The 53593-nt window shown below is 43.0% G+C and carries 68 protein-coding genes and 5 pseudogenes (1 of these 73 cut by a window edge); 25 read left to right on the top strand and 48 right to left on the bottom strand.

What is annotated here, in order from left to right:
• The 5 genes from ACNFN4_RS18275 to cdaS all read right to left on the bottom strand — a co-directional run.
• On the bottom strand, window positions 1–480 hold the 5' portion of the coding sequence (locus ACNFN4_RS18275) for an AAA family ATPase (RefSeq protein ID WP_003153758.1). The gene continues 411 nt to the left of window position 1, outside the view; the window shows 480 of its 891 coding nt (coding positions 1–480); its start codon is at window positions 478–480; its stop codon lies beyond the left edge, outside the window.
• A 77-nt stretch (window positions 481–557) separates the two neighbouring features.
• A complete protein-coding gene (locus tag ACNFN4_RS18270; RefSeq protein WP_242790605.1) occupies window positions 558–1148 on the bottom strand; it encodes a superoxide dismutase family protein in 591 nt (196 codons plus the stop codon).
• Between the two features lie 82 nt (window positions 1149–1230).
• Window positions 1231–2472 carry a LysM peptidoglycan-binding domain-containing protein gene (locus ACNFN4_RS18265; protein ID WP_448200369.1) on the bottom strand — a complete coding sequence of 414 codons (1242 nt, stop codon included), beginning with the start codon at window positions 2470–2472 and terminating at the stop codon, window positions 1231–1233.
• A 322-nt stretch (window positions 2473–2794) separates the two neighbouring features.
• Window positions 2795–4006 (bottom strand): macrolide family glycosyltransferase, encoded by a 1212-nt coding sequence (locus ACNFN4_RS18260; protein ID WP_014418124.1) that lies wholly within the window; start codon window positions 4004–4006, stop codon window positions 2795–2797.
• A 118-nt stretch (window positions 4007–4124) separates the two neighbouring features.
• The gene (gene cdaS, locus ACNFN4_RS18255; protein WP_052827547.1) at window positions 4125–4751 is read right to left on the bottom strand and encodes a sporulation-specific diadenylate cyclase CdaS; all 627 of its coding nucleotides are present in this window, start codon (window positions 4749–4751) and stop codon (window positions 4125–4127) included.
• 277 nt (window positions 4752–5028) lie between these two features.
• Between cdaS and ACNFN4_RS18250 the strand changes: the two genes are divergently transcribed.
• Both ACNFN4_RS18250 and ACNFN4_RS18245 read left to right on the top strand, forming a co-directional pair.
• Complete coding sequence (locus ACNFN4_RS18250) at window positions 5029–6390, top strand: MATE family efflux transporter (RefSeq protein WP_072177804.1); 1362 nt, start codon at window positions 5029–5031, stop codon at window positions 6388–6390.
• Between the two features lie 13 nt (window positions 6391–6403).
• Window positions 6404–7252 carry an STAS domain-containing protein gene (locus ACNFN4_RS18245; protein WP_007407962.1) on the top strand — a complete coding sequence of 283 codons (849 nt, stop codon included), beginning with the start codon at window positions 6404–6406 and terminating at the stop codon, window positions 7250–7252.
• A 27-nt stretch (window positions 7253–7279) separates the two neighbouring features.
• On the opposite strand, the gene bshB2 is transcribed toward ACNFN4_RS18245, so the two are convergent.
• The 4 genes from bshB2 to rarD all read right to left on the bottom strand — a co-directional run bounded on the left by bshB2 (window position 7280) and on the right by rarD (window position 9552).
• The gene (gene bshB2 / locus ACNFN4_RS18240; RefSeq protein WP_007407961.1) at window positions 7280–7945 is read right to left on the bottom strand and encodes a bacillithiol biosynthesis deacetylase BshB2; all 666 of its coding nucleotides are present in this window, start codon (window positions 7943–7945) and stop codon (window positions 7280–7282) included.
• 17 nt (window positions 7946–7962) lie between these two features.
• Window positions 7963–8313, bottom strand: coding sequence for a YojF family protein (locus ACNFN4_RS18235; RefSeq protein ID WP_007611980.1), 351 nt, complete (start codon window positions 8311–8313; stop codon window positions 7963–7965).
• A complete protein-coding gene (locus ACNFN4_RS18230; protein WP_017417975.1) occupies window positions 8310–8588 on the bottom strand; it encodes a hypothetical protein in 279 nt (92 codons plus the stop codon). Before ACNFN4_RS18230 ends, ACNFN4_RS18235 begins: the two co-directional genes overlap by 4 nt.
• A 67-nt stretch (window positions 8589–8655) precedes the next feature.
• The gene (gene rarD / locus ACNFN4_RS18225; RefSeq protein ID WP_426616374.1) at window positions 8656–9552 is read right to left on the bottom strand and encodes an EamA family transporter RarD; all 897 of its coding nucleotides are present in this window, start codon (window positions 9550–9552) and stop codon (window positions 8656–8658) included.
• A 97-nt stretch (window positions 9553–9649) separates the two neighbouring features.
• Here rarD and ACNFN4_RS18220 point away from each other — a divergent pair, with 97 nt between their 5' ends.
• The gene (locus tag ACNFN4_RS18220) at window positions 9650–10114 is read left to right on the top strand and encodes a spore gernimation protein GerT (RefSeq protein WP_448200368.1); all 465 of its coding nucleotides are present in this window, start codon (window positions 9650–9652) and stop codon (window positions 10112–10114) included.
• A 35-nt stretch (window positions 10115–10149) separates the two neighbouring features.
• Here the strand turns inward: ACNFN4_RS18220 and ACNFN4_RS18215 are convergent, their stop codons facing one another.
• A complete protein-coding gene (locus ACNFN4_RS18215; protein ID WP_003153736.1) occupies window positions 10150–10389 on the bottom strand; it encodes a hypothetical protein in 240 nt (79 codons plus the stop codon).
• 200 nt (window positions 10390–10589) lie between these two features.
• Between ACNFN4_RS18215 and ACNFN4_RS18210 the strand changes: the two genes are divergently transcribed.
• Complete coding sequence (locus ACNFN4_RS18210; protein WP_003153733.1) at window positions 10590–10979, top strand: tautomerase family protein; 390 nt, start codon at window positions 10590–10592, stop codon at window positions 10977–10979.
• Between the two features lie 52 nt (window positions 10980–11031).
• Window positions 11032–11400 (top strand): hypothetical protein, encoded by a 369-nt coding sequence (locus ACNFN4_RS18205; protein WP_012117758.1) that lies wholly within the window; start codon window positions 11032–11034, stop codon window positions 11398–11400.
• A gap of 39 nt (window positions 11401–11439) precedes the next feature.
• Here the strand turns inward: ACNFN4_RS18205 and ACNFN4_RS18200 are convergent, their stop codons facing one another.
• The gene (locus ACNFN4_RS18200; protein WP_003153729.1) at window positions 11440–11781 is read right to left on the bottom strand and encodes a winged helix-turn-helix transcriptional regulator; all 342 of its coding nucleotides are present in this window, start codon (window positions 11779–11781) and stop codon (window positions 11440–11442) included.
• Window positions 11782–11910: 129 nt separating this feature from the next.
• Here ACNFN4_RS18200 and ACNFN4_RS18195 point away from each other — a divergent pair, with 129 nt between their 5' ends.
• The gene (locus ACNFN4_RS18195; protein WP_003153727.1) at window positions 11911–12519 is read left to right on the top strand and encodes a nitroreductase family protein; all 609 of its coding nucleotides are present in this window, start codon (window positions 11911–11913) and stop codon (window positions 12517–12519) included.
• Window positions 12520–12562: 43 nt separating this feature from the next.
• Here ACNFN4_RS18195 and ACNFN4_RS18190 read toward each other — a convergent pair whose 3' ends face one another.
• The gene (locus ACNFN4_RS18190) at window positions 12563–13165 is read right to left on the bottom strand and encodes an alpha/beta hydrolase (RefSeq protein WP_021493917.1); all 603 of its coding nucleotides are present in this window, start codon (window positions 13163–13165) and stop codon (window positions 12563–12565) included.
• Window positions 13166–13167: 2 nt separating this feature from the next.
• The gene (locus ACNFN4_RS18185) at window positions 13168–14091 is read right to left on the bottom strand and encodes a ring-cleaving dioxygenase (RefSeq protein WP_022553221.1); all 924 of its coding nucleotides are present in this window, start codon (window positions 14089–14091) and stop codon (window positions 13168–13170) included.
• Between the two features lie 185 nt (window positions 14092–14276).
• On the opposite strand from ACNFN4_RS18185, the gene ACNFN4_RS18180 reads away from it, so the two are divergent.
• Window positions 14277–14477 (top strand): DUF3311 domain-containing protein, encoded by a 201-nt coding sequence (locus ACNFN4_RS18180; protein ID WP_003153716.1) that lies wholly within the window; start codon window positions 14277–14279, stop codon window positions 14475–14477.
• Window positions 14477–15967, top strand: coding sequence for a sodium:solute symporter family protein (locus ACNFN4_RS18175; RefSeq protein WP_012117763.1), 1491 nt, complete (start codon window positions 14477–14479; stop codon window positions 15965–15967). The genes ACNFN4_RS18180 and ACNFN4_RS18175 overlap by 1 nt, the downstream gene beginning before the upstream one ends.
• 33 nt (window positions 15968–16000) lie before the next feature.
• On the opposite strand, the gene ACNFN4_RS18170 is transcribed toward ACNFN4_RS18175, so the two are convergent.
• Window positions 16001–17476: a glycoside hydrolase family 30 protein gene (locus ACNFN4_RS18170; protein WP_014418131.1), complete on the bottom strand. Its 1476-nt coding sequence runs from the start codon at window positions 17474–17476 to the stop codon at window positions 16001–16003.
• A 147-nt stretch (window positions 17477–17623) separates the two neighbouring features.
• The gene (gene bglA / locus ACNFN4_RS18165; protein WP_014418132.1) at window positions 17624–19066 is read right to left on the bottom strand and encodes a 6-phospho-beta-glucosidase BglA; all 1443 of its coding nucleotides are present in this window, start codon (window positions 19064–19066) and stop codon (window positions 17624–17626) included.
• A 249-nt stretch (window positions 19067–19315) separates the two neighbouring features.
• Here bglA and ACNFN4_RS18160 point away from each other — a divergent pair, with 249 nt between their 5' ends.
• A complete protein-coding gene (locus tag ACNFN4_RS18160) occupies window positions 19316–20041 on the top strand; it encodes a GntR family transcriptional regulator (protein WP_007407949.1) in 726 nt (241 codons plus the stop codon).
• A gap of 57 nt (window positions 20042–20098) precedes the next feature.
• On the opposite strand, the gene ctpA is transcribed toward ACNFN4_RS18160, so the two are convergent.
• Window positions 20099–21502, bottom strand: a complete 1404-nt coding sequence (gene ctpA, locus ACNFN4_RS18155; RefSeq protein ID WP_007612009.1) for a carboxy-terminal processing protease CtpA — start codon at window positions 21500–21502, stop codon at window positions 20099–20101.
• A gap of 146 nt (window positions 21503–21648) precedes the next feature.
• Between ctpA and ACNFN4_RS18150 the strand changes: the two genes are divergently transcribed.
• A complete protein-coding gene (locus tag ACNFN4_RS18150; protein ID WP_094295951.1) occupies window positions 21649–22350 on the top strand; it encodes a class I SAM-dependent methyltransferase in 702 nt (233 codons plus the stop codon).
• Window positions 22351–22442: 92 nt separating this feature from the next.
• Complete coding sequence (locus ACNFN4_RS18145) at window positions 22443–22694, top strand: hypothetical protein (RefSeq protein WP_014418135.1); 252 nt, start codon at window positions 22443–22445, stop codon at window positions 22692–22694.
• Between the two features lie 43 nt (window positions 22695–22737).
• On the opposite strand, the gene ACNFN4_RS18140 is transcribed toward ACNFN4_RS18145, so the two are convergent.
• Together ACNFN4_RS18140 and deoD are read right to left on the bottom strand one after the other, a co-directional pair.
• Window positions 22738–23556: a M15 family metallopeptidase gene (locus tag ACNFN4_RS18140; RefSeq protein ID WP_017417983.1), complete on the bottom strand. Its 819-nt coding sequence runs from the start codon at window positions 23554–23556 to the stop codon at window positions 22738–22740.
• A gap of 83 nt (window positions 23557–23639) precedes the next feature.
• Window positions 23640–24338, bottom strand: coding sequence for a purine-nucleoside phosphorylase (gene deoD, locus ACNFN4_RS18135; protein ID WP_003153702.1), 699 nt, complete (start codon window positions 24336–24338; stop codon window positions 23640–23642).
• A 136-nt stretch (window positions 24339–24474) separates the two neighbouring features.
• Here deoD and ACNFN4_RS18130 point away from each other — a divergent pair, with 136 nt between their 5' ends.
• Window positions 24475–24600, top strand: a complete 126-nt coding sequence (locus tag ACNFN4_RS18130) for a hypothetical protein (RefSeq protein WP_003153701.1) — start codon at window positions 24475–24477, stop codon at window positions 24598–24600.
• 54 nt (window positions 24601–24654) lie between these two features.
• On the opposite strand, the gene ACNFN4_RS18125 is transcribed toward ACNFN4_RS18130, so the two are convergent.
• From ACNFN4_RS18125 to ACNFN4_RS18115, 3 genes are all read right to left on the bottom strand, one after another.
• Window positions 24655–24975 carry a YodL domain-containing protein gene (locus ACNFN4_RS18125; protein WP_003153700.1) on the bottom strand — a complete coding sequence of 107 codons (321 nt, stop codon included), beginning with the start codon at window positions 24973–24975 and terminating at the stop codon, window positions 24655–24657.
• Window positions 24976–25034: 59 nt separating this feature from the next.
• A complete protein-coding gene (locus tag ACNFN4_RS18120) occupies window positions 25035–25646 on the bottom strand; it encodes a phosphatase PAP2 family protein (protein WP_017417984.1) in 612 nt (203 codons plus the stop codon).
• Window positions 25647–25719: 73 nt separating this feature from the next.
• Window positions 25720–25893 (bottom strand): YozD family protein, encoded by a 174-nt coding sequence (locus tag ACNFN4_RS18115; RefSeq protein ID WP_003153696.1) that lies wholly within the window; start codon window positions 25891–25893, stop codon window positions 25720–25722.
• Window positions 25894–26010: 117 nt separating this feature from the next.
• Between ACNFN4_RS18115 and ACNFN4_RS18110 the strand changes: the two genes are divergently transcribed.
• On the top strand, window positions 26011–26154 hold the full coding sequence (locus tag ACNFN4_RS18110) for a hypothetical protein (protein ID WP_014418137.1): 144 nt from the start codon (window positions 26011–26013) through the stop codon (window positions 26152–26154).
• Here ACNFN4_RS18110 and ACNFN4_RS18105 read toward each other — a convergent pair.
• From ACNFN4_RS18105 to cgeC, 15 genes are all read right to left on the bottom strand, one after another.
• Entirely contained in the window at window positions 26151–26831 is a 681-nt protein-coding gene (locus tag ACNFN4_RS18105; protein ID WP_014418138.1) for a hypothetical protein, read from the bottom strand. The genes ACNFN4_RS18110 and ACNFN4_RS18105 overlap by 4 nt on opposite strands.
• A gap of 231 nt (window positions 26832–27062) precedes the next feature.
• Window positions 27063–27269: a hypothetical protein gene (locus tag ACNFN4_RS18100; protein ID WP_063636665.1), complete on the bottom strand. Its 207-nt coding sequence runs from the start codon at window positions 27267–27269 to the stop codon at window positions 27063–27065.
• A gap of 303 nt (window positions 27270–27572) precedes the next feature.
• The gene (locus ACNFN4_RS18095) at window positions 27573–27797 is read right to left on the bottom strand and encodes a YozE family protein (protein WP_003153684.1); all 225 of its coding nucleotides are present in this window, start codon (window positions 27795–27797) and stop codon (window positions 27573–27575) included.
• Between the two features lie 74 nt (window positions 27798–27871).
• Entirely contained in the window at window positions 27872–28150 is a 279-nt protein-coding gene (locus tag ACNFN4_RS18090) for a YokU family protein (RefSeq protein WP_012117773.1), read from the bottom strand.
• Complete coding sequence (gene kamA, locus ACNFN4_RS18085; RefSeq protein ID WP_017417985.1) at window positions 28147–29568, bottom strand: lysine 2,3-aminomutase; 1422 nt, start codon at window positions 29566–29568, stop codon at window positions 28147–28149. Before kamA ends, ACNFN4_RS18090 begins: the two co-directional genes overlap by 4 nt.
• The gene (gene ablB / locus ACNFN4_RS18080; protein ID WP_014418140.1) at window positions 29565–30437 is read right to left on the bottom strand and encodes a putative beta-lysine N-acetyltransferase; all 873 of its coding nucleotides are present in this window, start codon (window positions 30435–30437) and stop codon (window positions 29565–29567) included. The genes kamA and ablB overlap by 4 nt, the downstream gene beginning before the upstream one ends.
• The gene (locus ACNFN4_RS18075; protein ID WP_017417986.1) at window positions 30400–31701 is read right to left on the bottom strand and encodes a peptidase; all 1302 of its coding nucleotides are present in this window, start codon (window positions 31699–31701) and stop codon (window positions 30400–30402) included. The genes ablB and ACNFN4_RS18075 overlap by 38 nt, the downstream gene beginning before the upstream one ends.
• Window positions 31673–32368, bottom strand: coding sequence for a 3-oxoacid CoA-transferase subunit B (locus ACNFN4_RS18070; RefSeq protein WP_021493925.1), 696 nt, complete (start codon window positions 32366–32368; stop codon window positions 31673–31675). Before ACNFN4_RS18070 ends, ACNFN4_RS18075 begins: the two co-directional genes overlap by 29 nt.
• A complete protein-coding gene (locus tag ACNFN4_RS18065; protein ID WP_017417988.1) occupies window positions 32353–33042 on the bottom strand; it encodes a CoA transferase subunit A in 690 nt (229 codons plus the stop codon). Before ACNFN4_RS18065 ends, ACNFN4_RS18070 begins: the two co-directional genes overlap by 16 nt.
• A gap of 6 nt (window positions 33043–33048) precedes the next feature.
• Window positions 33049–34380, bottom strand: a complete 1332-nt coding sequence (locus ACNFN4_RS18060) for an aspartate aminotransferase family protein (RefSeq protein WP_021493926.1) — start codon at window positions 34378–34380, stop codon at window positions 33049–33051.
• Between the two features lie 246 nt (window positions 34381–34626).
• Entirely contained in the window at window positions 34627–35073 is a 447-nt protein-coding gene (locus ACNFN4_RS18055; protein ID WP_029974271.1) for an AraC family transcriptional regulator, read from the bottom strand.
• Between the two features lie 137 nt (window positions 35074–35210).
• Window positions 35211–35357 carry a YjcZ family sporulation protein gene (locus ACNFN4_RS18050; protein ID WP_014418145.1) on the bottom strand — a complete coding sequence of 49 codons (147 nt, stop codon included), beginning with the start codon at window positions 35355–35357 and terminating at the stop codon, window positions 35211–35213.
• Between the two features lie 78 nt (window positions 35358–35435).
• Entirely contained in the window at window positions 35436–36215 is a 780-nt protein-coding gene (locus tag ACNFN4_RS18045; protein WP_017417993.1) for a GNAT family N-acetyltransferase, read from the bottom strand.
• 38 nt (window positions 36216–36253) lie between these two features.
• On the bottom strand, window positions 36254–37525 hold the full coding sequence (locus ACNFN4_RS18040; RefSeq protein WP_448200367.1) for a glycosyltransferase family 2 protein: 1272 nt from the start codon (window positions 37523–37525) through the stop codon (window positions 36254–36256).
• 64 nt (window positions 37526–37589) lie between these two features.
• Window positions 37590–37889 carry a spore maturation protein CgeC gene (gene cgeC / locus ACNFN4_RS18035; RefSeq protein ID WP_007407929.1) on the bottom strand — a complete coding sequence of 100 codons (300 nt, stop codon included), beginning with the start codon at window positions 37887–37889 and terminating at the stop codon, window positions 37590–37592.
• A gap of 210 nt (window positions 37890–38099) precedes the next feature.
• Between cgeC and ACNFN4_RS18030 the strand changes: the two genes are divergently transcribed.
• Both ACNFN4_RS18030 and ACNFN4_RS18025 read left to right on the top strand, forming a co-directional pair.
• Window positions 38100–38531 carry a hypothetical protein gene (locus ACNFN4_RS18030; RefSeq protein ID WP_014418148.1) on the top strand — a complete coding sequence of 144 codons (432 nt, stop codon included), beginning with the start codon at window positions 38100–38102 and terminating at the stop codon, window positions 38529–38531.
• Between the two features lie 6 nt (window positions 38532–38537).
• Window positions 38538–39494: a CgeB family protein gene (locus ACNFN4_RS18025; RefSeq protein WP_094295956.1), complete on the top strand. Its 957-nt coding sequence runs from the start codon at window positions 38538–38540 to the stop codon at window positions 39492–39494.
• A gap of 51 nt (window positions 39495–39545) precedes the next feature.
• Here the strand turns inward: ACNFN4_RS18025 and phyC are convergent, their stop codons facing one another.
• Window positions 39546–40697: a 3-phytase gene (phyC, locus tag ACNFN4_RS18020; protein WP_094295957.1), complete on the bottom strand. Its 1152-nt coding sequence runs from the start codon at window positions 40695–40697 to the stop codon at window positions 39546–39548.
• Between the two features lie 314 nt (window positions 40698–41011).
• Between phyC and ACNFN4_RS18015 the strand changes: the two genes are divergently transcribed.
• Complete coding sequence (locus ACNFN4_RS18015; RefSeq protein WP_003153663.1) at window positions 41012–41437, top strand: SDR family NAD(P)-dependent oxidoreductase; 426 nt, start codon at window positions 41012–41014, stop codon at window positions 41435–41437.
• 33 nt (window positions 41438–41470) lie between these two features.
• Here the strand turns inward: ACNFN4_RS18015 and sprB are convergent, their stop codons facing one another.
• The 3 genes and pseudogenes from sprB to ACNFN4_RS18000 form a co-directional block, all read right to left on the bottom strand.
• On the bottom strand, window positions 41471–41647 hold the full coding sequence (sprB, locus tag ACNFN4_RS18010) for a recombination directionality factor SprB (RefSeq protein ID WP_007612049.1): 177 nt from the start codon (window positions 41645–41647) through the stop codon (window positions 41471–41473).
• 2 nt (window positions 41648–41649) lie between these two features.
• Window positions 41650–41822 (bottom strand): annotated as a pseudogene (locus tag ACNFN4_RS18005) (hypothetical protein); the annotation flags it as partial.
• A gap of 185 nt (window positions 41823–42007) precedes the next feature.
• On the bottom strand, window positions 42008–42352 hold the full coding sequence (locus tag ACNFN4_RS18000) for a YobA family protein (RefSeq protein ID WP_260399126.1): 345 nt from the start codon (window positions 42350–42352) through the stop codon (window positions 42008–42010).
• Window positions 42353–42817: 465 nt separating this feature from the next.
• Here ACNFN4_RS18000 and ACNFN4_RS17995 point away from each other — a divergent pair, with 465 nt between their 5' ends.
• Complete coding sequence (locus tag ACNFN4_RS17995) at window positions 42818–43042, top strand: hypothetical protein (protein ID WP_224988096.1); 225 nt, start codon at window positions 42818–42820, stop codon at window positions 43040–43042.
• Between the two features lie 23 nt (window positions 43043–43065).
• Here ACNFN4_RS17995 and ACNFN4_RS17990 read toward each other — a convergent pair whose 3' ends face one another.
• Complete coding sequence (locus ACNFN4_RS17990; protein WP_315956501.1) at window positions 43066–43305, bottom strand: hypothetical protein; 240 nt, start codon at window positions 43303–43305, stop codon at window positions 43066–43068.
• Window positions 43306–43886: 581 nt separating this feature from the next.
• Here ACNFN4_RS17990 and ACNFN4_RS17985 point away from each other — a divergent pair.
• The 4 genes and pseudogenes from ACNFN4_RS17985 (at window position 43887) to ACNFN4_RS17970 (ending at window position 46195) form a co-directional block, all read left to right on the top strand.
• Window positions 43887–44315: a hypothetical protein gene (locus tag ACNFN4_RS17985; protein ID WP_021493933.1), complete on the top strand. Its 429-nt coding sequence runs from the start codon at window positions 43887–43889 to the stop codon at window positions 44313–44315.
• 74 nt (window positions 44316–44389) lie between these two features.
• Window positions 44390–44911, top strand: coding sequence for a hypothetical protein (locus ACNFN4_RS17980; RefSeq protein ID WP_021493934.1), 522 nt, complete (start codon window positions 44390–44392; stop codon window positions 44909–44911).
• A 157-nt stretch (window positions 44912–45068) separates the two neighbouring features.
• Window positions 45069–45468 (top strand): annotated as a pseudogene (locus ACNFN4_RS17975) (ATP-dependent DNA ligase); the annotation flags it as partial.
• Between the two features lie 262 nt (window positions 45469–45730).
• On the top strand, window positions 45731–46195 hold the full coding sequence (locus ACNFN4_RS17970) for a hypothetical protein (RefSeq protein ID WP_021493936.1): 465 nt from the start codon (window positions 45731–45733) through the stop codon (window positions 46193–46195).
• Window positions 46196–46373: 178 nt separating this feature from the next.
• On the opposite strand, the gene ACNFN4_RS17965 is transcribed toward ACNFN4_RS17970, so the two are convergent.
• The gene (locus ACNFN4_RS17965) at window positions 46374–46670 is read right to left on the bottom strand and encodes a hypothetical protein (RefSeq protein ID WP_021493937.1); all 297 of its coding nucleotides are present in this window, start codon (window positions 46668–46670) and stop codon (window positions 46374–46376) included.
• 578 nt (window positions 46671–47248) lie between these two features.
• On the opposite strand from ACNFN4_RS17965, the gene ACNFN4_RS17960 reads away from it, so the two are divergent.
• On the top strand, window positions 47249–47623 hold the full coding sequence (locus ACNFN4_RS17960) for a YoqO family protein (RefSeq protein WP_021493939.1): 375 nt from the start codon (window positions 47249–47251) through the stop codon (window positions 47621–47623).
• Between the two features lie 247 nt (window positions 47624–47870).
• On the opposite strand, the gene ACNFN4_RS17955 is transcribed toward ACNFN4_RS17960, so the two are convergent.
• Window positions 47871–48323 (bottom strand): hypothetical protein, encoded by a 453-nt coding sequence (locus tag ACNFN4_RS17955; protein ID WP_021493940.1) that lies wholly within the window; start codon window positions 48321–48323, stop codon window positions 47871–47873.
• Window positions 48324–48690: 367 nt separating this feature from the next.
• Here ACNFN4_RS17955 and ACNFN4_RS17950 point away from each other — a divergent pair, with 367 nt between their 5' ends.
• Together ACNFN4_RS17950 and ACNFN4_RS17945 are read left to right on the top strand one after the other, a co-directional pair.
• Complete coding sequence (locus ACNFN4_RS17950) at window positions 48691–49806, top strand: Rap family tetratricopeptide repeat protein (protein ID WP_022553203.1); 1116 nt, start codon at window positions 48691–48693, stop codon at window positions 49804–49806.
• A complete protein-coding gene (locus ACNFN4_RS17945; protein WP_029974280.1) occupies window positions 49803–49925 on the top strand; it encodes a PhrK family phosphatase-inhibitory pheromone in 123 nt (40 codons plus the stop codon). The genes ACNFN4_RS17950 and ACNFN4_RS17945 overlap by 4 nt, the downstream gene beginning before the upstream one ends.
• A gap of 45 nt (window positions 49926–49970) precedes the next feature.
• Here the strand turns inward: ACNFN4_RS17945 and ACNFN4_RS17940 are convergent.
• A pseudogene (locus ACNFN4_RS17940) lies at window positions 49971–50088 on the bottom strand (DNA polymerase); the annotation flags it as partial.
• Between the two features lie 380 nt (window positions 50089–50468).
• Between ACNFN4_RS17940 and ACNFN4_RS17935 the strand changes: the two are divergent.
• Window positions 50469–51538 (top strand): annotated as a pseudogene (locus tag ACNFN4_RS17935) (hypothetical protein).
• A gap of 7 nt (window positions 51539–51545) precedes the next feature.
• Here ACNFN4_RS17935 and ACNFN4_RS17930 read toward each other — a convergent pair.
• The 4 genes and pseudogenes from ACNFN4_RS17930 to ACNFN4_RS17915 form a co-directional block, all read right to left on the bottom strand.
• Window positions 51546–51905, bottom strand: coding sequence for a hypothetical protein (locus tag ACNFN4_RS17930; protein WP_021493945.1), 360 nt, complete (start codon window positions 51903–51905; stop codon window positions 51546–51548).
• 380 nt (window positions 51906–52285) lie between these two features.
• Window positions 52286–52529: pseudogene (locus tag ACNFN4_RS17925) on the bottom strand (SMI1/KNR4 family protein); the annotation flags it as partial.
• Complete coding sequence (locus ACNFN4_RS17920) at window positions 52513–52737, bottom strand: helix-turn-helix domain-containing protein (RefSeq protein ID WP_022553199.1); 225 nt, start codon at window positions 52735–52737, stop codon at window positions 52513–52515. The pseudogene ACNFN4_RS17925 and the gene ACNFN4_RS17920, both read right to left, overlap by 17 nt.
• Window positions 52738–52830: 93 nt before the next feature.
• A complete protein-coding gene (locus ACNFN4_RS17915; RefSeq protein ID WP_022553198.1) occupies window positions 52831–53268 on the bottom strand; it encodes a hypothetical protein in 438 nt (145 codons plus the stop codon).
• Window positions 53269–53593 lie beyond the last annotated feature (325 nt).

Raw genomic sequence — 53593 nt, 5'->3', positions numbered from 1 at the left:
GGGATTTGTCATCATTTTTCTGTAATCAAGCACGCCGTTTAGAATCGGAAGGGTTTCAGGCTTTGCCATATTGATTTCGTCAATGTATAAAAAATGTCCCTCGTTCATTGCGGTTGTTACAGGTCCGGGAACGAATTCAATTGTCGCCTGTCCCTGTTCATTTTCAATCGTTTTATAGCCGACAAGCGCTTCTGCATCGAGGTCTACGGAGCAGTTGACGCTGTGCATCGGTTTATGAAAATAGTTCGAAAGCGTTTCCGCCAATTTTGTTTTCCCTGAACCCGTCGGTCCTTTTAATAAGATATTTTTTCCCATTGTCAAAGCGATGACGGCATCGAATACAATCGCTTTATCTTCGGCCTCATAGCCTGATGATCCGATTAAATCCCGGAATTCTTGGGAAACGGGATGATTTTGATAAGCCTGCAGTTTGTTTTGTATATCTTCCGGAAGTGATAGGTGCTGTAATTCTGAAGTCATAGGTGATGTTTCCTTTCCATTTGTATTCCATAACCGAGTATACTAAAAAAGCCCTTGTATACTCAATACAAAAGGGCTCATTCCCTGCGGGCGCTTTTTGTCAGGGGAGCGCAGGCGATTCTGGCTCCGGAATTTCCGCTCGGGTTTGTTAAATAATCGTCCGTATGTTCATGGATGACGAACGCGCTTCCGTCCCGGTCGAGCAGGCTGAGTCTGCTCCCTTCTTTTAATGAAGTTTGCGGCGCGTTCATAATGACATCCACTTTACCGTCAGCCCCCACTTCAAGATTGGGGAGATCCCCGGCGTGATGACCCATCGGATTGTTAAAGCCGTGTTCTTTGTTCAAAGGGTTGAACGGACCGCCGGCTGATTCGAAATCAGGTGCCTGACATGTCCCTTTTTCATAAATATGAAATCCGAGAGAAGTGCCGGGCGGCAGATGCCCCGCTGATATATGAATGTCTGATCCTTCATCATCAGATTCCCTCACTTCGATATATCCGATCGTTTTTCCGTTTTGATTGATGAGTCCGGCATGCTCACGGTATGCAGATGCTTCCAATGCGCGGCTTTCCTCATGTTTTTTGGGCGAAACAGGAGCGGGTCTCCCCCCGCAGCCGCAAAGCGTAATTGATGCGAGCATGAGAAAAAGCAAGAGACGATTCATGCTTCCTCCCCCTTATTTTTTTACCCATCAGTCTTGTCAAAACGTGAAAATGGTAAACAAAAAAAGCCCCGAAAGGCTTTTTTTAAAAATAACTGCGCGCTCCTAAATACGCTTTTTTCCAATACGGATTGCTTAAGTTTGAAACTTCAACCCCGGAGGAGCTTGCGTGAATAAAATCTCCTCCGCCCAAATACATTCCCATATGAGAAGGGCCCGCTTTATATGTCGTAAAGAAGACGAAGTCGCCAGCTGACGGCTGGCTGATATGTTTCATCGTATTCCAATATCCGGCCGTGCTCAGACGGGAAACAGAGCTTACCTTATTTAAAAGGTAATAGATGTAACCGCTGCAATCGAAGCCCGCAGGCGTATTGCCTCCCCAGCGGTAAGGCACGCCGACATGTTTTTTCGCCTCGCCTATCATTCTGTCAATCTTTGACCCTGTCACCGGAGGTTCGGGAGTATTCGGCTTGTTTGGCTTTGCCGGTTTGTTATCCGGCTGCCGCACAGGATCTTCTGTTTTTCCCGTTCCGTTAATCACCAGAACTTGTCCGATTTGAAGCACATCAGTTGTCAATTTATTTTTTTCTCTGATGAGCTGAGCGGTGATGCCGAACCGATTAGCAATTTTCCAGAGGGAATCGCCTGCTTTTACTTTGTAAGTGGATGGCTTCTCAGAAGGGTTTGAATGAGTTGGCGGTGTTGTGCCGCTGTTTCCGTTATGTGAAGAACCTTTGATCTTTAACACTTGATTCGGATACAGCATGTCTGATGTTAATTGATTCAGCTTTTTCAGTTCGGCGATGGTGACGCCGGTTTGATTGGCGATTTTCCACAGCGAGTCACCCGGCTTCACAGTGTAAGTCCCTGATGCGCCTTTATCAGGCTTTGTCTGTCTGCCGCCTCCGTCCGTGCCGCCGGCAGACCCTTTAATTTTCAGTTTCTGGCCGGGATAGATGACATCTGAACTCAAACGGTTCAGGCTTCTCAGCTCAGAAACGCTCATTTTGTATTTTTTTGCGATCACCCATAATGAGTCTCCGTATGTAACTGTGTAAGCACCCGTGCTTCGTTTTCCTTTTTGACCCGTTTTATGTGTGCCGCTGCCGTCAGGAATGTGCAGCCGCTGTCCGAGATGGAGTATCGTTGATTTCAGTTTATTTTCCGCCTGCAGGGCTGAAATACTTGTATGATATTGCCGGGAAAGCTTCCAAAGAGAGTCGCCGCTTTTTACTTGAATGGTTTTTGCTTCAGCGGGATGCACGGCGAAGGTTGAAGTCATTACTGCAGATACAGCCAGTCCGGCTGCGATTTTTTTCTTCATATAACGAAAAACCTCCTATTTATCATTGCTGAAAGGGACGTTCCTTTTCTTTGGACGCCGCCTGTTATGCAGGATTCATTCAGAAGTCGACATTAATTCCGATTCATTTGGCCTTAGATCATCACCAATGCCACACATTTTACATAAATTGAGAACATTTCACAAAAGACTTTAGAATCATTTTCATAACATGGCTTTTTTCCGCGACATTCCACCTTTCTTGTCTGTTTTTCATACAATTCTCTTTACGGCGTGAAAAATCCTCCCGAAAAACAATCAAAAAAAGCCCGCTTCCTTTAAAGGAAGCGGGTGACGGCTGTGATTACAGAACCCGGGTCTCGGCAGTTTTCACGTCTTCTGCTATCAATTCCGCTGCACGCTGTGCTCCGCCGGCCGCTTTCAGGGATTCTCCGATTTCAGAAGCTTTTGTCTGATATTCAGGATTTTCGCTCAATTCTTTTATTGCTTCAGTGAGCAGTTCCGCTGTTACATCTTCTTTTTTAAACATCTTGCCCGCGCCCGTGTTTTCCACTTGGCTTCCGACGGCGAACTGATCTGCGCCCATCGGAATGACGATCATCGGGGTTTTGTAGTAAAGCCCTTCGCTCGTACTGTTCATTCCGCCGTGAGTGATAAATAAGTCCGCTCTCTTCAGGATCTCAAGCTGCGGAACATAAGGCTTTACAATGACATTCTCAGGAATTTCATCAAGCTCCGCCGGATCAAGATGTTTGCCGATTGACATGACGGCTTTTCCGTTAAAGTTTCTGGCCGCTTTTAAGCATTTATTAAACAATTCCTTCTGATTGTTAAAAATCGTGCCCATGGAAATAAACAGGACTTTTTCTCCTTCAAGCTGTTCAAACGGGAAATCTTGAGCCGCCGCCCTTTTGGTTATGGACGGGCCGACAAAGAGATAAGAATCGCCAAACTCTTCTTCTTTCGGCTGAAACGCTCTTGAAGTAAACACGATGGTTTTTCTGCCGTCATTTGAGAAAATATCATACGGCGTTTTAATGTCTGCGCTGAATTCTTCATTGAGCCGGCTGACCGCTTCGGTATAAGCCGGATAATGAGATGATTCCTCTGATACAAGGTTTGTATTTGAAAACACTTCTTTAATAAATGCTTCATTCATTGCAAATGTCGTACAAAGTGAATATGCCGGCAGTTTCAGCTGGTTTCTCACGAGCCTTCCTGCCAGAAAATGATGATCATACAGGATGTAGTCGTAGGATTCATCCTTTACTTCTTCAAGAATACGGAGAGCGGCTTTTTTGGAAGTCTCAATCATTAATAGTAAAAACTCGGTAGCGTCCCGCTGTTCATCACCCGTTGCGTTTTTTCCGAATTCATCTTTTCGGAAATCTTCATATTCACGGAATTCCGCTCCGCTTGACGCGATTTTGTTCTCATATTCCTTCACGCCGTAATATACGACATGTTCCCCTTTTGCCTTCAGTTCTTTTACGACGCCTAAAGACGGATTGATATGGCCTTCTCCCGGAAAACCGATCATCAATACATTTGCCATCTTTCCACTCCCTATTCTTTTAAATTTTATGTATATTTAAACGATAACATCAATACAGAAAAAGGTAAAGATGTTCACTTTATTAATATTAAATGGGTACAATATTCCCATTTTCTTATTATTTCGTATGAAGCGCCCGCGGCGAAACAAGCGGATACAGTCCGCCGTCTTTAGCAAAGGACATTTTTCCCGTTTCTTCTGAAACAACGAGCACGAGTGCATCAGTCACGGCCGAAAGTCCCATCGCGGCCCTGTGGCGCGTCCCGTATTTGAGATCGACATGTTTTGTTGTGAGCGGAAGCACATTGGCTGCTGATACAACCCGGTTTTCTCTGACCAATACGGCTCCGTCGTGAAGCGGATTGCCGGGATAAAAAATACTCTCAATTAAAGCTGAACTGATCTCGGCATGCAGGCTGGTCCCTTTTTGTATTATTCCGTCCAGCGGATCTGCACGTTCAATCACAATCAGCGCTCCGTGTTTTTCTTCCGCCAGATGCTGCACGGCCCTCGCCAGCTCTGTATAGGAAGGCGTAAAATGTTCGATATATGTCTGCAGGTAAAACGACGAAGCGACAGCCTGCATTTCCTGAAACGTATGTCCCAGTTCATCTAATTCGCAAAGAAGGCATTGGTCTTTTTCATCCAATGTCCGCAGTATCATTCCGGCATCCTCCGTAATTTGTTTCAAATACGTTTGAACGGCAGCGGTAAACGCGCTTTCCGTCATTTGAGTGTGGCGCATGTCACATCAGCTCCTTTCCCTTATTTTCTGCATCGCGCGCATGGATATGCGCCGCTGTGTGCACCATAATCATGAAAGGAGGCGCACATCATATGGAATTCGCACGGCTGATGCAATATATCTGCACTTTTTTAGGGGTCATTTCACTTTCATTCATTTATGCCAAGATGTTTAAAAAGCCGAAACCGGACAAAAAAGAGTAGGCCGGCTTTCATTGCTTTTTATACATAAAATGTTATAATTTCTCTCGTTAAAATAAAGAAACGGGGAACCTAACTTGAGAGAAACGAACACGATCGGCCAAAAGGTCAGACAGCTGCTACATATCTTCATTCCGATTTTAATCACACAGGCGGGCCTTTCCCTGATCACCTTTTTGGATACGGTGATGTCAGGGAAAGTGAGCGCTGCCGATTTAGCCGGGGTTGCAATCGGTTCAAGCCTGTGGACGCCGGTTTATACGGGCCTTGCAGGAATATTAATGGCCGTTACGCCCGTTGTTTCGCAGCTGTTTGGAGCCGGCAGACAAAAGGAAGTGCCGTTTTCCGTCATCCAGGCCGTTTATGTAGCGGCCGTTCTCAGTGCGGCAGTTATCCTGATCGGCTTTTTCACCGTTGATATGATCTTGGGACATTTGGGACTGGAACCTCGTGTCCGGACGATCGCAAAACACTTTTTAGGCTTTTTATCCCTCGGTATTTTTCCTTTGTTTGTGTACACCGTTTTGCGCTCGTTTATTGATGCACTCGGCAAAACGCGAGTCACAATGCTTATTACGCTTTGCTCATTGCCTATTAATTTTGTTTTAAATTATGTATTTATTTTCGGGAAATTCAACATGCCGGCATTGGGCGGAGTCGGTGCGGGGCTCGCTTCCGCCCTGACTTACTGGTGTATTTGCGCCATCAGCTTTTTTATCGTCTGCAGATTTGAGCCGTTTGCCGGGTACTCTGTATTTCGGAAACTGTACCGTTTTTCTCCGTCTGAATGCAGAAAGCTTTTGAAAATCGGTTTGCCTATCGGTTTTGCGGTATTTTTTGAAACGAGCATTTTTGCGGCTGTCACACTGCTTATGAGCCATTTTCAGACGGTGACGATTGCAGCCCACCAGGCGGCAATGAATTTTGCTTCCCTCTTGTATATGCTGCCGCTCAGCGTATCCATGGCCATGACCATTTTGGTCGGCTTTGAAGCAGGCGCAAAGCGCTATAGAGATGCCCGCTCATACAGCTATATCGGGATCGTGATGGCGCTTAGTTTTTCTTTATGCACGGCGGCTTTCATTTTACTGTTCAGGCCGCAAATCGCCGGAATGTATACATCAGATCCGGCGGTGCTCATGTTGACGCAGCACTTTTTAATCTATGCGCTGTTTTTCCAGCTTTCTGATGCCGTAGCAGCTCCGATACAAGGCGCTCTGAGAGGATATAAGGATGTTAACTATACACTCGGCGCGGCTTTTGTTTCGTATTGGATTATCGGGCTTCCGGTCGGTTACGCAGTCGGCACTTACACGGGCCTCGGGGCATACGGCTACTGGATCGGGTTAATTGCAGGACTTGCCGCAGGAGCTGTCGGTTTATTCTTCAGACTGATGAAACTGCAAAAGCGTTATGTAAAGAAAATGATGATTTTATAAAGGAGGAGCAGCAATGCCAAAACATAAACTGCTGTACGATTATTTAACTGAACGGGCGGAGGACATCAGTCAGACATGGTTTGATACGCTTCATGAAACGGATCCTGATTCTGTTTATGCTTCTACTGACCCGGCTGTACTCACAAATCTGAAAAAACAAAATCTGGCGTTTAATTATCAACTCAATCGGATTTTTTCTGAAGAGAAGGAAGTATATACAGCGGCCTTGGAAAAGTGGGCGTTTGAAGCCGCACGGGATAAAGAACATTTAAAAACTCCCATCCATTATATTATTCGCGAGTTTATCAGAGTTCGTGATTTGTATGTCGGCCATGTCAAGCAGTTTACCAGACTTCATTCGGACACCGTGACAGAAGAAGATGCCGAAGATATATTCCATACGCTGATCAAATCGTTTGATGTGGTCATTCATATTTTCATAGAGGAAATGTATAAAAACACAAACATTCAGCTTGAAGCGCAAAAAGAATTGATCACCGAGCTGAGCTCGCCGGTAATTGTGCTTTTTGACAATGTCGGACTGCTGCCGCTGATCGGGGATATTGACACGGCAAGAGCCAAAATGATTTTGGAGAATACGCTGCACCAGTGTTCAGAGAAGCGCATCACTCAGCTGTACATTGATTTATCGGGCGTAGCCATGATTGATACGATGGTTGCCCAACAGCTTTTCACCTTAATTGAATCACTCGGAATGCTCGGCGTGAAAGCGACATTATCCGGAATCCGTCCTGAAATCGCCCAAACCGCGGTGCAGCTCGGACTGAGTTTTTCAAATTTATCAATACGGTCTTCGCTTGCGGAAGCGATCGCTTCCGATCTGACACAAAAAAAGGGATAAGGCATTTCAGCCTTATCCCTTTTTTTATCAGTCTTTCCACGGATATGTCCAATACACTTCTTCTTCAAACCATGTCTGAAGAACCGGCTCGTTATTTTTTATTTTTTCTTCCAGCTCTCTCAGCATGCCTTCCGTTTGGGTGCGGTGCGCTTTTAAGGCATTCATTTTAATATCGGCAACCTCTTTAATATCAAGAATGACATCTGGCTTGCCGACGGCTTCCTCCCTGTTGCGGGTGATTGCCATGCAAAGCGTGCGCGGGCGGTCCTCTTTTTTCTTTCTGTAAAGCGCTCTGATGACCGCTTCGCCGCATGCATCATGATCCGGATGGACGCCGTGCTCCGGATAGAATGTGACAATCAGACTCGGTTTTACATCGTCGATAATCTCTTCCATCATATCCGCGAGCCACTCGTCATCTTCAAATTCAAGTGTTTTATCACGAAGCCCGAGCATTCTCAGGTCAGTAACGTCCATTGCTTTGCATGCGTCAATCAGCTCTTGCTTTCTTAACAGCGGCAGTGTTTCACGGTTCGCGAAAAAAGGGTCTCCCATGTTTCGGCCCATTTCGCCAAGCGTTGCGCATGCATACGTAACGGGAATATCTTTTTGTCTGTGTAAAGCAATCAGCCCTGCCACTCCGTATGATTCATCATCAGGGTGAGGCAGGATGACGAGTACATGTTCTTTCATGATTTTCACCCTTTTCTTTAAACTGTAAACGGCTTTTCGCTGATTTGAAGCGAAATCGCCAATTTTCCGCCCGGCAGATGCCCTGCCATTAACAGACGGTCTTCGTCATCTACTGTATATTCAGTCAAACCTTCTGCGTAAATCCAGCCCTCTTCTGTTTTCAAACCGACGCGGTACGGGCCGTTTCCTTTGATTTTCGCCTGATGGTACGTCACTTTTGCATTGCGTATATAGGCTACAACCGTCATGTTTTTCTCATTCAGATGCGCTGAATAAGAACCGGTCGTTGTTTCCAAATGGATATATACAGGACGATCGGCATATCGCTCTAAAGAAGTTTGCACATCTTCTTTTATGATCGCTTTCATAGCTGCTCCCCTCTTTCTTCTTTTAAAAATTGCAAACGCTTCGTATGTAGTTCAACCAATTCATATTTCTCAATCGGCCGCAGCCGGGAATCTACAATTCGCTGCACCGCCAGAGCAAACTTTTCCTCGGGTGACTTCCGGAGCCTCGGATGTGTTCTTTGATCAAGCAGTTCAAGATCAATTGCCTTCTCCGCTTCTTCAAGAGTTGAAGCCGGGAGAGTGCGGTTATTCCACAGTGTCTGATAGGCTTTTGCTATGTCTTTATCAGTGCCCATTGTACAGCTCCTTTACATACTCGTAATGATTATACATAATTTAAGCTATCGCTGGAAAGCGAAAGGCTTAGCGGCTTTTTATCGGCCGCTTCCATTTGATCTGTGAAAAGGTAAACAAAAGCAATGCTACCCATATACAAATGAAGGTAAACGCTTTTTGCCCGGAAAACGGTTCATGATACACAAATACGCCGAGCATAAGGGTAATGGTCGGCGCTATATATTGCAAAATGCCGACTTGATACAGCGGCAGACGCTTTGCCCCCTCTGCAAACAGTAACAGCGGCAGGGCCGTAAATACGCCTGCGAAAAATAGGAGCGCCCATGTTCCTGCCCCCAAGGACCCGGAAGTGCTCCCGTCAGCTGTATATCCTAAATAAATAAGTGCAGCCGGGGTAATCAAAAGCGTCTCCAGCGTCAGTCCGATCGTGCTGGACATGCGGGTTCTTTTTTTACATAAGCCGTACAGGCCGAAGCTGAATGCAAGCAGCAATGCGATATAAGGAACCGCGCCATATTGAAACGCAGATATGATCACGGCCGCCCCGGCAATAGAAACGGCTGCTGTTTGCATCTTGTTAAGCTTTTCTTTTAAGAATAGGATGCCCAAAAGAACGGAAACGAGCGGATTAATGTAGTACCCGAGACTTGCTTCAAGCAAAAAGCCGTGATTGACGGCCCATATGTACACAAACCAATTAACGGAAATTAAAACGGAAGCGAAAAAAAGCGCCAGCAGGCCCCCTTCCGATTTCAAAAGACGCAGTTCACGCCATCCGGTTTTCCACTTCTTAAGCACAGTTAAAAGCACACACATGAAAACAAATGACCATAAAATCCGGTGAGCTAAAATGTCCAATGCGGGTATTTGTTCAAGAAGTTTCCAATAGACCGGAAACAGCCCCCACATGGCGAAAGAACAAGCGGTATAAATGATTCCTTTTCTTGCGTTATTCCCTTGCACGGCCTTCCCCTTCCTTTCTGTAAACAGATTATATTATATCACGGGATGCTTCCGGCGGGCATATACTATGTTGTCCGTTAAGAAAGGGTGAGATGCCGTGTTTGATTGGAACAGATATTTTCCCTTCCAAAATCAGTTCTCTAAAGAAACGTTTAAAAATGCTGATCCGAAAGATGTCGAGACATATGTCAACCGAGTGATGGAAAGCGTATTCGGCGCCGGTTATGCCGGACAGTTCCCTTTTCGCGACCCAATGTCCAAAAAGGCCGATCCGGTCGAAGCGGAACCGCCCAAGCCGGAAATTGACCTTTTTGAAACATCCGATCATGTTTTTGCGAAAATTCCCGCAGAACAAGAGGAACTCGACCGTATCAGGATTAAGCATACGTTACACAGCCTCGTTGTAGAGAACAGCAGTCTGGGAGAAGGAAAAAAAGAAATCATCCTTCCGAGCCTCGTCAAACGGAAAGGAACAAAAGCAGTCTATAAAGACGGGATGATTGAAGTTATGTTTTCAAAACAGGAAGACTACAATTTATCGGAAGTGGAGATTTTAAGATAAAAAAAACGGCCCGCGCGATGCAGGCCGTTTTTTCTTTAATAAAATGGCGGATAACCGCCGGCTCCCGGACCGAAACCGCCGTATGGGACGCCTCCGTATCCGTAACCAGCGAACCCGTACGGATAGCGGGGTCTTGTAAAACCTGTGGCAATTACGCCTCCGAGAAGACCGCCTAAAAATCCGCCGAATAAAGGAGCGCCGAACAAAAAAGGACTTCTCGCCGGAAATCCGGCAGGACCGAAATTCCCGCGATACAATGCATGACGAGGGTACATGTTTTTCCTCCTTTATGTCTGCCTATTCTTAAGCGTATTCATAAAATGAGGAAATTGATTGGGCGATTGTAACAACATGTGCCTCTCTCTGATATTGCATTAATGTATAAATATTTTGGTTATAATTTGATTACATTTTGATTAACTGTTATAATTTTTTACAAGTTGCGACATTATAAAACCATCAGGGGGAATAAAATATGCCATTACTTCGTTTTGACGTTATTGAAGGCCGGGATGACGCAGCATTAAAAAAATTACTGGATACCGCCCATTACGCCATGGTTAAAGCTTTTGACGTCCCTGTAACGGACCGTTATCAGATCGTTCACCAGCATCGGCCTCATGAGCTTATCATTGAAGATACCGGGCTCGGTTTCAAAAGAAGCAAAGATCTTGTCATCATCAGCATTGTCAGCAAAGCGCGCACCGAACATCAAAAAGAAACATTATATCAACTGATGGCTGATCAGCTTAAAACAGAATGCGGCATATCACCCGAGGACGTCATGATTTCCATTACAGAAAACGGGAACGCCGATTGGAGCTTCGGGCTTGGTGAGGCTCAGTTTTTAACCGGGAAACTGTAAAAGGCCCCCCCGCTTGTTCTGAATGATTGCAAACTGAATAAAAGAGGGATGTATGTTGGTTAGTGAGTTGTACCCTTGTTTGATATGCGGATTTAAAGGATTAGAGACAAGTCCCGTTTATAACGGCGAATATCAAAAAACATTTGATATTTGCCCCTGCTGCGGGTTTGAATTCGGCTACAGTGAGGACCATGACGTAAGCTTAGGGTTTATTGTAACGCCTGATCATTTAATTGAAGCGGCATTTCAGTTATACCGGAAACAGTGGATTGAGGGGGGAATGAAACTATTTTCTCCAAATGATGTTCCGGCGGAATGTAAAAATGATCATTTCCTTACATTCGATGCTTTATTAAAGCAATTAAAAGGCTTGAACCTCAATCTGAACAATTTTGATATTAATGGTTTTTATGACGAGTAAACATTATTATTAAGAAAAGGCTGCCTTGGGCAGCCTTTGTTATTCATCACATGTGTCGTTGGCAGATCCCCCGGGCTCGCAAAAACTGTCTGCCCATTTTTGCATTTCCTGAAAAACGGCTTGCAGGGCCATGCCTTTATCAGTCAGTTTATAAATGACTTTGACAGGTGTTTCAGGCAGCACCTGACGCTCGACGATTTCATTTTGTTCCAGCTCTTTGAGCCGCTCCGCGAGCATTTTTTGGCTGATTGTCGGTATCGTTTCGGTCATATCTTTAAATCGTTTCGGCCCGTCCATCAGTACATGGATAATGAGGCCGTTCCAGCGCTTTCCCAAAAGAGAAAAAGCGGATTCCATTTTAGGACACATTGTATATCCCACGTGAGTTCATCCCTTCATCTATGAATTGACAAGTTTTTTGTGATCCATTAAAATTAGTTTTCAAGTTACATTTAGTAAGCTTCTAACTTTTCTATTATGATAACACGTTTATCCGAAGGAGGAAACATGATGACATCCGTATTAGACGTTTTAAAGGAACGCGCATCTGTTAAAGAATACGATAAAGACGCGGTCATTACAAAAGAGGAATTAACAGAACTCCTTGAAATCACAACGCAAGCGCCTTCCGCCTGGAACCTTCAGCATTGGCATTTTCAAGTCTTTCACAGTGATGAAGCAAAAGCTGCCCTGCTTCCGGTTGCTTTTAATCAAAAACAGATTATTGATTCATCAGCAGTTATTGCCGTATTAGGCGATTTAAAAGCAAATGAAAATGGTGAAGACGTTTATGCTGAACTGGCTGAGCAAGGCAATATCACAGAAGAGATTAAACAAACGCTTTTAGGCCAGATTAACGGTGCATACCAAAATGATCAGTTTGCCCGTGATTCAGCATTTTTAAACGCTTCTTTAGCAGCGATGCAGCTGATGCTTGCCGCTAAAGCAAAAGGCTACGATACTTGCGCGATCGGCGGATTCAATAAAGAGCAATTCGTTAAGGAATTCGACGTGAGCGAGCGTTTCGTGCCCGTCATGCTGATTTCAATCGGCAAAGCCGTTAAGCCGGCGCATAAAAGCAACCGGCTGCCTGTATCTAAAGTGTCAACTTGGCTGTAAAATGAAAGAAACCCTTAGTCCGCTTAAGCAGACTAAGGGTTTTTTATAGGAATCGCTCACTGTACCAGGTTCTTGCCTGCTCTGCTTCCTGCTGTGTGAGCTGATGACCGCCCTCCTGCCAAACAAGAGAAACGGATGCATGAGCATCTGTCAGATACTGATAAAGCTCCTCCGATTCTTCTTTTGTACATAGGGGATCGCGTTTTCCCGCACCGATAAACACAGGCAGCCCTTCCATATCAGGCAGCTTCACTCCGCGTATCGGCACCATCGGATGATGCAGAACCGCTCCTTTCAGTACATCTTTATAATGAAACAAAAGACTTGCTGCAATATTGGCGCCGTTTGAATAGCCGGCAGCAATCACGTTTTCTCTGCTGAATCCGTACATTTGCGCCGCTTCATCAATAAAATTCTTTAATTCTTCCGTCCGTTCAATTAAATCTTTCTCGTCAAATACGCCTTCTTTCAGCCGCTTAAAAAAACGGGGCATGCCGTTTTCCGACACTGATCCTCTGACCCCGAGCAAACTTGCTTTCGGATCGATAAAACGTCCGAGCGACAGAAGATCATGTTCATTTCCCCCCGTTCCGTGCAAAAGCAGCAGAACATTTTCTGACGTCCCTTGTTCAAACACATGTTTCATTATCATTCTCCTTTCTCCATTTTGGGCAGAACAGCTGTAATCTGGCTGCGATGCTCTTCCAGCCATTCCGGAAGCTTCAGCTCTGTTCCGAGATTTTCAAAGGATTCATCCGTCATAAAGCCCGGTTCATCGGTTGCCATTTCAAATAAAATGCCGCCGCTTTCTCTGAAATAGATTGAAGTAAAGTAAGACCTGTCAAGAATGTCAGATGAAGCAAGATGAGAAGCAGCAAGAATGTCCTTCCACTCCGCCTGCTCTTTTTCGGTAGTGCGGAAAGCGACATGATGGACTGTCCCGTAACCGCCGATACCTGCTTCTTTCGGCGCGAGATCAACATCTATAATATGTCCGATCCGGGCCTCCGATTGCAGCCTGACAATCTGATTTTCTTCTCCTGTCTTTGAATAACCGAAGCGTTCTATGAGAAATTGAATGGTTGCTTCAGGACGGTACGAGTACAAAAGAACACCTCTCATGCCTGTGATCGCTTCTTTTTCAGTAATGCCCGAAGGCGTCCATTCACTCTGTCCGCTTCTTTCATCTTCCATTATGGCAAGCGGCAGGTCTTCTGTATCATTAAAGAGAAGCACTTGTTCAGACAGTATGATCTGCTCTTTTACAGACAAGCCGTTTTCTTCAAGCCGGCGCTTCCAAAACGCGAGTGCTCCTTTCGGCACGGAGAAATAAATTCTTCCGGCCTGCCCTTTTCCCACGGTTCCCGGGCGGCTTCCCTGAAAAGGAAAAAATGTAATGATCGTGCCCGGCTCTCCGTTTTGGTTGCCGAAATAAAAGTGGTAAGTGGCCGGGTCGTCAAAATTAACGGTTTTTTTAACGAGCCGCAAACCCAGCACTTCAGTATAAAACCGAAGATTTTCAGCAGGATCTTTTGCAAATGCGGTAACATGGTGCAATCCTTGTGTATTCAATGTATTCACTCCTAAATATCTTGATTTCGAGATATTAACTATTCTAATTTAATATGAATGAAGATGCAACTAAAGTGTTTCAGTTAAAAAAGTAATAGAATTCTTTTTTTTCTGAAAAATATCTTGTGATCTTTTCTGACACCTGCTATGATAAGGAGCATTATCAAGTTTCAGGAGGAAAGTAAATGGTCAGAAAAGCACTAATTTTCGTTCTCATCTTAATCCCTTTCAGCCAGCTGGCCCTGCTGTCAGTCGCTAATCGGGTTCATCCGATCATTATCGGGCTGCCTTTTTTTCATTTCTGGCTGCTTTTATGGATCGCAGTCACTCCATTATGTTCGTTTCTTATTTATAGGCTGCAGAAGAAACAAGGAGGACTGGACTGATGCCCGCAAATATAACAGCATTGATCATTACAGCCGTCATCGTTTTAACCGTTGTCTGCATCGGCTTTATAGCCGGGAGAGACAAATCATCACGCACTTCTGTTGAGGAATGGTCTGTCGGCGGCAGACGGTTCGGGGGGCTCCTCGTCTGGTTTTTAGTCGGCGCGGATCTTTATACGGCTTATACGTTTTTAGGCTTAACAAGCACAGCCTACACAGGGGGAAGCGTTGCTTTTTTTGCAATCCCGTATTCTGTTTTGGCGTATTTTATCGCTTATTTCTTTCTGCCGAAGCTGTGGAAAGTGGCAAAAATACACAAATTAACGACACTTGCCGATTATGCCCGTGAGCGTTTTGACAGTAAACTTTTGGCCAGTCTTGTCGCGATTGTCGGCGTTCTTATGCTCATTCCTTATATTTGTCTCCAGTTGAGCGGAATTCAAGATACGCTTCAGGTGGCCGGAACGGGTGTCATTAATGTCAATATGGTCGTCATCATCTCTTTTATTCTTGTAGCGCTGTATACTTTTTTCAGCGGAATTAAAGGGCCGACGTTTACGGCGATTATTAAAGACATTCTCGTGTGGGTGATTATGCTGTTTATGGTCGTCTCACTCCCGCTGATCCATTTTCACGGCTGGACGCCGATGATTCACACTTTGGCTGAAAAAGCGCCGCAAATGCTGACGATCCCGGACTCGGGGCCGAAAGGAATTCCTTGGTTTATCACAGCTTCCATCGTATCTGCGCTGGCGCTCTTTATGTGGGCGCATGCGGCAACCGGCGTATTTACGGCAAAAAGCGCAGATGCCGTCCGCAAAAACAGCATGTTTCTGCCGCTTTATAATATTGTTTTGATTCTTGTTATTTTTCTCGGCTTTATCGCGTTTCTTGTTCTGCCGGAAGATACCAATCCGCGGCTCGCTTTATTGAAGCTGATTCAAACGTCTTACGGCGGGGTCGCGCAGGGCTTTGCTTACTCCACGATTGCCCTTGCGTCATTGATTCCCTGCTCTATCATGGCCATCGGAGCATCAAACTTATTTGCGAATAACTTATATCGGGATTTGATTCACCCGAATGTGTCACCAAGCAAGCTGACGATGATCACCCGTTCAATGGTATTTGTCGTCATCGGGCTCGCGCTTTTATTCGGCATGCTGTTCCCGACTGCGCTCGTTACCCTTCAGCTTCTCGGTGTTTCCGGCATGGTTCAGATCTTTCCGGCTATCGCCGTCAGTCTGTTTTGGAAGAATCAAACGAAAGAAGCGACAATTATCGGTCTTCTCGTCGGTCTTATCGTGACATTCACGGTAAATATCACCCAATCCGCCCACGGTATATATGAAGGCTTTTGGGGTTTGACCGCTAACATGGCAGCCGTTATTATCCTTAACCCGTTTTTTGTAAAAAAAGCGGCTTCAAACGCCGTCAAAGACGGTTTATTCAATAAAGCGCCTTCTGATCAACTGAACCAAAAAGGCGCTTAACAGAAAGAAGCCGGCACGTAAATGTGCCGGTTTTTACTTTTTTTGCTTCCATTTGTAGGTAGCCACGGTTTTAGCCGGGATGACGGCTTCAAACTGCCGATTTTCTGAAACGACATGGAATTTTTGGTCGGCGGATGTCTGGTTGATTACGACTGTCACAATGGATTGATCAGGATTAAGGAACGATACATTCGAGACTGTGTTTTTGGAGCCGTAATTACTTTCTATCCGCTTTGCTCCCCGGTCGATAAATTTTGAAAAGTTGCCTGTCATATGAAAGATCGGGATATTCCAATAGCGGTCAGGGTTTTTAGCATCCTGAATAAACAGCGTCGGGTCTGGGGTGCCTATCCAATGATGCGTCTTGATTTGACTGTCGAGCATCGTCACCCACGCATTGTAGCTCGACGCGCCGTTGCGGAAATACTGCGCGATCCGGTCCGCCCCTGCCGTCCCCCAGACAGACCGCTCCGTTAAGTGAATAGATTGATCAGGATATCTCTTTCCGATCTCCGACATGACGGAAAGGTCACCGTCATAATCGTGAAAAGCGATGCCGTCTGCCGCCCGGTTTCCTTTTTTATCATCTAAAATCGGCGGAATATAGTTCCACGCCCCGCTCGCATTGTGATCATAAATCCAAATTTTCGTGTCAATTACGTGTTTTTTCATTTCTTTTTTTAAGGCCAGTGCCAGTTTGCGCTGCTGAGACGGCGACATATACATGCTCGGATAGTCGATTTCCAGCAAAGGTTCATTTTGAAGGGTCATGGCATAAATCGGAATTCCTTGCTTTTCGTACGCCTCAATAAATTTGCGGAAGTAAACGGCCAGTTCGCCGATATATTTATCTTTCAGCTTTCCCCGCTTAAGGTTTTCATTCGTTTTCATCCAAGCCGGCGGGCTCCACGGTGAAGCAATGATTTTCAGTTCCGGATTTATCGCCAGCGCTTCCTTGATGGTTGCTGTAATGTGTAAATCAATATCCTTTTGGATCGAGAAATGACGGAGCTTAGGATCTGTTTGGCCTTCAGGCATATCATCATACGTATAAAATTCCTGTGCCGTAAAATCAGATGTCCCGATTGTTATGCGCATAACGTCCATGCCGATACCATCTTTGGGATCAACCAGTTTTTTCAGCACTTCTTTTCTTTTTGCGGGTGTCATTTTTGATAAATTATGGATTGTGGATTCTTCCAGGGACGATCCTACGCCTAACACACTTTGATAGCGGCGCGACGGATCAATATACACGGCGGCGGTGTCAGAAGCCTTCTTTTTTGTCAATGTAAGCGGTGTTTGTTCGTCTAAGGCGTATTTCACTTCCTGCGGCCCGTCATACCACGTACGGGAAGCCGGATCTTTTTCAGAACTGAACCACACCCTTACTTTGTTTTTGTCTGAAGCCTTCCGATCAGCCGCATACACTTCGGTCATGCTGCTTGATATGAAAAAGAAAAACATAAGAAAAACCAGCGTCATGTGCAGACCTTTTTTAAAAAACATGAGCCACCATCCCTTTCCTTATTTTTATAAGCGATCCTAAATGAAAAGCCGGACAGTCACCTCCTTCCCGCTTGAATGAATGCGCTTTCAAAAATACTGATAAAAAGCCGGCTTCACACAACGGTGAAGCCTTCCCTTTTTACACCTTTAGGATACATATGAGCCGTTTGTTTCAATCACTTTTTTATACCATTCAAATGAGTCTTTCTTAAGCCGCCTCATTGAACCGTTGCCTTCATTATCCCGATCAACATAAATCATGCCGTAGCGTTTTTTCATTTCTCCGGTTGTAAATGACACGATATCAATAATTCCCCATGGTGTATAGCCCATTACATCCACACCATCATATGTGATTGCTTTTTTCAAAGCTTTTATATGTGACGATAAATATTCAATTCTTGCTGCGTCATGAATTGAACCGTCCTCTTCTAATGTGTCGATGGCGCCGAATCCGTTTTCCACGATAAATAATGGAATCTGGTAGCGGTCGTATAAGCGGTTTAATGTGTACCGTAAACCGGTCGGGTCAATCGCCCAGCCCCAATCACTCGCTGTAATATAAGGATTGTCCACGCCGTTTGGCAATCCTCCGTTTACGACATCCCCGGTATTATCGTTTGATACATCACTTTTTACGGTTGTAGACATGTAATAGCTGAATCCGAGATAGTCCACCCGGCCGTTTTTCAAAATCTCTTCATCACCGTCTTCAAAGTGTATCTGATAGCCTTCTCTTTCAAACTCTTTTAACGCATAGCTTGGATAATATCCGCGAACCTGCACGTCCGGGAAGAAAAAACGCTGTCTCATCGTTTCTTCAGCCAGCATCACATCATCGGGGTGAGATGAGTACGGGTAAATCGGAACATGTGATACCATCGCGCCGATCCTGAACTCGGGATTGATGTCTCTTCCCTTCGAAACAGCCAATGCGCTTGCCAGCAGTTCGTGATGGCCGGCCTGATACATGACTTCTTTTGCGTTTTCGTTTTCTTTGACGGCGACGCCCGAGTTCGTCCATAAAAAGATCGGATTATTCACATCCATCTTATTATTGATTTCGTTAAACGTCATCCAATACTTCACCTTATGTTTATAGCGTTCAAAACACACTTCAGCGAATTTCACAAAAAATCCGACTGTTTTTCTGTTTCTGAAACCGCCGTATTCCCTCGCCAAATGCAGCGGCATCTCAAAATGTGACAGCGTGATTACCGGTTCAATCCCATGTTTCAGCAATTCATCAAACACCCGGTCGTAAAAAGCCAATCCTTCCTCATTGGGCTCCGCTTCATCACCTTTAGGAAAAATTCTGCTCCAGCCGATGGACGTTCTTAAACATTTCAGACCCAGCTCGCTGAATAATGCGATGTCCTCTTTATAACGATGATAAAAATCGATCGCTTCATGATTCGGATAAAATTCCCGCTCTTCAATTGTATCTGTTATTTTCCGGGGCACACCATGCGCGCCTGCCGTCATGACGTCCACTACACTCGGCCCCTTGCCGCCTTTATTCCATCCCCCTTCAAATTGGTGTGCGGCGAGAGCGCCTCCCCATAAAAAATCTTTTGGCAATGTCCCCATCGTTTATATCCTCCTTTATTTGACTGCCGCTTGCATGCCGAATAAATGCACTGCAGCCGCTTCAAGCATCCGCTTCGATAGTGTAGAAGAATTCCTGCCTTTATTTTCATATTATACGTTTACATTATAATTGTACCGGTATAATTTATCAATACATAAACAATTATAGTTACTTTACGAAATGGCTTTTAAAAACGATTATGCTATAATTCTGAAAGAAGCGGGACAATAAATGAATGAGGAATGTATATGTTAAAATACCAGCAAATCGCGATAGATATTGAAAAATACATAGAAGAACATCAGCTGCAGCAAGGGGATAAACTGCCTGTGCTGCAAACCTTAATGAGCCGGTTTAACGTGAGCAAAAGCACGATCACCAAGTCCTTGGATTTATTAGAAAAAAAGGGGATTGTGTTTCAAGTGAGGGGAAGCGGCATTTTTGTCAGACGGAATAAAAGAAAAGGGTATATCAGTCTGCTTTCTAATCAGGGATTTAAAGAATCACTTGAAGATTTTAATGTCACTTCCAAATTATTAGCGCTGGAAGTGAGAAAACCCACGCCTGAGGCTGCCCAAAATCTGAATATGCCCCCTGACGGCGACGTGTATTATGTCAAGCGAATCCGATATATTGACGGGCTGACATTGTGTATCGAAGAGTCATTTTACAACAAATCGATTATTACGTATTTGAATAAAGAGATCGTGGCAGAATCAATATTTGATTATATTCGAGAAGGTCTCGGGTTAAAGCGCGGTTTTTCAGATTTATATCTGTACGCGGGGATGTTAAATGAGGAAGAAGCGGAGTACTTAGGTCTGTTTACAGGAGCGCCTAAGCTTTGCGTTGAAACGATTTTTCATTTAACCAACGGCCAGCCGTTTGACTTCTCTAAAGTCACCTATCACTATGAGCAATCACAGTTTTTCATTCAGGCGAACAGCCACCTTTTTGAACAGGAAACGACATAAGACGGGCTTTTCGCAAACAGAAAACACCCAATGCGCGAGCGCATCGGGTGTTTTTTACTATTTCATATTCTTATTTAATGTTTCAACGGCTTTTTTCATTTGTGTATCGTTGTCCGCAAGCTGTTTTTGCAGATCCGTCATCAATTTTGCCGTTGTGTCTCCCGTTACAATGCCTGTTTGTTTCAGTTTCTCTTTTGCTTGGAATTGTTTAACGGCTTGTTCAAATGCTTTATCATACGTGCCGTTTACTTTCACGCTGTACCCCAGCGCTTTCAGCATTTTTTGCGCATTTGTGACGGTGGTTCCGGAATCCCCGTATTTGTATGTTTTTTTCGCATCTAAATACGGCAGGTTCGCATATTCAGGAAGCTTAACCTGATATTGCGGTTTGATGCCTTTTTTATGAATCCACTCTCCGTCCGCTGTCAGCCATTTAGCGATTGTCAGTTTAACGGTAGAACCGTCGCTGTAATCTTTTGCCGTCTGCACGGTTCCTTTTCCGAACGTTTTCTCGCCGATCAGCGGAATGCCCGATGATTCATGCAGCGCAGCCGACATGATTTCCGCGGCGCTCGCGGTGCCGTCATTGACGAGGACGACTGTCGGTTTTGTCACTTTGCGCTCTTTCGTCGCTTTCATGACCTCTTTCGTGCCGTCTTTGTATTCGACCTGCATGATATTTTTCCCTTTATCGATAAACATGTTGCTCATTTTGATGGCTTCATCCATCAGGCCGCCCGGGTTGCCCCTTAAATCGAGAATGTATCCTTTCGCTCCTTGTTTTTCAAGGCTGTCAATGGCTGAATTCAGCTCTTTTGCCGTCGATTCGGAGAAGGATGTGATTTGGATTTCGCCGATGTCTCCTTTTTTCATTTCAGAGTACACCGTTTCAACTGGGATGGTGTCACGTTTGATCGACAGGTTCAGATCGCCGACACCCGCTCTGTGCAGCACGAGCTTGACGTTTGTTCCCTTTTTGCCGCGGATTAATGCGACGGCTTCGTTTACATTAAGGCCTTTAACGCTTTTGCCGTTGACCTTCAAGATCTGGTCATTCGGTTTAACCCCCGCTTTTTCCGCGGGTGACCCTTTAATCGGCGATACGATCAGGATGCTGCCGTCCTTTTCTTCCACTTGTGCGCCGATGCCTTCAAACGAAGCGGAAATTGTTTCTTCAAAAGACTTTCCTTCCTGCGGGTCCATATAAGAAGAATATGGATCATCCAGGGAACTGATCATGCCTTTTATCGCTCCGTCTACTAATTTGCTGTCATCTGTTTTTTGATAGTAATCACTTTTAATCTGCTCGTAGGCTTTATTGAATTTCTCAAATTTGCTGTTCGTCAAAGCAGCCGAGCCTTGTCCGAAGATGGTCGTATTGCCCGTGATAAACAGCGTAAGCGCCGAGGCTGCGACCGCGGTGATCAATATAATAAAAAACAGTTTAAATTGCCGCTTCAAGAAAACACCACCTTTTTATTCTTACATTATTATCATAGACGAACGCTCATTCGTCAACTTCAAACGTGAGGCGCCCTTCTTTCCCGTTTACCCAAACCTATGCTTTTCTCTCAACATATGCTGAGGAAAAAAGGAGGATTCGGCCTTTGAGCAAATATTTAGAAATGCTGTCCTTATTCGGAGTCGGAGGGGCTCACCCCGGGGGACTCGCTTTTTCCAAAGCCGTTCTCACAAAAGCGGCTCCTCCTCCTGGCGAACCGATTCTTGACGCCGGCTGCGGAACGGGACAGACGGCCGCTTATCTCGGCCACCTGCTGTATCCCGTCACCTGTGTTGATAAGGACCCCCTTATGCTTGAAAAAGCAGCAAAACGATTTGCCGCTGAAGGCTTAACCATTCCGGGCTATTTGGCGGAGCTTGAGCGGCTTCCGTTTGCTGAAAATCAATTTTCCGCCGTTCTTTCCGAATCAGTTCTCACCTTTTCAAATCTTGATGCATCGCTGTCTGAAATCCTGCGGGTCCTTAAACCCGGGGGTATGCTGATCGGCATTGAAGCTGCTTTACAAAAGCCCATGCCGGAAAACGCCATCACGCAGATAAAAGACTTCTACGGTTTTACCGTATTGCAGGATGAAACGGCATGGAAACAGAGATTGCTTCAGCAAGGCTTTCAGAAAGCGGATTTCATTCCCGCTGTCTATGAAAACAATGCGCAGGAGCCGACTACAGAAATGGATTTATCGCCCGTTATTCAGCCGGTTCACTACGATACGCTGACGGCTCATTACGAGCTTATGCAGACGTACCGTGAATATATGGGACACTGCGCTTTTGTCGCTTACAAGTAAAACGGCAATTGTCCTCCTGTTTTCGTCCAACCTTTTTACCGCACTCTATCATAAGCTGACATAGAAAGATAGGTTGGATAGGAGGAGAAAAGATGCAAAACTATTATCATCTTTGCCGGCAGCACCAGGGAAAAGTAGCAAGAATTACAGAACGAAACGGCAGAGTCCACGTCGGAAGAATCGTACGGGTGACTAACAGCAAAGTGTATATCGCTCCTGCCGACGGCCGTCACAGAGGGTACGGGTTCGGCTATTGGGGAGGCTGGGGAGGCTGGGGAGCAGCCTACGGTATCGGCCTTGGTTTAATTACCGGATTTGCGCTTGGAGGTTTACTCTTCTGGTAATAAAGAAAGCCCGCTTTCTATTTTTCAAGCGGGCTTCCTCTTATTACACTTTCTTTACTTCATTAAAATATTCTTCAAGCGTTAATTGATGGTCATGGATGGCTTTTGCCGCTTTTTTGCCTACATAGCGTAAATGCCATGGTTCATACTCATACTTTGTGACATTTTCTTTGCCTTTAGGATAGCGGATGATAAAGCCGTATTCATACGCATGGTCTTTCACCCATTTGCCGTCCGCTGTGTTTCCGAACGCTTCATTCAGCTCATATCCGTTGCTTTTGCTGGAAATGTCCATGGCAAGCCCCGTCTGGTGTTCGCTTTGCCCCGGATATGCGACGGCTTCTTTCGCCTTTTTTTCACCTTTCAGACTGACTTCATTATCGAAAATAACTTTCTGTCTGTCATAAGAGCGGTATCCTGAAACGGCAACCAGGTCATAACCTTCTTTTTTCCCGGCGCTGAATAGTTCCGCCAAAGCATCGGCGGCAGGTTTGCGGATATATCGTTTCTCGATTTTCTCAGTAAAAGAAAATTCGACTTTCGGGATCACGAGATCATTCGGTTTATAATCTCCCGGCAGCGTGTATGTCTTATTCACGAGCGCAAGTGTATTTGTCGGGTTTTGAATGGTCTCAAGCCCGTTCACTTCTTTAACATCATTAAAATATTTGCTCTCCAATACAAAATCGCTGTTTTCTGTCTTCGTTGTTTTTTTGCTTGATGTGTCATCGGATTGTTTTGTTTCAGCTGCTGTTTTTGTGTCCTTGTGGCTGTCGCCGCCTGAAATGCTGCAGCCGGTTCCCACGATTGCGGTTACGCTGAGAGCGGCAGCGAGCGAGAACCATTTAGTGGATTTCTTCATTTTACCCTTACCTTTCTTTTTTTGAATCAGGGCGATGCATAAAGAAGAGGGCTGCTTTAATCAGCATAACCCTCATCTCAAGTTTACGATACAGTATGCAGCGCCAGTTTAATCATATCATGAAAAGTCGTTTGACGCTCTTCTGCCGTTGTTTCTTCTCCCGTTAATACGTGATCGCTTACAGTCAGGATAGACAGCGCTTTTTTGCCGTATTTAGCGGCAAGCGTATATAAAGCAGTCGTTTCCATCTCTACGCCGAGCACGCCGTATCTGGCAAGCTTTTCGATTTGGGAGTCTTCATTGTAAAACTGATCGGCGGTGAATACGCTCCCGACCGCTACGGGAAGATTGTTTTTTTGCGCTTCCTGGTACGCTTTATGAAGCAGTTCGAAGTCTGCGCAAGGAGCATAATCTACACTGCCGAAGGCGACACGGTTCATCTGTGAATCCGTTGAAGACGTCATAGCCAAAATCACGTCACGCACCTTCACGTCATTACGGATGGCTCCGCATGAGCCGACTCTGATTAAGTTTTGAACATCATAGCTTTGAATCAGTTCATTCACATAAATAGAGATAGACGGAACACCCATGCCTGTGCCTTGGACTGATACTTTTTTGCCGTTATATGTACCCGTAAATCCGTACATTCCTCTGACTTCATTATAGCATTCCACATTTTCAAGATAAGTTTCCGCAATAAATTTCGCTCGGAGCGGATCTCCCGGCAAAAGCACTGTATCCGCAATTTGGCCTTTTTCTGCGTTTATATGTACACTCATTTCCTTTTCCTCCTGCCTATTCAAACTCCCACCCATTGTACACTGAATAACGGTAAGAGACAATCATCAGCATGATCAGGGCGATCTTGGGCAGAATATGCGGGATGACAAGCCTAAAGAAAAAGGAGTGAACATAATGGGCAAAAAACAGCGCAACCGGGTGACCGGCCAGAAAAAAAACAATCATGTGCCCGTTTCAGACGTCATTGCAGCTGATGAAGCGCATGGAAAAGAGCATTCCGCCGCTAAACGGAAGCCTTAACACTGTCTTTCCCAGACAATACGGAAGCCGGCTGAAGATTCAGCCGGCCCCGTCTTACCTCGGCTGGACGAGCAGCCGGTTAATTTTGCTCCATCCCGCAGGGTTAAGCCTGTAATAGGTCTTTCCTTTTCTTCCTTCGTCTATGAGTATGACATCTCCGGTCGCTATGAATCTGGCTTGATAGTCGTTTGGGACCGTATCAGGCACATTAAAAACAGAAAATGCCCTTTCCAGTGCGTCTTGATGATTGTCAGCGGCCAGCTCTGTCCGATAGACGACCCTGTATCCCTTTTTCTCGCCGTAGCGGGGTGTTTGAAAAATCGTCACATCATAGGCGCAAGTCTTTTTTTTAAACACGGGCAGCGATAACAGCATCAAGATCCCTCCCTCTTATTTCTTAATAGTATTAGCGTTTTTTCTCATTTTTCCTGTCTCTATTTTTGTCGAAACGGATGATACTTTTCGTCAAAGAGCGCAAAAAGCGAAACGAGGCAAAGTCCGAGACTGAATCCGGCAAGGACATCCGTCGGAAAATGCGCGCCTAAATAAATTCTGCTGAGTCCGATCAGAATGACGAGAACTCCGGTAAAGACGGTGACGGCCCGTTTTCTTTTCGTAAAAAACGGAACATGCTTAATCAAAAAGTAAGCGATGACGGGATACATCACTGCCGAATTCATGGAGTGGCCGCTCGGAAAACTGTATGAGGTTTCATGGACGAGCGGTTCAAAAGCGGGTCTGGCTCTTTCAATCAATTCTTTTATTTTTATGTTTACAATCCGTTCAATGAGAAAGAGAAGCGGCAAAAAAACAACATCCGGCGTTTTTTTGTACATATACAGAGCCGCGCCTGTCAAAAGAAGAAGCGGTAAAAGCACCGCGGTCGTGCCGAGCTCCGTTATCCATAACATCAATTCATTCAGCCAGGCAGCCCTGATCCTGACAGCCGCTTCTATCACACGCTCATCAAAAGCCCGGACGGCTTCTATCCGGATCGCTGCTGCGAGCAGAATAAACAATGCGAAAAGACTTGCTGGCTTGTACAACGTTTTCCCCCCATGTTTCATTCTCCCGAGCCGATTGAAAAAACCGAAGCTTTTTCACTTCGGTTCCGCAGTTTCAGTCTTCATCAAGCTCTTCGTCTATCATACATTTTTCTAATAAATAATCAAAGGTGATGTCGGCTATTTCGAAGATTTCCTCTTCACTCGGTATGTACCCGCGCATAGCAAGCTGACTGTAAAAATAATCAGCTATTTCTTCTGTGTCAATCACAAGATCTATTTCTTTCATGCAAACACCGCCTCCTTTTTTATGTTTTATGAAAAAACCGTTCAAATTATACCCGAAAGTTCTAAACGTTTTGTCCGCTCATATACTTTTAAAAAACAAGCCCCGGAGGGAGAAAAGATGATGACGAAAATGATGGCTTTTTTGGACGGAGATGGATTTGATATCGTATTGGAAAAAGTGCTGAAAGGAATGTCGTTTGTAATCTTTGCCGGCTGTCTGCCCTGGTTTTTATATGTCACCGTCCGTTTTTTTGCCGGCTAGCTGAAATGCTCCCGCAGGCTTTCCAGCACAAAATTCATCATATCTTTATATTCTTCGTCACCGAACAAATGATAAAGAATCTTATAATCGTTATAAATATCAAGCAGCTCATCTACAATCGATACCGCCAGCACATGCAGGGTATCGGGATCATCAGCATCGCCTTCAAACTGAAGAAGAGCAGACGCGACGGTATCCTCGCCGATCTCATGAGATGCTTCCCCAACATAGTGGACAAACAGCAGCTGATGCACAAACTGATCCATTTCATATTTTCTCAGAACCAGCGTGAGATCCTCTTCCTCCGTTTCAAGCCACTCTCCGTCTTTCAGCCGAGTCAGCTCATAAATAATATCCTCCCAGCCATCCTCTAAATATCTCCATATTTCAGTTCTGTGGCCGATGACACGGAATAATTCCTTTCCGTAGTCCTTTACATATACGACGTCGCCGATCAGAAATTCATATTCAATATCCAATTTCTCCATATCGACGATCACGCCCTCATAATCTTTATAAAGCTGGATGGACGATTCAAAATAAAGCACTTCATTATGATTGACTTCGTAAAGATAATGTTTATCAATTTGATGAACCTTCGTAATGGTGCCGACGGTTCCGTACATCACGACGACCACGATGTCTCCCACTTGAAATTTCGGTTTATCTGGCTTCATGCTGTCTCCCCCTTGCCGCGGACTGTCATACGCTATCGTATGCCGGCCGCCATAATTTCGCATGGGCATGAAAACCACAGGAAATATCTATTTCTGCACCTGTTCAAAATGTCAAAAACCGCAACATGCTTGTGCGTTTTTTCACTTACCGTAACTGAAGCGTCCGATGACATTCCGCTCTCGATCGAATGAGCAGTAACAATACTGAGACAAAAAGCTTCTATTTTTTCTCTATGACGCAAAGGAAAATACCCGGCCCGAAGGCATGTTGACAATATCACCGCCGTGATGTTCAAGATTTGCCGTGAAACACATCATCGAAGGTGTATGGAGATCCAATTCCGGCTGCATATTTGCAATGGCTTGTGTATCATGAAGAACCAAACTCGTTTCGACTTTCAATGAAGCCACAGCTTCAATCCGCTTCAACCTTGTCACATAAAATCCCCTTTTCCGTCCAAACGTCAGTGCCTCATCAGCCTTACCTAATGGATCATTCGATTCCCCTCACTTCATTAAAAACATTTCTCAGTGAAGATGCTCCTTACACGGGACCCCGCCGGCAGCAGGCCTGATCCGTTGAACTCTGCAGCTATACATTCTACTGCCTTAAGATACGTGCCGTCAGGAAGATTTGTTTACGTGCTGATCAAAACGGACGGCGTTGCGGGATTTGATCATACGGCACCTCATAAGCGAGTGATTTCAACAGAAAAAAACCGCACAATGTGCGGTTTTTCGTCAGGCGTGATGGACCTCGGTCTCATATTTTTCCCAAGCTTCATCAAAGGTCGCCATCGTTTCTAAATAGTCGGCGCTCAGTTCTAAATAAGAACTGAGCTCGTGATAATCGCTTGACGTTTTCGGAAAGCCGTGATCTTCGTATGCCTGATTCGCAAACCGGCTGATTGCGTCCTGCGGTTTGGGATGCCTGTATTTCATCAAATAGTGATAAAAGGATTTCATGGGTTTCCCCTCCTGATGACTGTCTTTTGTTGTACTATTATACAATTCAAGTGTGAAATTACAACAAAAGAAGACTAGGAGAAGTCAAAATAATTCCGTTTCAAGATCCGTTCTGTCTCCATCAGCTCTTGATATGTGAGTGTTTCCGGTAATTTTTTTGCATTGACTAAAAAAAGCTGATTTTCGATTTCTGCTATGACCGCTTCCTCCTGATAAGTCATGCCGCAGGAGGAACAGGCGAATGCAGGTGTTTCTGTAATTTCTATGGCCCTCGTACCGTCAGGAAGCTCCCAGTACACAGCCGCCTGACAAGCTGACGCCTTCTGATTGCCGCACCACTCGCATGGCTTCACGGCGATTCACCTCCGACTTCCGATCCTGCTTTTTGCTCTTTCTTTTGCTGTGCAATAAATTTCTTTTCTTTCAATTCATCTCTCTTTTCCCTGCGGTCTTTCAGCGTTTCATGATCAGGGTTTGATGTAAACGTTTTCCTCCTGTCGATCCTCGATACATTTTCCGGTGTGAACGAAACCTCTTTGTCCGCGAAAATGGCGCTCAGTCCGACCGGCTCTTGTTTGGCCATCGTTCCCGGAAAAACAGATTCAAAATAGTCGTCGGCTTGATTCGGGATATAGTTTTCCGGCTCGGGATAAGATGTAATCACCCCTTCGAAGTTTCTGATCACAACTTTCTCCGGACTTTGGGAGAGCAAGTAGTTCGGCTGCAGGGCGATTTTACCGCCTCCGCCCGGGGCGTCGACGACAAAGGTCGGCACGGCAAAGCCCGTTGTGTGGCCCCTCAGTCCTTCAATGATTTCCAGCCCTTTCGACACAGGCGCTCTGAAATGGCCGATTCCCTCTGACAAATCACATTGGTAAATATAATACGGACGCACGCGGATTTTCACTAAATCATGCATGAGTTTTTTCATAATCGGCACCGAATCGTTAATGCCTGCTAAAATAACGGCCTGGTTACCGACCGGAACACCTGCGTTAACGAGCTTTTCACACGCCGCAACCGATTCTTCCGTCAGTTCGATGCTCGTATTAAAATGAGTGTTCAGCCAGACCGGATGATATTTTTTCAAAATCTGACAAAGGTTATCCGTTATCCGCTGCGGAAATACGACGGGCGCTCTCGTTCCGATCCGGATAATTTCAAGGTGGGGAATGTCACGCAGGTTTTTCAAAATATATTCCAGAATCTGATCGTTGATTAAAAGCCCGTCTCCGCCGGAAATCAGGCAGTCACGGATTTCCGGCGTTTCCCGGATGTAAGCGATTGCCGCATCAAGCTGTTTTTTCGGCACCCCCATTCCGATCTGTCCGGAAAAACGCCTTCTTGTGCAGTATCGGCAATACATCGAGCATTGATTTGTCACCAGAAAAAGAACGCGGTCGGGATAGCGGTGCGTAAGACCGGGAACCGGTGAATCTTCATCTTCAAACAGCGGATCTTCAAGGTCATATTTCGTTTTGTGCATTTCTTCTGACAGCGGCACGGACTGCATGCGGATCGGACATCTCGGGTTATCGGGATCCATTAAAGAAGCATAATAAGGCGTAATGTTCAGGGGAATGGTTTTTACAGACATCCTGACGCCTTCTTCTTCCTCTTCGGTCAAATGAATGACTTTTTTCAGGTCATCGACGGTTCTTACAGTATGGGTGAGCTGCCACAGCCAATCATTCCACTTTTCTTCCGGCACATCTTTCCACAATTCAATCTCCTTCCAATGACGCTTTGGCTGAAACCATTTGTTTGTCAAACGAATTCCTCCTTATGAATGGCCAAACGTAAAGTCTTGCACCATATATTCATATTTTCGAGCCCTTCTGAAATGCGGCAGTTGTTCACAAGCCTGCCTCTGTAGCCGTATCCCGCATGGTACAAAACGGCATTCATCCCGTAAGACGCTGCACGGGCCAAGGAAAAAAGATGAATGATTCCCCGGCCAGCGAGTTCCTGCTCCAACGCTTTAAACAAGTGTGCTGTTACGGAGTTCCCCCTGTAATCTGACAGAACCGCGCAATCGGTCATTTCAGCGTGCCCCAATACCGGATTGATATCTGCGCTTGCCGCCCCAATGAGACGATCCTGATCAAATGCGGCATAATAGATGGTGTTTTCTCTCATTGTTTTTTTAATATAAAGGGGATTAAAGACAGGAGTCGGATAGGTAAGAAAAACATGTTTATATAAGTGCGATAAGCGGTCTGCATCATCTTCGTCCGCTTTTCTGAACATCAGCGCGCTTTCAGTCTGAGTCAGTCCCCGCTGCGGTGTCTCATATAAACGGTCAACAGTCGAATCTTCTGATACATATGAATCTGACCGTCTCCGTTCCTCTGATAAATAGCGCACCATCACAACAGCCTCATGCCCGTTGTAATACCCGTCTATGACACCCTCAACAATAAAAAGATGCTTGACAAATTCCGGCTCATCGCCGCGCTTAGCAAAGAAAATTACCTTTTGGGCTCCTTCTTGCTTTGCTTCTGCCAAAACGGCCGGAATAAGCGCCGTAATCTGCCCGTCATAACGAATGACTCTGAGCCGCTCATTGAAACGGTCTGCATCAATCTCAGCCGCCCCCTTTTCAGCCCTCAGTTCCTTTATCAGCTCCGTCACCCCCATCTGCCACCCCGCACCATTCCATCATAAAAAGAGAAATGATTTTGACGGCATCGATTAACGCCCGGATTTCAATGTATTCATTCGCCTGATGCGCCGCCTTGACTTCTCCCGGACCGAAGACGATGACCGGCGTCTGTCCCGCGTGCTGCAAAAGCCCTCCGTCCGTTCCCCACGGGGACGCTTCACGAACCGGTTTTGCCCCTTTCATTTTCTCAAAAGAAGATTCCAGAGCGGAAATCAGCGGATGCTCATCCGGGAGATCATTCGGAAGCCACTGAGCCCCAAACCATTCTATTTCCGCGGGGTGGTGTTTAAACCATTCATCCCGGTACTCCAAATCTTTCAGCCAGCTTGCCAGTTCTTCTTTTACTGCTTCCGGCGTTTCATTCGGCGCTATTCCGCACCTGCCTTCTATCACCACACGGTCAGCTACCGATGATGGCCACGTTCCCCCTTGGACGGTGCCGATATTAATGGGAACCGGAATCGGAACGTCCCGATAAAGCGGGTCTGTGATACGGGCGTTGCGGACGTGTTCAAGCTCTTTAAGGGCTGTGATGACATGCAGGCTTTTTTCAATGGCGCTCACCCCTTCATAGCGGGTGCCGCCGTGTGCGGACAATCCTCTTACCGTAATGCGGAACCACATAGATCCTTGCTGCTTAACAAACAGCTTTAAATTAGTCGGTTCCGGAATAAGCGCCCCGTCAGCCTTGTAGCCCCTCATAACAGCCGACAGCGTTCCCGCGCCGCCGCACTCTTCATCTACGACACTTTGAAACAGAACATCTCCTTTTAACGTAATCCCGCAGGCTTCAAGCGCTTCTAACGCAAACAAGAGGGCTGTATTGCCGCCCTTCATATCCGTTGAACCGCGGCCGTAAACTTTGCCGTCCTTTTCAACAGCGGTAAACGGTTCATACGTCCATGCGGCGGGATTTCCTTCCGGGACAACATCAATATGTCCGTTCAGTATCAGTGATCTTCCGCCCCCGGCCCCTTTTTTTACGGCTGTGATATTCGGGCTTTCATGGAAATTTTCGCGTTCCGATACAAAATAAGGATGCTCTTTCAAATGTTTGACACTCGGCTCCCATACATCAATATCCATGTCAAACTGTCTCAGTTTTTCTAAAACGACTGCCTGTGCGTTAAATTCATGGCCGAACGTGCTTTTTTCCCCGATCAGCCGTTTCAGCAAGCTTACCGCTTTTGCTGTGTTTTCTTCCGCCCACTCAGTGACTTTCTTTTCTAATTGATCCATGGACAGACCCCCTTTTAAGAAAACATTCTCCCAATCTGATTTCGGCATCCGTTGTTTGAATGACATCGTCTATGGTCGTGCCATTCAGCAGTTCCTCAAGAACAAAAGCCCCATCATCTATGCTGATGACGGCTTTCTCTGTAATGATGAGATCTGCACAGCTCGCTGCTGTAAGCGGCAACGAACAGCTTTCGACCAGCTTCGGCCGGCCTTTCTGATCGGTGTGGCTCATGACGACAACCACTTTTTTCGCGCCTTGGGCAAGCTCCATCGCCCCGCCCATTCCGGGCACTTTTTTCCCCGGCACGAGCCAATTGGCGAGATCACCTGTCCTGCTGACTTGGAGCGCGCCTAAAATGGTAATATCTATCAGCCCTTTTCTGATCATGGCAAAAGACAGAGCTGAATCAAAATAGGAAGCACCCTTAACTGTACTGACAGGAAATCCGGCCGCATTGCATAAAAGCTCATCCTCTTCTCCGCGCTCCGGACTTCCGCCGATCCCCAGGACGCCGTTTTCCGCCTGCAGCATTACCTCCATGCCGTCCGGCAGAAAATTCGGCACTAAAGAAGGAATGCCGATCCCCAAGTTGACGATCATTCCTGAGGTAACTTCACTGGCGGCCCGCCTCGCAATACTCTCTCTTTCCGCTATTCCCAAGCCCATCTCCACTTCACTCCTTCACTTTGCACGACACCCTCCACGAAAACGCCCGGCGTTACAATATGCTCGCTGTCAAGTTCGCCGGCAGGCACAATCTCTGCAGCCTCAGCAAATGTTCTTTCGGCCGCCGCAGCCATCAGAGGGTTCATGTTGCGCGCCGTTTTGTCAAACGTCAGATTCCCAAATTCATCAGCAGTATGTGCGGACACAAAAGCGAAATCAGCCGTCAGCGCTTTTTCAACTAAATAGGACTTTCCGTCAATCGTTACGGTTTCTTTGTTTTCACAAACGGTTGCGTTATCAATGCCGATATCAGTTAAAATACCGCCTAGCCCCGCTCCGCCTGCGCGAATCCGTTCAGCAAGCGTCCCTTGCGGCGAAAATTCCACCTCAAGCGCTCCGTCAGTCATTTGCCTGCCCGCGACAGGATTTGAGCCGATATGGGAAGCGATCAGCCTTTTTACCCGTTTATGAACGATAAGCGGGCCGATGCCGATTTCCGGAAATCCGGCATCATTGCAGATGACGGTCAGCTCTTTAACGCCGCTTTCCAAAATCGCTTCGATTAATGACGGAGGTGAACCCACTCCCCCAAAACCGCCGAACATGATGACAGATTCGTCCTTGACATCGGCAATTGCTTCATGAATATCGGTTTTTTTATGAAAAATAGACATATCAGCTCAATCCTTCTTCATCATTTTTTCAACTTCTTCTGCGGCCTGGGAAAATAGATCTGACAGCTCATCCAGCTCAGCATATGAAATCGTGAACGGCGGGGCGATGATGACGGCGTCTCCTTCCCCGCTGTCAATACCGGGCTTTGCAGGGTAAATAAGCAGGCCCCGTTTTTTTGCCGCTTTAATGATTTTTTCGGTGAAGGCCTGTTTTTTCGAAAAAACGTCCTTCGTCGTTTTATCCTTAACGAATTCAACCCCGATCAGGAGGCCTTTACCGCGGACATCCCCAATCACCCCGCTGCGCTCTTTGATTTCTTCTAATTTCCGTTTCAGCATTACGCCTTTCTCCTCTGACTGCCGAAGCAGCTCGTGTTTCTTAACATAGCGAAGCACTTCAAGCGCCGCTCTTGCACAGTATGGGTTGGCACTGTACGTATGTCCGCTCATAATGACCCCGGAGCCCCGCTTGATCGTTTCAACGATGTCATCAGACGCAACAGCTGCCGCTATCGGAGCGTAACCGGCGCCTAACCCTTTTCCGAGCACCGCGATATCAGGTGCGATCCTCCAATGCTCAGAAGCAAGCATCCGCCCTGTTCTCCCGAGCCCCGTCATGACTTCATCCGCGATAAACAAAATACCGTGCCTGCGGCAGACATCCTCAAGCGCTTCATAATAATCTGCCGGCGGAGTGATGGCCGCCCCGGCTGCTCCGACAATCGGTTCTGCGACAAATCCCGCGATAAATGAGGAACCGACCCGCTGAACAGCCGTTTCCAGTTCAGCCGCCGCAGCCTTCACAAATTCCTCTCCCTGCAGCTCAGAACGATACATATTAGGCGCTGAAACGGCCGGAAACCGTTCAAGCAGTTGGGTGAAGCGGTATCTCCGTTCGTAGAATCCTGATAATGAAAGCGCTCCCAAAGTAATACCGTGATAACTGCCCCATCTTGATAGAAAGACGGATTTTTGGTATTGCCCTTTTTCCTGCCAATATTGAACGGCTATTTTCATCGCTGTTTCGACTGCCTCTGAGCCGCTGTTTACAAAAAATGACCAATTCAGCCCGCCCGGCAGATGATCGGCCAGGAATAAAGCCAGTTCTTCTGCCGGAGTACTGGTGAATTGCGAGCGATACACAAACGAAACGGAGTCAAGCTGCTCTTTTAAAGCTTGTATAATATCCTCCGTGCCGTGGCCGATATTGCAAGTGACCGCCCCCGATGCTCCGTCAAGATACTTGTTCCCCTCCTGATCATACACATATGATCCCTTTCCATGACTGACTGACGGATAATTCCCGTCAAGCTCCGGTTTGATTAAATAGCTCCCCATATCTTTCCACCTCGAAAACCCATTTGCTTCATTGTATGAACAGATGAATAACCGCATTCTTATCCTTCAGAAAGTTTTTTGCAGAAAATACCTTTCTGTAAAACAGGCTGCCGGAGATGTCCGACAGCCTGAAGAGCGTTCTGGAAATTCTATTCCTATTGTTGATTTTATTCTTTGCTCAGCTCATCATCACATCATTTTTGATCTGAATCAGTATAAGCAGAAAGCGGAAAATTCCCGTCTTCTTTACTGTATGGGAATCAATATTTCACACAAATGATGATTCACCTTTTGTAAAGTATACCTTTCGATAATGGGCTGTTCTCTGATTGATAAATTATTTTTTTCGATCTCAGAAAAAACAGTGTTCCAAAATCCACTGACTGCCTCTTTTGTATGATCAAGCAAGAAAACAGCGTACTTCCCTCCGGAAAATGTACCGATCCGGGCTGGTTCAGGCACATGGTCTTGATTGATAACAAGACAAACATCATAGCGGCATTTCTCTTTAGGAGTACGATTCGGATGATCTTGCGGAATTCCTAAAATGACATAATGATCAAGCAGACCATTCAATTGCGCCCAGTTTTTAAATGACTCCATCAGTTCTTTGTTTTGCTTTCCGCCATACTCTCCGACGTTTCGGAAATAAGCAATTCTTGATTCAGGTAATTCTTCAATCGTTATGTCCACATTTTCGCCCCCTTCTCCAGAAAGGTAATATGTATTAAAATGTTTTTCAAGCTGATTTTTCAGCATGGAAATAACAAAAAGCCTGCAGAAAGTGATGTTCTCTGCAGGCTGATTTTCATTATAGGATTTTTTTCAGTCTAACAAATAAAAGCCGCACCGACGATGATTAATAAAATAAACAATACCACAATCAGCACAAAAGTGCTGGTTCCGCCTCCGCAGCCGCCGTGCCCGTAACCATAGCCAAAACTGCCGCAGCCGTAGCCATATCCGTATCCGTACATACGCAAATCATCCTTTCTTCTTACGATATACGGCATTGTATGCGGGCCAACTCCCAATTGGTTTATGCGAATGCCCAACTATGTAAGAAAATAATGAAAAATTGTATGCACGCGCCGAAATCTTTTGAAGCCGAGTTTTTCATAAAAGCGGTTTACACCGTCCATCCCGGACGTCACAAGGTATACGGTTTCCATGCCGTTCAGCTTTGCCGCCGCCATCAGCTCATTCATCAATATCGATCCGTAGCCTTTTCGTTGGAATTGATCCAGAATTGCGACTTCTTCTATTTTTGCGGTTTTATCTGCTTTGTTGATGAAAAGCTCTCCGCAGCCGATCGGAATCGTTTGTGAGGCATCGCTGTAGCACACGACAAGCATAACCGTTCCGTCCTTATACAAAGGATATTTCCGCTCAAGCTTTTGTTCGGCCGCCGCCTCGCCAATGTAAAGGGCATCATAGATGTTCATAATAGACGACCCGTCGGCGAGGCTTTTTTCCGTTCCCCAAGCAGTGAGCGGGTGTCCGGCCTGCAGGTCCCCATTTTCCAGTTTCCTTGCAAAAAACAGCTCATCTTCCACTACGCAGCCCTGCTTTACCAGAGTTTGTTTCAGAAGAAGCGGAAACGTGTGCTCCGGAGCCGCTTTCACATGAATATAATTGGCTTGAAGCATGCCCGGAACGGACGAAAAAAACGGCAGGAGTTTGTCTAACGGAAATGTATGGTGCAGCTGAATAAAGTTATGCGAAAAAATCTGCGGCAAAAAAGGGTCCGTATATACACTGAAATGCTCGAACCTCTGAATGCCGGAAGTAAGCTCTATATACTGCTTCTCGGTTTTATCAAATTGATCGGTCATAAAAGCTCTCCTTTTCCTTACACATCCAACTGCATCTCTCAACCTTTTGTTATATTGAGATTTCTCATAATTTCATCGTACACCGGATAGAACGGCATTCCAATTGGTAATTGTTTAATTTGCTGAAAGGAAATGGGTATCGCCTTCTGATTCGCAAAAAAGCGTTTCGCTACGTCATGACTGATCGGATGGAGAACCCCTCTCAAATAAACATAAAATTCCCGTTCAATGCGAAACAGCATTCTCCCGGGCAGATGTTGAATACAGCCCGATGTCCCCCGGCTGATCGGCGGACCGTCCGGAAACGCTTGTATTTCGTCCCGTTCTAAAGCCGGGATGTCATGCCGTTTAAATCGGTAAAAGCGAAATGCGCTATGATCAACCAGCCTTTTCTCCCCGTCTTCTATAAAATAAACATGAAACTGATCCCTGACGAGCTGAAAATTCGGAATACTGACGGAGTTCTCTTCCTCATATTGAAATAAAAACGGATCCGGAATGACGACGGTTCGCCCTTCATATAACGTATGCCAGCGCTCGTTTACAGGCTTCCTTTTATTTCGGTCAAGCTGATATACTTTCTGATCCGTCCCCTTTACAAAGGACCCGTCGATCAGGACAGACGGAAGCGATTGATACGTGTTCTGAAATGAGTGGGGTGTTTTATAGGTCGTATCCAACACTTCTTTTATCGGCAGAAATGATGTAAATGTGTTGAGCCTGCTCCAAAAAACAGAGTCTCCGTGATTCCAATGCATAACATCTTCGTCCCAAAAGTTGCCGAACTTCTCTTTCACACGCTCAAGCAATGATCTCCGGTGCATCACCGAACAGTGATCAACGAGAAAAGCGGCCTGATCAAGCACCTCTTCAGCAAAACGATAGAAGTGGAATTGTTCTGTTCCGCGCCCGTTTACATGTATCACCTTCTGGCTGGAATAGACGGCATCAAACCCGCTGCATTGATTAAGAACTTCCGCCATGCGGCTGAGCCTATCCGGATGAAATACGGTGTCGTCTGTCAAATAAGTGATGTATTCGCCTTTAGCCCGTGAAAGCGCATCATTAATCAAAACGGCATACCGGGTCGACTTCAGCCGTTCGGCAGGATTGATAAAACTGTTGTCATAATATATGCGAGGATCTTTTATATACGTACTGATGGCAGCCGAAGTTTCTTCATTTGAATGATCATCCATCACAAACAGCTCCCAATTGCTGTAGGTCTGATGCAAAACACTTTCAATCGCCTGTTTCACAAGATCCGGTTTGTTGTAACTCGTTAAGATAATTGAGATCTTCTTTTCCATCCCATCACCCCTTCTGTAAAACGTAAAAAACGGCTCCGAAAGAGACAGAGCCTGATATCCGTTATTAAAAAGCACCCCAGCTGACGATGCTTGAAATCGCGACGTTTGATCTCGTATTATTGAGCGGATTTTGAAAAACGGCCAAATCTGACAGCACTTCTTTGACAATTACGTTTTGCAGTGTGCTGCCGTTAATCAGATTGACGCGTGATACAGGAACCCCAAGCTCTTTTGCCATTACAAGCTGACGCCGCAAATCTGAATGATCTCCGGACGGCTGACGGGATAACAAAAGAAGAAGAAGCAGTACGAGCTGAAATTCCTCCTCAAAACCCCCGTGTTTTACAGTTTCTTCTGAATCCAAAGTATTCCTCTCCTTCATTTTTTAATCTATACAACGTATGTCATACTCTTACAATCCGCATAGGCAAACAAAGCCTGATTCGAAAATTCAGCTGTTTGATTAAATATTGAAAAAAACACAAGCAAAACGGCATTCGACTTATACCAATCTCTTCAATCAGGAATATGAATAAACGTGAGGTTGAAATTGTTAAAGGAGGTGTATGTTCGCATGAGCGAGGATCGTTTGGAGCTTAAAAAGGAGTTATTGAAAACTCTTTTAGCCCCTGTATTTGACAACAGCGCTTTATCTGGCGGCACAGATGGAGGAGATAATGTGGAAAACAAAGTAAAAGATTTATTGGAATCGGCAATTGATGCAAAAGTAGATGAAGCAGCGGCGAAAGACAGTCTCAGCGCACAATCTGTATTGGGAAGCGGTATTTCATTAGCGGCGAGATGGATTTTTGCAAGAATTCAGCCCGGCACTGTCATCAGCATTGTGATGGATTCAGGAGACATGATCGGCCCGGTTCAATTTGTTGCCTTTGACGAAATTCACGGAATCGTTTTTGTTACGCAGGAAAATTCCGTTACACCGGCAGGCTCTGCTACAACATTGCTTGACGTCGACAAAGTTGAAAGTGTCACGTTCACTTCGTAACAGCATATGAACGTTTTATATATCCGTTCAGGATATAAAGGCATATACACGTATTTTGACCGCTGGATCGAGGAAGGCTTTTTACAGTCTTCCGTCCGCTTTTTTTCTGTTTCTGAGTTTGAGGAAGATACCATCCGCAGTATACGGGCATTCAAACCAGACATCAGTCTGATGATGACGGGAGACCGTATTCCGTCTGAATGGCTTCAATGGCTGAAGACAGAACAGATTCCCGTTTATCTATGGATGACGGAGGATCCTTTTTATTTCGATGTGAGCATGACAATCGCCCCTTTCGCCGATGCCGTTTTGACGATAGAACAAAACGCGCTTGATGCTTACCGGCAAATGGGCTTACAGCACGTATATTATGTCCCGATCCCCGTTAATCAGCGGCTTTTTAAGAAACAACCTGCTGAAGCCTCTCTTCACACAAATCTGCTTCTGATCGGATACCCTTACCCGAACCGCGTTGAACTGGTGAAAGCAGCGGCGAAGCTTCCGTATACGCTTCGTATTATCGGGAAGGGATGGCGCAGACATCTGCCTAAAAAAATCGCCAGGCAGCAAAATGTGCTCGTAATGGATGAATGGATTGCACCCGAACATGCCGCATTATATTACAACAGCGCAGACGTGGTCTTAAACCCTCACCGTTCTTATCGGTTTGCGCTCAATCAGAACGGACGCGGCATCGAAAATATCAGTTTAAATACGAGAAGCTTAGACATTGCGGCTTGTCAGGCCTTTCAGCTGACAGACCTTTCTCCCGCGCCCCCGTTTTCATCCTTTGTTTCTTACAGCGGGCTTGCGGATTTTGCGGATAAGATCCATTTTTATATGGCAAACCCGGGTGAACGTAAACAAATCGCGGCGCTTAATTACCAAGAGACAGTACCGGCGTACACGTATGACCGGCTGCCGGCTGTGCTTGCGGCTATCCGTTCCAGGACTTTCTCATGAAACGCTCTTCACATCAAAAAAAGCAGCTTGGATAAGCTGCTTTTTTCATGTTTATTTTCCGCTTCTGTCAGTCAGTTTTCTCGGGTCAACCTGTTTATTGACCTGCGGGTGAAAGCCGATTTTATCAGCGATTCTTTCCCAAGGCACCATTTTAAAATTTTGATTCACTTTTTGGCCGTGATCTATATTTTCTCCATCCTGTGCGACAAAAAGGCCGAACGGATATTCAGGCCCCAGCCCGAAACCCAGAACGTCAATTCCGTCTGTATCGCTTGTGCCGTCTGTTTCAGGCCCGTCTGTTATCTGAAAGTCCGCAACATATTTGTTCTGTCCCTGTCTTTCATAAATCGCGTAGCTGCTGTTACCCTGGCTTGATGCAAGCAGATAACCTTTCCCGTCAGCAGCGTAGTAAATCGTCAGTCCTTCAATATCAGGGGTTAAATGCCTGCCGTCGGCACGATCGATAACCGTTCCGTTACTGCCGCCGTCCGGCTCAGCGCTGAACTTCCAGATGGCCTCATCTTCTTCTGCGATATAAAGACTGCCGTATTCATCGTCTGCTGCCATCCCTTCTGTCTGAGAATTCATTTTAAACGCCCTTACCTTTTTGCCGGATATGTATCCATTTTTATCCGCATTTAATTCGTATTGTTCAAATTCGCCTTCTTTCCCTGTCACCATCGCGTAATATCTTCCTGTTTTTTGACTGTGGTACAAGCTGAAACCGTATACTTCATCAATTGCTGATGCAATCGGGCGGTCTGGATCTGTAATGCTTTGTAATGTGCCGTTTTTCCCGTCAATGGCGTAAATCTCAATGGTATTCTTTCCTTCAGACCGATTGGATGCCGCCGCAATATCGACTTTTTTTCCGTTCAACGGAAAATCATAGCGGATATCAACATTGTTCAGCTTCCCGGTATGATAGGAATGAAGCGTCTTTCCCTCTAGGCTGTACACGACTAAGCCTGATTTTTTATTGGTTGTGATCAATTTGCTGTTCTGAGGATTCTTGGGGTCCAGCCAAATCGCAGGATCATCAGCTGCATCACCGGCTGTATCAACCGGCTCCGTTTCCGCCGCCGCATTCACGGTAAAGTGATAAGGATCAGACAGCTTATGCTTGGCCTGGGAAGAAACCGCACCGCATGTGAGCATCAATCCGGCTGCCGCGGTTAACAAAAGTGTTTTTGAATGATTCATTTTCCTTCCTCCTTTTAATGAACGTTCACTTTAATTGTAAAATACATACAGGAAGTTCAGTGTTAAGTTTTTGTGAAGATTGTACGAATATGAGAATTTATGGAGAGAAAAAATTGACATGAGCAAATATTTAAAATGAATATTTAGTACAATGTTTTATTTGTATTTCTATTCTATTAATCGGGTAAAGCGAAGTGAAAGCGCACAGATTAATGTTTTTCTCTAATTTTTGATTTATTGGTTTCTTTCATTAACTCGCTGAAATTGTTCAACATATGATGCATGGTAGAGAAACGAGAGTTGGAGGATAAGCCATGCCTAAACAGCAAGCAGTAGAGCTACAACCGTTTTTTCACGATAAAACTGTTCTCGTCACAGGCGGGACAGGATCAATCGGAAGCCAAATAGTAAAACGCCTTTTGCTCTTAACCCCTAAAGAAGTCATTGTGTTCAGCAAAGATGACAGCAAACAATATGTGATGAAACAAAAATACGCGGATGAACAAAGACTGTCGTTTGTGCTCGGCGATGTTCGTGACTACAGAAGAGTCAACCAAGTGATGAAAGGTGTTGATATTGTCTTTCACACAGCTGCGCTGAAGCAGGTTCCGACATGTGAGGATAATCCCTTTGAAGCCATTCAAACCAACCTTATCGGCGGACAAAATGTCGCAGAAGCCGCTTTGCTGCAAGAGGTGACGCATGTGATTAATATCAGTACCGATAAAGCCGTTTATTAAGATACTTACTACAAACAAATCAAAAAAAGAAGCTTACTCTGCACTCCTTTCCAAAGCAGCCTCCAATAAATGCTGAGCAAATTGTTTATAAAATTCATCTAAGTCATTACTCGCTTCATCCTGATCTATATAGCGGATACTGTAATTATCTTTATGGACAACCTTTATTGTTTTCTTCTTTAATTCCTCATAACGTTGGTAAGGTTCCAAAACTACACCCCCGCTTTCACAGGAGTATTATATGTATGTAATGGTTCGTCTCTTGACTGTTCTTTCTTTATCAAAGCCTCACAAGCTTGTTCAATGTATCGTTAACTTTTTTCTTTATCCAGCGTTCAGTACCGATCTCTTCGCATATGAATATGGGAATGCTGGTTTTATTCAAGGTGCCCAGTAATTCAAAAATGAATTCTTGATATGTGCCTTCTCTGCACCTGAGTCACAATCGTCAAATAAATCTTGGGGCAGGAATAAGCCACCGCGAATGAGGTGAGGTTTGAAGACATTAATTTCTGTTCAATATGCCGCTTCAGTTTTGCAGCGGCATTCCTAGGAATGAAAGAATATGTACTAAATACTTTCAAACTTTGAGATGTTTGTTTTTGGAGGTGAAGATTCATTTAATTTTTTATACCAAATACGAATTTTTTGTCCTTTGCTCAAGTCATCTTTATTGTTAAGTTCACTAAGTCCCAGTAAAACTATATCCGATCTATACTTTTCAATAATCTCTTTTTCACTAAGATTTTCATAGTCTTTAACATCAGCTTTTTCATTAGGTATGAGAATTGCTTGATTCTCTCCTTTTAAAATGACATAGCCGACCATGGTTTGCTCAGCCTCCATAAAATGTTTGTTATGTTGGTTTTGACACCCTAATGTTATACATAACAAAATTAACAGCATTATAAACACTCTATACAAGTTCAAACCGCCCTTCTTGCATATTTGTAACAAGGATAAAACACTGTTTTAGGAAATGACAGACTAAAACGCCTCATGTTTATGAATTTAAACAAATTCCCCCTGGACAAATGGAACACGGCGAGGTCTTCACCATTATAGAACCGCACAATTGCATCATGAAATATTCCATTGGCTGATCAACCACATCACCTTCTTTAAGCGATCTAATGTTTAGGTAAGGTCTGACTTATAAGTCTATCTAGCCTTTCCGCTTAATCATTTTGCTTATCTATAAGCAGTTTAAATGTACTAAGGATTTGTACAGTTTTTCAGACATGTTCAGCTTGTCCTTGAAATGCCGGATTACTTTATCTTGTTCTTTACTTAAAATGTTTATCATTTAATCATATGCTGACTTAATATAATGTTTAAGTGTTTTTATATGGGGAGAATATGTGTAAGGAGGCGGTTTATTTGAAAAACGATCAGAAAATAACACTAAACTCTTCTTTTGCGTTATCCACTCTTATTGTCTTACTTATTGCATTGTACCCATCCTATTCTTCTTGGTTTGTCACAATATTCTTTTTAGGATTTGCACTAATATACACATTTAAAAAAAAGAGCAAATCTTCAAAACTAATTGCTATTATCTCTTATCCATTATTTATTGTTTACAGCTTAATAAACAGCATGTAATAATCCTCCCACCTAAGGCAGGATTATTTTTTATCACATTGCAGCAGCTTTTGAGCCGCTTTTGTCTGTGATGATAAAGCTGTCACTCCCGATTTTTTCTTTCTATCCTTATCTTCATAAATCGTTACATGGTGTTTTGTCATTAAAATTGCCACTGCCATCTTAAATTCCTTCTTATCCTTAAAGTAAACAATTTTATATTCACCTAGAATGATCATATTAGCTAATCTAGCTAAATAAGATGACCATCCCCCTGTAGGCAACTTTAAAAGCAAATCCTATGTTTGAACGAGAGCGGCAGTTGAGTACTTGTCAAATTTGGTATCCCGTATGTAGTTCCGGCATCCTCCCAATCATCTGCAGTTGTCGAAAAACTAGGGGTCTTAATAATTGAGGCGGTTTTAAGTATATTGATTGATGGTAGACGTTGCTTTCAGTATCATTCCTAGTCTGAGTTAGCTCTTTCGCATAAACTCCTGCCCCAAAATCATAAAGCAAACCACTTCAGTAAAATTCCAATCTTGTCAATGGTGTTTCTCAAACCTAATTCCCCCTCTGAGTGTTTTAATGATATTACACTCAGACGTTACCCTGAAAATATTTGTTTTTGTTAAAACTACAGTTTTATTGAATCTTCTCCACGGCATAAAATGGGCATCCCCAATGAGACTTTCGGTTCTTTTTTAAAAAAGTTGTGTCTCGTATAATAACAAAAGTATGTTTTTAAAATTCTTGTTCCTTCTTTTATAACTGAAAATTTTTAGGTAATATATTGATTTTATTACAAATATCCAATATAGTTGTAAATATATTAAACTAATGGTTATTTAAGGATGGTGAAGAAATGAAGAAAAAACTTATTTCATTTATCATGGTGTTCACGTTGACTGTGCTGGCTATATCAGTTGTTTCTCCTGGCTATGCAAGTGCAGCAGAAAGTAAAAAAGCACCTGTAGTTCAAAATAGCGTACAGGCTCCTTTAGCTTCAAATTCTGAAGTACATACACAGGGCATTCCTTTCGCTAAACAAATATTAGTAAAAGCACTTAGGGTTGGTGGCCCCGCTTTAGGAAACCTTATTAAAAAGATCCCATATAAATGGGCTCAAAAAGCTGGTGATGCTTGTTCTAAGTGGGGACACAAAGCGGCGGACGTTATAGATGAACTTACAAATTTCGGAGAAACAGCTGTTACTGTGGCCTTAGTGAAAGCCGGAATTCCATTAGCTGATGCACAGTTAATTGCGAAGGTTGTTGTGTTCTTTTTGGTATAACTATACATTAAAAACAAGAGAGTGAGGCTTACAACCTTCACTCTTTTGTTTTAATTAGGTAAGGAGAGATCACCATGAATCTGCTTGTTATGACGTTATCAATTTATCTTTTATCTCTCATCGTCTTTTTTATTTTTATGTACAGAGGAGAAAAGAAAGAAGCTGCAGAAAAAAACACAAATGAAAAATTTTTATTATCTACAGTAATAGGAGCTTTGGTTTTATCACTCATTCCTACTGCAGTCATAATGGTGATAATCTTATTTGCAACAGGATCAGCAAATGTGCTTGTAAGCTTCTTTGAATTAGAAATAGAATTTAAACAGATTGTTATAACAAGTGTGTGTATGGTTGTTTATTCTTTTACTTTTGATAATATTTTTGTGGCTGTTGGAAGGCATCTCATTGGGGATAACTTCTTCAAGTTTATATTTGCCTCATTGTTTAGGTTTTTATTCATTTATATAGTGGGTATCTTATGTTCAATTGGGAACAGCGACAATTTTAAATTATCATTAGGATTAACTTTATTTTTTCTTTTGTTAGAATGTATTTTCCCTAAAAAGTCTGATCGTGCCCAGAATTTAAAATCTTAAGGACGGGCATTTGGTGAGAACATAATGCATATTAATGTTCAAAAAGATAAAGCAGGCTTAATGTCTGCTTTATTTAATTAAAATCCCTCTTCATACAGTGCTTTCTCTAAGAAATTCAGCCCCTAAAGCTCACACTGAACCTTCCAGCTTTATACTTCGTCACAACAATAAAGTAACAAACAAGTTCCCAGAACTCTCGAATCTTGATATGCTCAATGGTACTGTTGTTTTTGCAGCCCAAGGTGGTGTTCCTGACTTTGAGACTGTAATGGGACGCTTTATGTCTAAAAAATCTGCCCATAAGGTCGTTTACTGTGTAGTCGATGTAATTTATATTAATGGGCATTCAATTGCTAATAAGCCGCTCACTGAACGAAAAAACATGCTTTTAGACATTAAACTTGAACATTACAATGTATTTGTTATTGAAGGTCTGCAGGGAAACGGTTTAGCTTACTTTAAGCTACCAAAGAAAAGCATCTTGAAGGAATCGTATTAAAAAAGCTAACTCCCCATATGAGATTAATAAACATTCTTATAGCTGGCTGAAAGTGATTATAGATTTAAGGACTACATGGAACTCCGCATACATTCCTTTGAATCTTGGAGAGTATAATCTCTCCATTACATAACTCCTTAATGCTTAGCCTTTTAAAGTCAAGTACGTAATACAATAAGTTATCCAAATCGTTTAGCTGTAATTCACCAAAATGCTCTTCATATTTTGTGACAGATTCATTCCAGTTTGAATAAACCTATTGACCTCCTAAAATTAAATGTTATTATTTACTTTAATTTACAAATAAAGGAGTGTTTAATTTGGAAAAGTTGTTTAGTTTTATTATTTGCACCATGGTGGCCATTCTTTCTCTGAGCATTGCCACTGCCGCATCTGCTGAGACCGACAATTCTAGGTTTTCAACTAAGCTTACTAGCTCTGTCGAAGGTGAATTTAAAGCTTTTGGTCTTAACCCTCCTAATTCAAATAGCGTTGTAAATCTTACGAAAAACAAATTGACATTCGCTGGACAAGCAACTGGCAATACATTATATTCAAACAGTTATTTTCAAGGCAAATCTACGATAAGCTATTCAATTACAAACAATATTGGAACTAAACTAACTGTGAAAGTTTGGAATGATTCCGACTGGATTTTTGCTACTGAAACACTAACTGTAAATGCTAATGGTACAGCTACAGGAACAATAAAAAATCTAGATGCCAATGCGCTTTACTATCTATCTTTCTCTGCTCCGAGCGACTTTTCTGGCTATGTTCAATAAAACGTAATTTAGCAGCTCCATTCGTGGGGCTTTTTTGTATTCGTTAAAAACTATCGTAAGACAGAAATGGATTATTTGTAAAAATTACGATATATTGGTAATACAATCGAATATTCAAGGCTGCTCCCACACAAAAAACAAGTCTAGATAAAATCCTTCTTCTTTTATCTAGACTTGTTCAGCTCTCTCCAACATTTAAAAGAAATTTTGCCTCAATTAGTTTGGCATTGTAGTCTTCAACTTCTTTCTTTGTGCTGCCCAATTTATCAAAAGCTACTCGCCAATCACCATTATGAATTCTGATAAAAGATTTAATCCTCAAGCCATCAAAACAAACATCTAAAATTATCCTGTTGCCTGAAGTGCCATCAATTTTGCTAAAGACAGCTTCTTTATTGTCACCAGCATAAAGCACCTCTTTAATTGATTCATTGGTAAAGTACTCAGTTTCCTTGGTTGCTACATAGGTTTTCATTTCTTCTTCTTACTCCGTTTAAAATCATGATTTCATCTTCACGTCCTAGTGATCTTAAGTCCTTTCTCTATATATACGCAGAGCTGTATTATGAGTTCACACAGTATTTAGTGAAATGTATTTGATATCAATCACTTCAATATTAATTAACTCTGCTTTTATGAAACCATTTAATAGCCTATCAATTTCAACAATTCACCATTGCAATATTCATCTTGGAATAGCGGTATTTTAATCATTGTCTAACCCTTCCTTTAATGAACTGCTTTCGTTTAACTTTCGGAAAACATATTAATCTGCTAACATTAATAGCTCATCGACTTTATCATTGTATTCACCATATTCACCAGAGTCCCATTCAACACCTACAGAACCTCGAATTGTCGTCCACAATATAATTCCCAATTCTCCATTCTCAAAAACCTTACTTGCTCCCCTTTTTGACAACCGAGCATATTTCAACCTCTTTCTTAAAATAATCACATTTTAAGTTAACTTTAAACTGCATTATGTTGAGAATATCACCTTTAATTGGTAAGCTGACATCTAAGTCATACTTATACAAAGCAGGTGATATATTGAACAAAATAATCGGAATGACCGGATTAATTATCTCCTTACTTGTGCAAGGGTTTTCAGCAAGTGATTCATTGACTCATAAGATCGCCATGGCTTGTCTATTTTTGTTCTTATTGGTTTATAATTTTAACCATACTAAGGAGTTCTCTAAAAAGTCTCTGGCGATTATAGGCGCTTCCTTTATTGTGCTAATGCTTGGTATTTATCAATTGCTCTCTTTTACTGGTGATTACTTTGAAAGTCGCGGTTTAAATTTTGGATTTATCCTCTTACTTGAAATTGTTTTAGTTATTGGATTAGTGACTGCTGCACTGAGTTTAATTAAGCATATTGCAGACCGCTTAAGGAAAACACCTGATGGTAAAGAGCGTTGACTCTTTGCCTTTTTTTAGCTAACCATTTCTTTTTATGCCGTCTTTCTTGTACAAAATCAAACGCAATATCGACTTTTACCGGCTCTGTTCTGTCAATGATGAATTGATTTCAGAACGATTCTTAATTCCTCATCATTCATACCGTTGCCCTCTTGCACTCCACCTTTATGGAATCTTTTTCATTTTTCACCAGAATTTTTTCAAAAGATCCAGTCGCATCGCTCTCTTTGATAAGAGCTCTACATTTCTAATAGCAAGATTGAATATTGTTTGTTAATACACTCGGCCCCAACTTTTGTGTCTTAGAATTTGAAAGGCGTACTTGCACTTTAACATTTGTCATTTCAGCTGATATGGAATCAATCCTTCCAGCCCAATTAGGGCTCTCTTCCTCGGGAGTCGGATATAGTTTAAATCGCCAACTGATTTCCCCTGTTTTGGCGGCAAATCCTTCATAACCGTCGTAGCTTCCATAATAAGATGGTTGAGGAAGGTGGACAGCAAGAATACTCATATTCGTTCTTGCAGCACTTGGCGGGTATAACTGCACTTTATAGATTAGTGCCGCGCCCTTCGCATTTTTCAGTTTTTGATTCACCGGTTCGAGTACTGCAGTACAAGGCATTGGACTTGCTTTCATTTGAGTTGGAGAGGCGATAACAGCAGCCAATAAAGGTATAACCAAGGTAAATCGTTTCATCTACATTCCCTCACATTTTTTTGTTAATTTCCCTTACTCCCGCCTTGAATATTCATCACTTTTGAATGGTTATCTTCATTAAAAAGTGAAAAAGGCATTACTGGAGCTACTGGTGCTGCCGGTAAAGATGGAAAATCAGCATATGAATTAGCTGTTCAACAAGGTTTCTCCGGAACATTAGATGAGTGGCTTGCTTCTCTGAAAGCAACAGCAAACTGATCACGTACCCTTCTCTAACGAGGAGTGTATTTTTTCCGTTTTTTCAAATTAGAAACCACAAAAACTCTACATCCTTTTACATTTTTTTCAATGACATGTTATGATTATTTTCAAGGGATTTTGGAAATTTTCAGAAAGAGGGGTTTGGATGAGCAAGATCGCTTCAGAAGTTGTCGCTACTACACTGAATGATTGGTACATTGCTATAAAGAAACAAAAGGTAAATGAGTCAATAAAATATTACTCAGAGATAAAAAGCCTGTTCGATGACATGGAAGAAGATCAAGAAGTTCTTGCATATTACAGTTTATTAGAAGAAAGACACAAAATGTTGCTACATTCTTCACGCGGAGAGCCATTACAAAAGCACACTTATTTCACTGAAGAGAATGAAAATTTCATAAAAAGAACGAACGATAAATTGGAATATAACTTTTATTTATTTGAAGCAATGTACGAGGCATACAACAAAAATTATGATCGAGCAATTAACTTATATGGATTAGCTGAGAAAAAGCTTGCAGAAATTCCGGATGAAATTGAAGCAGCTGAATTCTACTCCAAGGTCTCCTACTTATACACTCTTGTTAAACAAAGCATTGTGGCACAACACTATATCAAGAATGCAATTGCAATATATAAGCGACACCCTGACTATAAATGCAAACTGGCAACTTCAACAATGATTGCGGCTGCAAACTATTCCGATATGAAACGGTTTGAAGAGTCAGAAACATATTATTTAGAAGCAATAGACATTGCACAAGAAACAAAGGATGAATTTTTGGAAGCTCAGTTATATCACAACCTTAGTATCGTGTATTCTGATTGGGACAAACCTGATAAGTGCATTAAATCTCTCGAAAAAGCTATTGGAAATGAATCTTGGATGAATTCAAATTATTATATAAATTCTTTATTCATGATGATTAAGGAACAATTTAAAATTGACGAAAAAATGAAAGCCATTAATTTTTACAATAAAGCACAGGAAAGACTCATATTAATGGAGAATAAGATATACGAAGCCAAAATTAGCATCCTATACAACCTATATTGTGGTGAATTAAAAAACAACTTCAATAATTGCATCCGTTACATTGAGTTTTTAAAACAACAAAATGACCTTGAAAGTGTAGATGAATTGTCCTACATAGCTGCAAAAAGGTTTGAATCAATAGGTGCTTTTGAAGAAGCAACAAGCTTTTTCAATGAAAAAATTTGGGCTGAACAGAAAATGAATCAGGTGGAGGGAATCTTATGAAAAAAATTATGCTTTGCGTATCTATTTTAACTGTAATTTTAAGTGGAGTAGCTTTAACGCAATTGAGTACAGATTCACCATCTAACATCCAGATAGCTGAAAGGCCAGTCGGAGGTTAAAAAATTAATTAATTTAGCCCTACTCATATGAGTGGGCTTTTTATTTTATGATTTGTGTCCGCCCGTCAAACCTGCTCTATGCAAAGCTGTGCCTCCAGGTGTATATGAAACAGCTCGTAAGCGCTTTAGATCCATATTTATTTCTTATCCCGTCCGTAACAAAATTATGGAAGCATGGGCTGGAAAAGGGGTAAGGAATTATCAGAACAACTGGGGTAAGCGATTCAAAAGCAAAAAGAAACAGTATGTTAAGGGCGCAGATATCTATGATAAGGTAAAGGCCCAGAGATATGCTAGTAGTAAAACAGGTAAGCCTTATTCAGTGGCTGCAACCAAAAAAGCACAAATAAATAGTATTGCTCTAAACTTGTGTGGCAATCATACAAAAACACAAAAGGAACCGACCTAGACAGTAATGGAGGCGCACTTGTCACACCTGCAGATATTGATCGTTCATCAAAAACTGTTAGCTACTAATCATTTTACTTGCAGATTTATTCTGCAAGTGTGTTTTTATTTTATATAAAAGATAAGGAGCGTTATATGAAAAAGTCTTATGTTTTATATGGGATTTCAGGAGTTCTAATTGGTGCAATAGTTATATTGTTGATCAATGCATTCTTTATAAATAAAGGTGAACACTCTGTAAGTACTTCTAAAATTAATCCAACCGAGGATAAAATCTTTTTTATCTATTCAAATTCACTCATCAAGAAAAGCGTACTCATATCCACATCACAAGGAGAAAAATTCAATAAACGATACTTTAAGGTACCGGATATACCATATATCCAGAAAAAACCCCCTCTTCAGACGATATCGTCTTGTTAGCTGAACATGAACCATATTATTACACATTAAAAAACAACACCATTAAAGAACATAAATTATCCAATCCATTTGCTTTTTGGCATCAAGGAGAAGATATTTCTGTAAAAGCCTATAATGTCGACACCAATGGAAATGAACTGAAAGTAAATGATAAAAAGTTCAATAAAAAATACAGCCTGACTTTGCCCTCCCTCGTAACCATGGGAGAAAGCGATGATAAGTATATTTACGTCATTCAAGGAATGTCTTTGTACGTCATTGATAGAAAAACAGAAGAGATTATTAAAACGATTGGATTAGCTTCCTATGGAGATGTATTTGATCACTCTGAAAAATATGTTGTGGCTAGCTCAGAACATGAACTAACTGTAATCGAAAAAGGATCATGGAAATCAAAATTCATAAAATATCCTGATGATCTCGAACAAGCGGACGCTGTGTATTACGACAAAAAAAGCGGTAAATTTTACGTTACATATATTAATAAATCCGGATACGCCTGCTTACTTGAGTACGATCAAGATTTTTCTTTTGAAAAATTCGATTTACAATTTCCGTATATGAATGCAAAGTTTAAAGATCAAAAACTTTATGTGATTTCACAAGAGGAAAACAAAAAAGGCATTGGTGGCTATATGGGGATTTTTGATATCCGTACTAAAAAGAAACTTAATGAATTTGATTTGCCTGAAGAAGAAACAAAAGTGCAGGATTATGGTTTTAGATTAAACATAAAGAATAAGTTGCAAAGCAAAAGCCCCTTCCTGAATAAGGGGCTTTAATTTTAAATTAAATAGATGTTTTATACGCGTTAATGGCTTGATTTCTCAAAAGCATATTATCTTTCGTAACCATTCCAAGATTGTATGCTTGTTTGATGATATCTAACACTTGATTATCAGTTTCAGTTACAGCTCGTCCCCCAGTTATTCTGGACTTCCAGTAATCAAACTGGTGATTTAACTCTGAACTGCTTTTAAGGTTTTTATTATCAACTACTTTGCCATTCTCCAGCGCTTCTTTGAATTCATTAAAACCAATTGAACATTGCTGATTCGAACTAATTCCTGCACCTTCTGTCGCTAAACTGCAAAACGCTAAAAATTTCGGATCTTTCGTGATATTGTAAGAGTTATTTAGACCTTCCATAACATTCATCCTCTCTCGAATTTTACAACGTTGCTATAAATGATTTTCATGTTTTTCCCAAGACCTTCAACTTGAATCTCATTTGAAGGAAGTTCGTTCATTGGAATTTCAATGTATTTGTCCCATCCTATCACAACTTTGTTTTGTCCAAGTATAGGGTCATATTTGTATATGTTCGCTTCACCTTTGTATAACAAACTCCTTCTGTTTGGTATTATTTCACATGTTATTTATCGGTAATTCCAGCGAGATATTCAACTTAAATTCCACCAAATATAATAGATGGAAAAACAGTTTCTTTTCAATCAACAGTATCTTATTTCATTATTTCATACAAAAAAAGCTCTCAAAAAGAGAGCTTAACTTTGCAATACTTCTACTTAATCGTCCCAATCTTCGTCCTCTTCCCAATTTTCTTTTGCTTCTTCAAGCTCTTCCAAGAAAAATTGCAGAAAGTTATCTGCAACCTTGTCACCATACCCGGCTTCATTTGCCCAAACTATTACTGGACATTCGTCGTTTTCCATTTTGTTTGTATCGAGGCAATAAGAGAATTCATCTACATCTTCTAATACCGTCACTTAAATTATAATGAGTTCTATATTCCTCAGTAACTGTAACAACCCTGTTGATCTTTTTTGTAAATCAACAGCTCATGCAGCTCAATGTCTAAATATGTACAGACTTTATCAAGCAGATCCCTTGGATACCGTTCCATTTCATCGTGATAAAGCTTCCTAACTGTGTTAAAACCATGGTCAATATCATTGGAAAGCTTTCGAATACTGATATTCCTTTCGTCTAATATCGGCTTTAGATTTGATTTAATCAATTTAACTACCCCACATTCATTAGGTATGATCACTTTAAATTATCATCATATACATAAAAAAGGTCAAGGATATACCTTGACTATGTATTAAGCTTACCAATCAAATGAATCTTCATGTTCAAATCCATAAATACCTTTAATCCACACATCTCCGCAGCCTGGATTCTTTGTAATCTCTAACACATGATTACGATTTGCATCTCCCTCTACTCGATCTGCAGCAGTATAGTCGGCATAGTTCCCTACAAACTGCTTTTCACTACGTGGGAATACCCAGCCAGCAAGAGTTATCCTACTGATTTTCATATTTAGAGTACACCCCTCAGCATTGCTAATTGTGAATTTGTAGAAGAGCCAAGTGCGATCATAAGTCCGATCAAAATAGTCTGCCATTGAAAAACTCTCTGAATCCTCACTCATGTGAAAATTCACGTTTTTGTAGTCTAATGTAAGCTTCGCCTCAGCACTTGGTGTGTTAAAACTCAATATAAAACCAATGCAAATCACAACCAAAAAGATTAGCTTTTTCATTTCCTCTCCCCCTTTTCCAAAATTATACTATATTTGAAATAAAGGTGAAAGAACAGGCAGAAGCTTCTCGATTTCCCTATATTCTCTATGATATAGCTAGATATACACGTATCTATGAATATCTACATGTATTTATAAGTATCTATACCTCCCTGTACCACACAAATATACCTTATTGAGAACAAAAATATTTATTTTAGTTCATTTTTAAGAACAAATCTTCCATTTTTATGATATAATCATCACTGCTTATAAGCAACCTTACTGCTTATTCGCCATATGGTATAGGAAAGAGGTTCTTTTAATGAACGTAAAACATTCTAAC

This window comes from Bacillus sp. N1(2025) (genome assembly GCF_053470005.1).
This window is presented reverse-complemented; position numbering and strand designations above follow the sequence as displayed.

What these genes read in the sequence shown, in the direction of transcription:
- ACNFN4_RS18180 (WP_003153716.1), top strand. Translation starts at nt 14,277, where the DNA reads ATGGTCAGAAAAGCACTAATTTTCGTTCTCATCTTAATCCCTTTCAGC.
- ablB (WP_014418140.1), bottom strand. Translation starts at nt 30,437, where the DNA reads ATGGGGGTGACGGAGCTGATAAAGGAACTGAGGGCTGAAAAGGGGGCG.
- ACNFN4_RS17915 (WP_022553198.1), bottom strand. Translation starts at nt 53,268, where the DNA reads ATGAAAAAGCTAATCTTTTTGGTTGTGATTTGCATTGGTTTTATATTG.
- ACNFN4_RS18015 (WP_003153663.1), top strand. Translation starts at nt 41,012, where the DNA reads ATGCCTAAACAGCAAGCAGTAGAGCTACAACCGTTTTTTCACGATAAA.
- ACNFN4_RS18215 (WP_003153736.1), bottom strand. Translation starts at nt 10,389, where the DNA reads ATGTACCCTCGTCATGCATTGTATCGCGGGAATTTCGGTCCTGCCGGA.
- ACNFN4_RS18190 (WP_021493917.1), bottom strand. Translation starts at nt 13,165, where the DNA reads ATGAAACATGTGTTTGAACAAGGGACGTCAGAAAATGTTCTGCTGCTT.
- ACNFN4_RS18170 (WP_014418131.1), bottom strand. Translation starts at nt 17,476, where the DNA reads ATGTTTTTTAAAAAAGGTCTGCACATGACGCTGGTTTTTCTTATGTTT.
- bshB2 (WP_007407961.1), bottom strand. Translation starts at nt 7,945, where the DNA reads ATGAAAGAACATGTACTCGTCATCCTGCCTCACCCTGATGATGAATCA.
- ACNFN4_RS17955 (WP_021493940.1), bottom strand. Translation starts at nt 48,323, where the DNA reads ATGAAACGATTTACCTTGGTTATACCTTTATTGGCTGCTGTTATCGCC.
- ACNFN4_RS18265 (WP_448200369.1), bottom strand. Translation starts at nt 2,472, where the DNA reads ATGAAGAAAAAAATCGCAGCCGGACTGGCTGTATCTGCAGTAATGACT.
- ACNFN4_RS17930 (WP_021493945.1), bottom strand. Translation starts at nt 51,905, where the DNA reads ATGGAAGGTCTAAATAACTCTTACAATATCACGAAAGATCCGAAATTT.
- ACNFN4_RS18130 (WP_003153701.1), top strand. Translation starts at nt 24,475, where the DNA reads ATGGGCAAAAAACAGCGCAACCGGGTGACCGGCCAGAAAAAAAACAAT.
- ACNFN4_RS18245 (WP_007407962.1), top strand. Translation starts at nt 6,404, where the DNA reads ATGCCAAAACATAAACTGCTGTACGATTATTTAACTGAACGGGCGGAG.
- ACNFN4_RS18040 (WP_448200367.1), bottom strand. Translation starts at nt 37,525, where the DNA reads ATGGAAAAGAAGATCTCAATTATCTTAACGAGTTACAACAAACCGGAT.
- ACNFN4_RS17980 (WP_021493934.1), top strand. Translation starts at nt 44,390, where the DNA reads ATGAATCTGCTTGTTATGACGTTATCAATTTATCTTTTATCTCTCATC.
- ACNFN4_RS18115 (WP_003153696.1), bottom strand. Translation starts at nt 25,893, where the DNA reads ATGAAAGAAATAGATCTTGTGATTGACACAGAAGAAATAGCTGATTAT.
- deoD (WP_003153702.1), bottom strand. Translation starts at nt 24,338, where the DNA reads ATGAGTGTACATATAAACGCAGAAAAAGGCCAAATTGCGGATACAGTG.
- ACNFN4_RS18195 (WP_003153727.1), top strand. Translation starts at nt 11,911, where the DNA reads ATGACATCCGTATTAGACGTTTTAAAGGAACGCGCATCTGTTAAAGAA.
- ACNFN4_RS18050 (WP_014418145.1), bottom strand. Translation starts at nt 35,357, where the DNA reads ATGTACGGATACGGATATGGCTACGGCTGCGGCAGTTTTGGCTATGGT.
- ACNFN4_RS18230 (WP_017417975.1), bottom strand. Translation starts at nt 8,588, where the DNA reads ATGGGCACTGATAAAGACATAGCAAAAGCCTATCAGACACTGTGGAAT.
- ACNFN4_RS17950 (WP_022553203.1), top strand. Translation starts at nt 48,691, where the DNA reads ATGAGCAAGATCGCTTCAGAAGTTGTCGCTACTACACTGAATGATTGG.
- cdaS (WP_052827547.1), bottom strand. Translation starts at nt 4,751, where the DNA reads ATGCGCCACACTCAAATGACGGAAAGCGCGTTTACCGCTGCCGTTCAA.
- ACNFN4_RS17965 (WP_021493937.1), bottom strand. Translation starts at nt 46,670, where the DNA reads ATGAAAACCTATGTAGCAACCAAGGAAACTGAGTACTTTACCAATGAA.
- ACNFN4_RS18270 (WP_242790605.1), bottom strand. Translation starts at nt 1,148, where the DNA reads ATGAATCGTCTCTTGCTTTTTCTCATGCTCGCATCAATTACGCTTTGC.
- ACNFN4_RS18025 (WP_094295956.1), top strand. Translation starts at nt 38,538, where the DNA reads ATGAACGTTTTATATATCCGTTCAGGATATAAAGGCATATACACGTAT.
- ACNFN4_RS18110 (WP_014418137.1), top strand. Translation starts at nt 26,011, where the DNA reads ATGATGACGAAAATGATGGCTTTTTTGGACGGAGATGGATTTGATATC.
- ACNFN4_RS18160 (WP_007407949.1), top strand. Translation starts at nt 19,316, where the DNA reads ATGTTAAAATACCAGCAAATCGCGATAGATATTGAAAAATACATAGAA.
- ACNFN4_RS17945 (WP_029974280.1), top strand. Translation starts at nt 49,803, where the DNA reads ATGAAAAAAATTATGCTTTGCGTATCTATTTTAACTGTAATTTTAAGT.
- ACNFN4_RS18075 (WP_017417986.1), bottom strand. Translation starts at nt 31,701, where the DNA reads ATGGATCAATTAGAAAAGAAAGTCACTGAGTGGGCGGAAGAAAACACA.
- ACNFN4_RS17985 (WP_021493933.1), top strand. Translation starts at nt 43,887, where the DNA reads ATGAAGAAAAAACTTATTTCATTTATCATGGTGTTCACGTTGACTGTG.
- ACNFN4_RS18175 (WP_012117763.1), top strand. Translation starts at nt 14,477, where the DNA reads ATGCCCGCAAATATAACAGCATTGATCATTACAGCCGTCATCGTTTTA.
- ACNFN4_RS18070 (WP_021493925.1), bottom strand. Translation starts at nt 32,368, where the DNA reads ATGGGCTTGGGAATAGCGGAAAGAGAGAGTATTGCGAGGCGGGCCGCC.
- phyC (WP_094295957.1), bottom strand. Translation starts at nt 40,697, where the DNA reads ATGAATCATTCAAAAACACTTTTGTTAACCGCGGCAGCCGGATTGATG.
- ACNFN4_RS18205 (WP_012117758.1), top strand. Translation starts at nt 11,032, where the DNA reads ATGTTGGTTAGTGAGTTGTACCCTTGTTTGATATGCGGATTTAAAGGA.
- ACNFN4_RS18030 (WP_014418148.1), top strand. Translation starts at nt 38,100, where the DNA reads ATGAGCGAGGATCGTTTGGAGCTTAAAAAGGAGTTATTGAAAACTCTT.
- bglA (WP_014418132.1), bottom strand. Translation starts at nt 19,066, where the DNA reads ATGGGGACATTGCCAAAAGATTTTTTATGGGGAGGCGCTCTCGCCGCA.
- ACNFN4_RS18060 (WP_021493926.1), bottom strand. Translation starts at nt 34,380, where the DNA reads ATGGGGAGCTATTTAATCAAACCGGAGCTTGACGGGAATTATCCGTCA.
- ACNFN4_RS18045 (WP_017417993.1), bottom strand. Translation starts at nt 36,215, where the DNA reads ATGACCGATCAATTTGATAAAACCGAGAAGCAGTATATAGAGCTTACT.
- ACNFN4_RS18235 (WP_007611980.1), bottom strand. Translation starts at nt 8,313, where the DNA reads ATGAAAGCGATCATAAAAGAAGATGTGCAAACTTCTTTAGAGCGATAT.
- ACNFN4_RS18095 (WP_003153684.1), bottom strand. Translation starts at nt 27,797, where the DNA reads ATGAAATCCTTTTATCACTATTTGATGAAATACAGGCATCCCAAACCG.
- ACNFN4_RS18210 (WP_003153733.1), top strand. Translation starts at nt 10,590, where the DNA reads ATGCCATTACTTCGTTTTGACGTTATTGAAGGCCGGGATGACGCAGCA.
- ACNFN4_RS18125 (WP_003153700.1), bottom strand. Translation starts at nt 24,975, where the DNA reads ATGCTGTTATCGCTGCCCGTGTTTAAAAAAAAGACTTGCGCCTATGAT.
- ACNFN4_RS18260 (WP_014418124.1), bottom strand. Translation starts at nt 4,006, where the DNA reads ATGGCAAATGTATTGATGATCGGTTTTCCGGGAGAAGGCCATATCAAT.
- ACNFN4_RS18145 (WP_014418135.1), top strand. Translation starts at nt 22,443, where the DNA reads ATGCAAAACTATTATCATCTTTGCCGGCAGCACCAGGGAAAAGTAGCA.
- ACNFN4_RS18065 (WP_017417988.1), bottom strand. Translation starts at nt 33,042, where the DNA reads ATGTCTATTTTTCATAAAAAAACCGATATTCATGAAGCAATTGCCGAT.
- ACNFN4_RS18105 (WP_014418138.1), bottom strand. Translation starts at nt 26,831, where the DNA reads ATGAAGCCAGATAAACCGAAATTTCAAGTGGGAGACATCGTGGTCGTC.
- ACNFN4_RS18140 (WP_017417983.1), bottom strand. Translation starts at nt 23,556, where the DNA reads ATGAAGAAATCCACTAAATGGTTCTCGCTCGCTGCCGCTCTCAGCGTA.